The sequence below is a fragment of the Leucobacter chromiisoli genome, assembly GCF_016522505.1.
GTDB classification, from domain to species: domain Bacteria; phylum Actinomycetota; class Actinomycetes; order Actinomycetales; family Microbacteriaceae; genus Leucobacter; species Leucobacter chromiisoli.
Map to the genome: position 1 here is coordinate 1 of NZ_JAEHOH010000009.1, position 57,227 is coordinate 57,227.

At 67.5% G+C, this 57,227-nt stretch carries 52 protein-coding genes (1 of these 52 running past the window's edge); 25 read left to right on the forward strand and 27 right to left on the reverse strand.

The features are described from left to right. Positions 1 to 226: 226 nt before the first annotated feature. From JD276_RS06820 to JD276_RS06895, 16 genes are all read right to left on the reverse strand, one after another. Positions 227 to 1,711 carry a putative type IV secretion/conjugal transfer ATPase gene (locus JD276_RS06820; RefSeq protein ID WP_031289979.1) on the reverse strand — a complete coding sequence of 495 codons (1,485 nt, stop codon included), beginning with the start codon at positions 1,709 to 1,711 and terminating at the stop codon, positions 227 to 229. Then, positions 1,708 to 2,559 carry a hypothetical protein gene (locus JD276_RS06825; protein WP_200114919.1) on the reverse strand — a complete coding sequence of 284 codons (852 nt, stop codon included), beginning with the start codon at positions 2,557 to 2,559 and terminating at the stop codon, positions 1,708 to 1,710. Before JD276_RS06825 ends, JD276_RS06820 begins: the two co-directional genes overlap by 4 nt. Before the next feature lie 61 nt (positions 2,560 to 2,620). Next, positions 2,621 to 4,078 (reverse strand): SCO6880 family protein, encoded by a 1,458-nt coding sequence (locus tag JD276_RS06830; RefSeq protein WP_200114920.1) that lies wholly within the window; start codon positions 4,076 to 4,078, stop codon positions 2,621 to 2,623. Positions 4,079 to 4,081: 3 nt separating this feature from the next. Continuing rightward, positions 4,082 to 5,404 carry a TrbL/VirB6 family protein gene (locus JD276_RS06835; RefSeq protein ID WP_017883882.1) on the reverse strand — a complete coding sequence of 441 codons (1,323 nt, stop codon included), beginning with the start codon at positions 5,402 to 5,404 and terminating at the stop codon, positions 4,082 to 4,084. A 17-nt stretch (positions 5,405 to 5,421) separates the two neighbouring features. Next, a complete protein-coding gene (locus tag JD276_RS06840; protein WP_017883881.1) occupies positions 5,422 to 5,694 on the reverse strand; it encodes a DUF6112 family protein in 273 nt (90 codons plus the stop codon). A gap of 83 nt (positions 5,695 to 5,777) precedes the next feature. Beyond that, a complete protein-coding gene (locus tag JD276_RS06845) occupies positions 5,778 to 6,044 on the reverse strand; it encodes a DUF6112 family protein (RefSeq protein WP_024356150.1) in 267 nt (88 codons plus the stop codon). Then, on the reverse strand, positions 6,041 to 7,210 hold the full coding sequence (locus JD276_RS06850; protein WP_024356149.1) for a M23 family metallopeptidase: 1,170 nt from the start codon (positions 7,208 to 7,210) through the stop codon (positions 6,041 to 6,043). Before JD276_RS06850 ends, JD276_RS06845 begins: the two co-directional genes overlap by 4 nt. Before the next feature lie 16 nt (positions 7,211 to 7,226). Continuing rightward, entirely contained in the window at positions 7,227 to 7,889 is a 663-nt protein-coding gene (locus JD276_RS06855) for a hypothetical protein (protein WP_024356148.1), read from the reverse strand. A gap of 87 nt (positions 7,890 to 7,976) precedes the next feature. Beyond that, the gene (locus JD276_RS06860) at positions 7,977 to 9,080 is read right to left on the reverse strand and encodes a ParB N-terminal domain-containing protein (protein WP_017883877.1); all 1,104 of its coding nucleotides are present in this window, start codon (positions 9,078 to 9,080) and stop codon (positions 7,977 to 7,979) included. After that, positions 9,067 to 9,945 carry a hypothetical protein gene (locus JD276_RS06865; protein WP_024356147.1) on the reverse strand — a complete coding sequence of 293 codons (879 nt, stop codon included), beginning with the start codon at positions 9,943 to 9,945 and terminating at the stop codon, positions 9,067 to 9,069. Before JD276_RS06865 ends, JD276_RS06860 begins: the two co-directional genes overlap by 14 nt. A 93-nt stretch (positions 9,946 to 10,038) precedes the next feature. Then, on the reverse strand, positions 10,039 to 10,515 hold the full coding sequence (locus tag JD276_RS06870) for a hypothetical protein (RefSeq protein WP_024356146.1): 477 nt from the start codon (positions 10,513 to 10,515) through the stop codon (positions 10,039 to 10,041). Then, positions 10,488 to 11,348 carry a DUF2637 domain-containing protein gene (locus JD276_RS06875; protein ID WP_200115068.1) on the reverse strand — a complete coding sequence of 287 codons (861 nt, stop codon included), beginning with the start codon at positions 11,346 to 11,348 and terminating at the stop codon, positions 10,488 to 10,490. Before JD276_RS06875 ends, JD276_RS06870 begins: the two co-directional genes overlap by 28 nt. A 2-nt stretch (positions 11,349 to 11,350) precedes the next feature. Then, positions 11,351 to 12,256, reverse strand: a complete 906-nt coding sequence (locus tag JD276_RS06880; RefSeq protein WP_029746569.1) for a bifunctional DNA primase/polymerase — start codon at positions 12,254 to 12,256, stop codon at positions 11,351 to 11,353. Continuing rightward, positions 12,256 to 13,362 (reverse strand): ArdC-like ssDNA-binding domain-containing protein, encoded by a 1,107-nt coding sequence (locus tag JD276_RS06885; protein ID WP_017883872.1) that lies wholly within the window; start codon positions 13,360 to 13,362, stop codon positions 12,256 to 12,258. Before JD276_RS06885 ends, JD276_RS06880 begins: the two co-directional genes overlap by 1 nt. A gap of 232 nt (positions 13,363 to 13,594) precedes the next feature. Next, entirely contained in the window at positions 13,595 to 14,542 is a 948-nt protein-coding gene (locus tag JD276_RS06890) for a helix-turn-helix domain-containing protein (RefSeq protein WP_051066184.1), read from the reverse strand. Positions 14,543 to 14,921: 379 nt separating this feature from the next. Continuing rightward, positions 14,922 to 15,704, reverse strand: a complete 783-nt coding sequence (locus tag JD276_RS06895) for a DNA cytosine methyltransferase (RefSeq protein ID WP_017883870.1) — start codon at positions 15,702 to 15,704, stop codon at positions 14,922 to 14,924. Between the two features lie 334 nt (positions 15,705 to 16,038). On the opposite strand from JD276_RS06895, the gene JD276_RS06900 reads away from it, so the two are divergent. Beyond that, complete coding sequence (locus JD276_RS06900; protein ID WP_017883869.1) at positions 16,039 to 16,482, forward strand: hypothetical protein; 444 nt, start codon at positions 16,039 to 16,041, stop codon at positions 16,480 to 16,482. Positions 16,483 to 16,850: 368 nt separating this feature from the next. Here JD276_RS06900 and JD276_RS06905 read toward each other — a convergent pair whose 3' ends face one another. The 4 genes from JD276_RS06905 to JD276_RS06920 form a co-directional block, all read right to left on the reverse strand. Next, positions 16,851 to 19,040: a heavy metal translocating P-type ATPase gene (locus tag JD276_RS06905; RefSeq protein WP_076623916.1), complete on the reverse strand. Its 2,190-nt coding sequence runs from the start codon at positions 19,038 to 19,040 to the stop codon at positions 16,851 to 16,853. A 105-nt stretch (positions 19,041 to 19,145) separates the two neighbouring features. Continuing rightward, on the reverse strand, positions 19,146 to 19,415 hold the full coding sequence (locus JD276_RS06910) for a YHS domain-containing protein (RefSeq protein WP_017883867.1): 270 nt from the start codon (positions 19,413 to 19,415) through the stop codon (positions 19,146 to 19,148). A 94-nt stretch (positions 19,416 to 19,509) separates the two neighbouring features. Beyond that, complete coding sequence (locus JD276_RS06915; protein ID WP_200114922.1) at positions 19,510 to 20,907, reverse strand: IS30 family transposase; 1,398 nt, start codon at positions 20,905 to 20,907, stop codon at positions 19,510 to 19,512. Positions 20,908 to 21,050: 143 nt separating this feature from the next. Further along, the gene (locus JD276_RS06920) at positions 21,051 to 22,625 is read right to left on the reverse strand and encodes an MFS transporter (RefSeq protein WP_200114923.1); all 1,575 of its coding nucleotides are present in this window, start codon (positions 22,623 to 22,625) and stop codon (positions 21,051 to 21,053) included. A gap of 162 nt (positions 22,626 to 22,787) precedes the next feature. Between JD276_RS06920 and JD276_RS06925 the strand changes: the two genes are divergently transcribed. Next, a complete protein-coding gene (locus tag JD276_RS06925; protein WP_024356142.1) occupies positions 22,788 to 23,426 on the forward strand; it encodes a TetR/AcrR family transcriptional regulator in 639 nt (212 codons plus the stop codon). A gap of 27 nt (positions 23,427 to 23,453) precedes the next feature. On the opposite strand, the gene JD276_RS06930 is transcribed toward JD276_RS06925, so the two are convergent. The 4 genes from JD276_RS06930 to JD276_RS06945 all read right to left on the reverse strand — a co-directional run bounded on the left by JD276_RS06930 (position 23,454) and on the right by JD276_RS06945 (position 26,938). Further along, positions 23,454 to 23,702 carry a hypothetical protein gene (locus JD276_RS06930; protein ID WP_017882575.1) on the reverse strand — a complete coding sequence of 83 codons (249 nt, stop codon included), beginning with the start codon at positions 23,700 to 23,702 and terminating at the stop codon, positions 23,454 to 23,456. Between the two features lie 30 nt (positions 23,703 to 23,732). Next, positions 23,733 to 25,238 (reverse strand): multicopper oxidase family protein, encoded by a 1,506-nt coding sequence (locus JD276_RS06935; protein WP_017882576.1) that lies wholly within the window; start codon positions 25,236 to 25,238, stop codon positions 23,733 to 23,735. 44 nt (positions 25,239 to 25,282) lie between these two features. Continuing rightward, positions 25,283 to 26,047: a M23 family metallopeptidase gene (locus JD276_RS06940; RefSeq protein ID WP_238560272.1), complete on the reverse strand. Its 765-nt coding sequence runs from the start codon at positions 26,045 to 26,047 to the stop codon at positions 25,283 to 25,285. Positions 26,048 to 26,479: 432 nt separating this feature from the next. Beyond that, positions 26,480 to 26,938, reverse strand: a complete 459-nt coding sequence (locus JD276_RS06945; protein WP_152424142.1) for a DUF6153 family protein — start codon at positions 26,936 to 26,938, stop codon at positions 26,480 to 26,482. A gap of 788 nt (positions 26,939 to 27,726) precedes the next feature. Here JD276_RS06945 and JD276_RS06950 point away from each other — a divergent pair. The 3 genes from JD276_RS06950 (at position 27,727) to mobF (ending at position 33,102) form a co-directional block, all read left to right on the forward strand. Then, positions 27,727 to 28,335 (forward strand): DUF305 domain-containing protein, encoded by a 609-nt coding sequence (locus JD276_RS06950; RefSeq protein ID WP_024356141.1) that lies wholly within the window; start codon positions 27,727 to 27,729, stop codon positions 28,333 to 28,335. A gap of 141 nt (positions 28,336 to 28,476) precedes the next feature. Then, the gene (locus JD276_RS06955; RefSeq protein WP_024356140.1) at positions 28,477 to 29,358 is read left to right on the forward strand and encodes a sialidase family protein; all 882 of its coding nucleotides are present in this window, start codon (positions 28,477 to 28,479) and stop codon (positions 29,356 to 29,358) included. A gap of 195 nt (positions 29,359 to 29,553) precedes the next feature. Next, positions 29,554 to 33,102, forward strand: coding sequence for a MobF family relaxase (gene mobF, locus JD276_RS06960; RefSeq protein ID WP_193743367.1), 3,549 nt, complete (start codon positions 29,554 to 29,556; stop codon positions 33,100 to 33,102). An 82-nt stretch (positions 33,103 to 33,184) separates the two neighbouring features. Here the strand turns inward: mobF and JD276_RS06965 are convergent, their stop codons facing one another. After that, positions 33,185 to 33,382 carry a hypothetical protein gene (locus tag JD276_RS06965; protein ID WP_017882583.1) on the reverse strand — a complete coding sequence of 66 codons (198 nt, stop codon included), beginning with the start codon at positions 33,380 to 33,382 and terminating at the stop codon, positions 33,185 to 33,187. Positions 33,383 to 33,644: 262 nt separating this feature from the next. Between JD276_RS06965 and JD276_RS06970 the strand changes: the two genes are divergently transcribed. Continuing rightward, complete coding sequence (locus tag JD276_RS06970; protein ID WP_017882584.1) at positions 33,645 to 34,022, forward strand: hypothetical protein; 378 nt, start codon at positions 33,645 to 33,647, stop codon at positions 34,020 to 34,022. Positions 34,023 to 34,471: 449 nt separating this feature from the next. Here the strand turns inward: JD276_RS06970 and JD276_RS06975 are convergent, their stop codons facing one another. Then, on the reverse strand, positions 34,472 to 35,239 hold the full coding sequence (locus tag JD276_RS06975; protein WP_200114924.1) for an inositol monophosphatase family protein: 768 nt from the start codon (positions 35,237 to 35,239) through the stop codon (positions 34,472 to 34,474). A 41-nt stretch (positions 35,240 to 35,280) separates the two neighbouring features. Continuing rightward, entirely contained in the window at positions 35,281 to 36,096 is an 816-nt protein-coding gene (locus JD276_RS06980) for a BtpA/SgcQ family protein (RefSeq protein ID WP_200114925.1), read from the reverse strand. A gap of 151 nt (positions 36,097 to 36,247) precedes the next feature. Here JD276_RS06980 and JD276_RS06985 point away from each other — a divergent pair, with 151 nt between their 5' ends. The 19 genes from JD276_RS06985 to JD276_RS07075 all read left to right on the forward strand — a co-directional run. Then, positions 36,248 to 37,741 carry an FGGY-family carbohydrate kinase gene (locus JD276_RS06985; protein ID WP_200114926.1) on the forward strand — a complete coding sequence of 498 codons (1,494 nt, stop codon included), beginning with the start codon at positions 36,248 to 36,250 and terminating at the stop codon, positions 37,739 to 37,741. Continuing rightward, complete coding sequence (locus tag JD276_RS06990) at positions 37,738 to 38,511, forward strand: SDR family NAD(P)-dependent oxidoreductase (RefSeq protein ID WP_200114927.1); 774 nt, start codon at positions 37,738 to 37,740, stop codon at positions 38,509 to 38,511. Before JD276_RS06985 ends, JD276_RS06990 begins: the two co-directional genes overlap by 4 nt. Before the next feature lie 38 nt (positions 38,512 to 38,549). Then, positions 38,550 to 39,866 (forward strand): ABC transporter substrate-binding protein, encoded by a 1,317-nt coding sequence (locus JD276_RS06995; RefSeq protein WP_200114928.1) that lies wholly within the window; start codon positions 38,550 to 38,552, stop codon positions 39,864 to 39,866. Between the two features lie 4 nt (positions 39,867 to 39,870). Next, complete coding sequence (locus JD276_RS07000; RefSeq protein ID WP_200114929.1) at positions 39,871 to 40,791, forward strand: carbohydrate ABC transporter permease; 921 nt, start codon at positions 39,871 to 39,873, stop codon at positions 40,789 to 40,791. After that, complete coding sequence (locus JD276_RS07005; RefSeq protein WP_200114930.1) at positions 40,788 to 41,606, forward strand: carbohydrate ABC transporter permease; 819 nt, start codon at positions 40,788 to 40,790, stop codon at positions 41,604 to 41,606. Before JD276_RS07000 ends, JD276_RS07005 begins: the two co-directional genes overlap by 4 nt. 12 nt (positions 41,607 to 41,618) lie before the next feature. Further along, positions 41,619 to 42,689, forward strand: a complete 1,071-nt coding sequence (locus JD276_RS07010) for an ABC transporter ATP-binding protein (RefSeq protein WP_200114931.1) — start codon at positions 41,619 to 41,621, stop codon at positions 42,687 to 42,689. Between the two features lie 97 nt (positions 42,690 to 42,786). Beyond that, positions 42,787 to 43,524: an ATP-binding cassette domain-containing protein gene (locus tag JD276_RS07015; RefSeq protein WP_200114932.1), complete on the forward strand. Its 738-nt coding sequence runs from the start codon at positions 42,787 to 42,789 to the stop codon at positions 43,522 to 43,524. 5 nt (positions 43,525 to 43,529) lie between these two features. Beyond that, a complete protein-coding gene (locus JD276_RS07020) occupies positions 43,530 to 44,561 on the forward strand; it encodes an ABC transporter permease (protein ID WP_200114933.1) in 1,032 nt (343 codons plus the stop codon). 44 nt (positions 44,562 to 44,605) lie between these two features. Beyond that, complete coding sequence (locus JD276_RS07025) at positions 44,606 to 45,619, forward strand: substrate-binding domain-containing protein (RefSeq protein ID WP_200114934.1); 1,014 nt, start codon at positions 44,606 to 44,608, stop codon at positions 45,617 to 45,619. Positions 45,620 to 45,690: 71 nt separating this feature from the next. Continuing rightward, positions 45,691 to 47,592, forward strand: coding sequence for an amidase family protein (locus JD276_RS07030; RefSeq protein WP_200114935.1), 1,902 nt, complete (start codon positions 45,691 to 45,693; stop codon positions 47,590 to 47,592). A 14-nt stretch (positions 47,593 to 47,606) separates the two neighbouring features. Next, positions 47,607 to 49,025, forward strand: coding sequence for an amidase (locus tag JD276_RS07035; protein WP_200114936.1), 1,419 nt, complete (start codon positions 47,607 to 47,609; stop codon positions 49,023 to 49,025). Positions 49,026 to 49,066: 41 nt separating this feature from the next. Further along, entirely contained in the window at positions 49,067 to 51,703 is a 2,637-nt protein-coding gene (locus JD276_RS07040; protein ID WP_200114937.1) for a N,N-dimethylformamidase beta subunit family domain-containing protein, read from the forward strand. Beyond that, complete coding sequence (locus JD276_RS07045; RefSeq protein ID WP_200114938.1) at positions 51,697 to 52,476, forward strand: SDR family NAD(P)-dependent oxidoreductase; 780 nt, start codon at positions 51,697 to 51,699, stop codon at positions 52,474 to 52,476. The genes JD276_RS07040 and JD276_RS07045 overlap by 7 nt, the downstream gene beginning before the upstream one ends. Positions 52,477 to 52,485: 9 nt before the next feature. Next, a complete protein-coding gene (locus JD276_RS07050) occupies positions 52,486 to 53,523 on the forward strand; it encodes an alcohol dehydrogenase catalytic domain-containing protein (protein WP_200114939.1) in 1,038 nt (345 codons plus the stop codon). Then, positions 53,520 to 54,422 (forward strand): sugar phosphate isomerase/epimerase family protein, encoded by a 903-nt coding sequence (locus JD276_RS07055; protein ID WP_200114940.1) that lies wholly within the window; start codon positions 53,520 to 53,522, stop codon positions 54,420 to 54,422. Before JD276_RS07050 ends, JD276_RS07055 begins: the two co-directional genes overlap by 4 nt. A 124-nt stretch (positions 54,423 to 54,546) precedes the next feature. Then, positions 54,547 to 55,329, forward strand: a complete 783-nt coding sequence (locus tag JD276_RS07060; RefSeq protein ID WP_200114941.1) for a DeoR/GlpR family DNA-binding transcription regulator — start codon at positions 54,547 to 54,549, stop codon at positions 55,327 to 55,329. A 108-nt stretch (positions 55,330 to 55,437) separates the two neighbouring features. Beyond that, positions 55,438 to 55,599 carry a hypothetical protein gene (locus JD276_RS07065; RefSeq protein ID WP_200114942.1) on the forward strand — a complete coding sequence of 54 codons (162 nt, stop codon included), beginning with the start codon at positions 55,438 to 55,440 and terminating at the stop codon, positions 55,597 to 55,599. Between the two features lie 231 nt (positions 55,600 to 55,830). After that, entirely contained in the window at positions 55,831 to 56,904 is a 1,074-nt protein-coding gene (locus JD276_RS07070; protein ID WP_200114943.1) for an FUSC family protein, read from the forward strand. Between the two features lie 141 nt (positions 56,905 to 57,045). Then, positions 57,046 to 57,227, forward strand: the 5' end (the start) of a protein-coding gene (locus JD276_RS07075) for an ATP-binding cassette domain-containing protein (protein ID WP_307866493.1). It continues 811 nt past the right edge of the window; only the first 182 of its 993 coding nucleotides appear in the window; its start codon is at positions 57,046 to 57,048; its stop codon lies off the right edge, out of view.

The following is a 57,227-nucleotide window of genomic DNA, read 5'->3' on the forward strand; positions in this document are numbered from 1 at the left end:
TATACAGCAAGCACTGAACTATTGTCGATGATGGCGAACCATGCACCCGCGACCCAGCAGCGGCACTCCCGCCCCCGCGGAGCCCTCACGACACCCGCACCGGCGGGCGCGGTACAGTCGCAGAGGAGGCAGTTCCTCGAACATCCACCCGCACCCACACCAAAACGACGGCACGGGCGGAAGTTCCCGCCAAAACCGTCAATATTCACCGGAACATCTAGGTTTTTTAGAGCATTCGGGCGCGGGTGTCGAAGAGTTCCAGTTCGGCGGGGTGTAACTGCGCTTGCACGACGAAGCTGCGGTCTTTGATCTTCCAGAGGCCCTGCCCGATGCCGAGCCCAGGGAGAAGTGAGCGTTCGGTTCCGGTGAGTCCGAGGGTTTGTGCGGTGACGCCGAGCTGATCGCTCTCTTGCCGGTACACGATCCTCGTTTCGGCGTTCGCGAGCAGCGACGATGCGAGGGCGCGCATTCTGGAGCCTTGGTCGCCGACGTTCTCCAAGTCGGTGAGCTTGTGGAAGATGAGCAGGTTGCTGATGCCGTAGTGGCGGGCGAGCCGCCATTGCGCATCCATGCGGGCAAGCAAGCTTGGGTAGGACATGAGGCGCCAGGCTTCGTCGTAGACGACGAAGCGCTGACCGCCGGACGGGTCTTGGAGCGCTGATTCCATCCACGCCGCAGAGCAGGTCATGAGCACGGCGAGCAGGGCGCTGTTCTCCGAGACGCGGGACAGGTCGAGGGAGAGCATCGGCAGCGTCGGGTCGAACTTCTCCGTCGACGGCCCATCGAACAAGCCGCTGAGATCCCCGGCGACCAGCCGTCGGAGCGCGTGCCCGAGCATCCGCCCGTCTTCTGCGAGCCGGCCGTCGGGATCGTCCGCCGATGAGGGCGAGAGGATGCGGTCGACGACCATCGGTAGGATCGGCACCTCCGCTGATCTGACGGCGTCTGCGAGAGCGATATCGATCGCGGTGTGCTCGACCGGAGAGAGCCGCCGGTCGAGCACGGTCTCCGCGAGGGCGCCGATGAGATCCCGGCGGCGGGCTGCGACCTGTGTAGCCCAGTCGGCGTCCGGGATGCCCGCGGCCCGGTATCCCTCATCGAGCGGGTTCAAACGGGTCGGGAGCGAGGGGCCGAGGACGATCGCGCGGCCCCCGACGGCGCGGGCGACGGGGGTGTGCTCGCCTTTCGGGTCGCCGGGAACGTAGACGCGCCGCCCGAACGGGAGCGCCCTCGTGTAGAGCGCTTTCGCAAGCGACGACTTCCCGCTTCCGACGATCCCGGCGAGGATCAGGTTCGGGGCGGTGATGACGCCTTGCCGGTACAGCTCCCACGGGTCGTACACGAAAGATCCGCCGGAGTAGAGGTCTTGTCCGATGAAGGTGCCGGCGGAGCCGAGCCCGCCTTCGGCGAGGAACGGGTAATGCCCCGACAGCGTGGCCGAGGTGTCCTGGTGGCGCGGGAGCCGGAACCGGCCCGGCGTGCACAACGCCGCCGGTCCCTCCTCTCCGGCACGAGGCAGGTAGCGAGTGGCACGGCGGGCTTCGCGTGCTGCTGCCGCCTCCGCCCGCAACTTCGCCACAGTTTCGGCGCGGGCTTCGGCGTGGATGCGGGCGGCGGCCTGGGCGCGGGCTTTCCGGTGCCGGCGGAGCTCTCCTTCGGGCCCGACGAGCACCGAGGTATGCAGACGTCCCGGATCGGTGTCGTCGCTCATCGGCCGAGCCCCCGCCCCGTCTGCCTGCCGGGCTGCTCGCGGCGGATGGCCGGGGTGCCGAGGCGGTCTCGCCGCGACTGCTCCCGCGCGGCCTCGCGCGCGAGGATCGGCCCCGCCCGCACCCCAGACGGGGCGGCGATCGCAGACGACGGCGATTCGGTAGTGGTGGCGGCGTGGCGGGGGTCTTCGAGGCCGAGCAGCACCGGGGACGGGAGGACGTCCATGTGCCGGTAGAGGGCGAGGTGCCGGTGATCCTGGTTGTAGACCAGCGTGTAGGCGTCCAACTGGGCAGTGCAGTCGAGGAGGCCTTGCGGCGGCGTGTCGTAGACGTACCCGTTCTCGAGCGCGGCATCCACGGTCTCGTCACCGTAGTCGTAGCCCGCGAGTTCCTGGATCACGGCATCGGCGCCGCCCTGGTCGATGAGGTCGAGGAGCCGGTCGGCTTCGCCGCCTTGCAGGAAGACCACGTTGATCCGATGCCCGACTTCCGGCATTTCTGCGGCGGGGTGCCAGGCGATCCGGCCCGCCGCCGCGGATGCCGCATCGAGGCGTCGTTCCGCCTCACCGATGAGCGCCGCCGCCTGCCGCAGCTCCCCGGCGGTCGTGAGTGCATCGCGGACGCCCGTGGCGCGGTCTCCGGCGTCGTCGGCGGCGCGGTCGCGCGAGCTCTCGTGGGCGGTGGCGATCTGGGTGAGGACTTGTTCGAGGGATCGGACGCTGCCGAGGAGATCGCCGAGCACCCCGTACATGTCCTCCGGCTGCTCGAAGGTGCGGCTGGCGTGCGCGAGCGCCCGCATCGCCTCATAGGCTTCCTCCGCGTCAGCGACGGGATCGGTGAAGGTCAGCATGTCCGATGCTCCAATCGTGAAGATGATTCGTATGCCAGGTGCGCGAAGGTTCGCCGCTGGTTCAGATGGGGCGGCAGAGCGGGAGCGCGGCCGCGGTGAAGGCCTGCGCCTGCTGGCCGACCAGGCGGCGGGTTTCGCAGGACGCCTGGATCGCGGCCTGCTCGATCTGCGATACCGCGGCATCCAGTTCCCCATTGGTGGGTGCGGAGACGGAGACGAGGCCGACGACGCGGAGCACCCCGTGCCCCGCGGTCAGCTCAGATTCTTGTTGCAGCACGTCGCCGTATTCGGCGGTGGCCTGGGTGTCTTCGACCTGGCCGATCTTCCGGCGCTGGGCGGCGTCGGCGACCATCTCGGTCTTCTTCCGCCGCAAATCCCTGGCGGCCTGATCCGCCCGCACCGGCAGATAGTGCAGCGACAAGGAGCGCAGCACCCCGCCGGTCAGCACGAGCGGGGCGAGGAACCCGGGGAAGGTCTGCGCCCTCGGCCATTCGCTGATCCACAGCACCGCGTGGTGCGCGCTGTCGGAGCGCAGCCGGTCCCAGGCCTCGTTCACCGCAACCGGGCCCGCGGTCGCGAGCTCCCGGCCGAGCGCGCCGTGACGTTCCAAGGCGGGGCCGGCGGCGGGGTCATAGGCGGTGCGGAGGATCAGGGCGACATCACCCGGGGTGAGCCATCCCGTCATCTGCAGCTCGGCGGAGCGCAGCGCGGTCTGGAACGACTGCATCTCCTGCCCGAGCACCACCGCCGCTCCCTTCATGCCGCCGCCCGCGGAACGGATCTGCCGGGTAGCGGCTCGCATGTCAAGGGAGAGCGACACGGTGGTGGCGTGGCGTTCCCCGGCGGGGCCCGCCCGTTCGATGAGCTCCCGGTAGGTGTTCGCCGCCCAGGAGCCGTCGTCGTGGCCGTGTTCGCGCCACCACTCGGTCAGCCCCGACCCGGAATCGGGCAGGGTGCGCTCTTGCACCTGGATGCGGGCGATCCTCCCGGACCGGCACGCGGCCGCAAGGACGCGACCCCAGACACGGCGCTGCTGCTCGCCGGGGTCGAGAAGCACGAACGCGGGATGCGCCACCCCGCACACGACGGTGAGGGTCTGGGCGTGCGGGTCGTGGATCATCGCCGCCCCCGTCTCGGGGTCCACCCATTCCCGGAGCGCGGCGAGGTCGCCGGGGAGCGCGAGCGTGCCCGCCGGGCGCGGCTTCACCACCCTGCGCCGATACTGGGTTTGCTTCGCGCGGGTGCGGAGGAGCCAGCGGGTGACGATCGGCGCCCACTCGATCAGCTTCCGCCCGCCGACGGGCACCCACGCGATCACCACCAGGGATGCCCACGCCGGCGACGACCAGGCAAGGCCCTGTCCGCCGCCCGTGTAGAGGCCGGTGACGATGATGCCGAGCGCGGTCGCGAGGACGAGAAGCTGTGGCAGGGAGAGGCCGAGGAGCAGGCCGCGCTTGGTGAGGCGAGAGAACTGCACCGGACGCAGCTCGAGCGACGCTTCGGAGGTGTTCGCGCTCATGGGTTACTGCTTCCCGGTCGGGGCGGGCGGATCGGTCCTTGGCGGCGAGGGCGGCGGGAGCACCGCGGGCGGCTGCTGCACCGGCGGCCCAGGCGGCGGAGCCGCCGGCTCGGACGCACTACCCGCGTGCCCGTCCGCTGCGTCACCGATGGCCTCGCCGATCTTCGGGCCCGCGGTCGCGGTCTCTTTCACGACGACTCCTGCGGCGACGGCCGCCGCGACCGGCGGCGCAGCAGCCGCAGCCGGGGCGGCCGGTGCGGCCGTGCCTCCGGTGGCAGCCGGGGCTGCGGTGCCGGCCGCGGCAGGCGCCGCCGCTGGTGCTGGGGTGGGTGTGGGCTTCGGCGTTCCGGCGCCCTTGCCGGTGTCTGCGCCGTTGAGCACTTGCTTCGGGGCGGGGCCGTTCGGCTTCGACGGGAGCGGGACGGGCCGGTTGAGGGCGTTCTTCGCCTCCTGCTCCATCGAGGACGCCTGATACATGTCGAAGCCCACGAAGCTCAGGAACTTGTACGCCAGGTACGGGGCGAACGCGGCGACGAACAGCAGCACGATCCCGGCGATGGGTTCGGACAGGGATTTCAGGTCGAGGCTGATGGGTGCGGCGACCTGGGTGGTGGCGATGAGGAAGATCACCACGATCACGAGCTTCGACGCGATCAGCGCGACCACGAACGTCGCCCACTTCCCGAACCAGCCGCGGGACGCTTCCCAGGTGAGGCCGGCGAGCGCGACCGGGCCGAACACGATCGCGACCAGCAGCAAGGCCTTCCGGATGAGGAGGCTGAACCAGAGGATGAAGATCGCGGCGATCATGAGGCCCGCGAGAAAGATCGTCAGCAGCGCCCCCGCACCCCCAGCAACCGAGGTGATGGTGACCGCGGTGATGAGGAGCGCGAGCCGGTCGTCCATGCTCTCGATCGTCTGCCCGGTGGCCTGGATGATGCCGACGCAGAGCTGATCGGTGATTTCGAGCAGCAGGGCGGTGCAGGTGATGAGCACGAACGAGCCGAGCACCGATTTCGCGACCCCGAGCGCGGCGCGGGTGAGTGCGGACGGGTCGCGGCGGGCGAGGCCGGTGATGAGCTGGAAGCAGAAGAACAGGAGCGTCACGAACACGGCGATGCCGAACAGGATGTTGTAGACCTTCACGTATCCGTCGCTGGTGACGTCGACCGAGGTGGTGGTGGAGAACACGTCCCACATGCCCTGGAACAGGGTGGACACGGCGAGCCCCATCGCGGAGGCGATCCACCCGAAGAAGAGGCCGGCGGGGCCCTCGCCGATCGCGGTGCAGACGGTGGAGACGCCGGGGATGTCGCAGATACTCACCCTGAACCACCACCCGGCTAGTTGACGGCCTGGCCGACGGTCCAGAAGAAGTTGATGAGCGTGACGGCCGCACCAGCGAGCACCGCCGCACCGCACGACACGAGCACGCCCGTCTTTCCCCTCGACGCGAGGTGCGGGTTGCTGCTATTCGCGCCGAAGCCCCAGACGATCGCGGACACGATGAGCGCCAGCACGCTGAGGATGAGGCCGACGGTCATCACCGCGCCGACGATGTCGCGCAGTTGCGCGATCCCCGGAAGCCCGTTGCTGTTCGGGTCGATATCGATCATGGTTGGGCACTCCTGCCGGTCGGTGAAGCGGACGCGATCCGTCCGACAAGCAGGTGCACTCAGCAGGCCCGGTGGCCGAGCCCTTAGATGCGGTCGCCGATGGTGAGGAGAAAGTTCGCCCAGGCGATGCCGGCGCCGGCGAGGGCTGCGGTGCCGAGGGCGACGAACACGCCGACGCGGGCTTTCTGCGCCGTGTAGGGGTTCCCGGTGTGGGAGGCGATGGCCCAGATGGTTGCAGAGACGAGGAGGGTGAGCACGGCGCCGATGAGGACGTAGGTGAGGAGCGCGCCGATCACCGACGCGAACTCCCCGGATGCGCCGACGGCGCCGAAGTCGGGAAACACGTTCACCGGGCACCTCCAAGGTTCGCGCGACACCCGGGCGCGCCCGTCGTGCCGTCACTCGGGACCGCGCCGTGCTGCGCCAGCCACTCGACTGCGTTCACCGGGGGCTGGGCCTGCCCGCCGGGGCGGATCTCGACGTGCAGGTGCGGGCCGGTCGAGCGGCCGGAGGAGCCGACATCGCCGATGTGCTGCCCGGCCGCGACGGTCTCCCCGCTGGTGACGTAGATGCCGTCCTGCCACATGTGCGCGTAATAGGACGCGACCCGGGCGCCTTGGACGGTGTGTTCGATGACGATGAGGCCGCCCCATCCGGAGCTGAACTCCGCGACGGTCACGCGGCCGTCGGCGACCGCGTAGATCGGGGTGCCGTCGGCGGCGGCGAGGTCGGAGCCGGAGTGAAACTGCCGCTCGCCGGTGAAGGGGTCGGTGCGCCAGCCGAAGCTATCCGTGTTCGTGTACGAGCCCTCGGGAAGCGGGAACACGACGCGGCTGGTCTCCGGCACCGCCCCGCCACGGTTCCCGCCGCCGCTGGGGGCGGGCTTGGTGAGGGCGGTGAGGATCGCTTCGGCGACGGGCTGCCAGTTCCGGTACCGATCCGGGAACGCCGACACTTCGACGGCTTGCGCGGCGGAGCCTGGGTCCATCTGCTGCCAGCCGGGAATGTCGAGCAGGCCCCGCGGCGAGGGGAAGTTCGGGCCCTGCTCACCACCGTAGAACGCCTTCGCCTGATAGGTCGGGTTCATAAGCTCAGCGACCGTACCCCAGCCCGCGGCCGGCCGCATCTGGAACAACCCCAGGCTGTCGTGATCGGAGGCGTCGCCGTCGTTCGGGTAGTTCCCGGATTCGGGGTAGGCGCCGGTGTTGGCGAGCATCCGCAGCCGGGACTCGGTGAGCGCCGCCATGAGCGCGATGCGCACACCCGCCTGGCCGACGCCGGGGATGCTCGCCCCGGTGGTGATGATCGTCGCCGCGTGGGTGAGCTGCCGCTTCTCGAGCGTAACCGAGGTGCCATCGGCAGTGGTCGCGGCGAGCTTGTCCGGGATCGGGCCGACCGTCAGGGAATCCGTGAGGCAGAACCCTAACGGGCCCATGAACGCTCCCATGCCGACCAGCGCGGTCGACGGTCCGACGCAGAACAGCACCAAGAACAGGACGAGCAGCTTCTTCACCATCACCGAGCCGTCCTCGCTATCGGAGCGGGGTGTCGAGAGCGGAGAGCCGCAGCAGCCGGCAGTCCTCGTCGTCCGGGCAGGCGGCGAAGATCGTGAACGACACCGGGCGCGCATCGGTAACGCCCTGCCCTTCCCAGACGCCGGTCCGGTGCCGGGTGCCGGTGACTGTGTACGCGGTCGCACCCGGCAGGAGCGTGCCGGGGCGGGCGTCGGCGGCGATGCCCGCCCAGCTCTCGGGAAAGGTGATCGTGTCGATGGTGAGCCATTGCCGGGTCGAGTAGTTCCGCAGTTCGGCCCAGGCGGCATCGTCTGGGAGGTAGGCGCGGAGGTCTGCGGCGAGGCCTGGTGCTTCGTCCGGGTCCGCGACATCGATGATCGCCTGCATGTACTCGTGCGGGCTGTAGCCGAGGCCGGTATCCCACGCGAACAGCCCCTCGGCTACGTCCCGCGCAAACCGTTCCGCGTCTGAGACGGCCGGGAGCTCGCGCGGCGAGAGATCCCGGTCAGCACCAGGCGTCTCGGACGCCGAGACGCGGGGGCCGGGTGATGATTCGGGGGCGGGGCCGCGCAGCAGGCCATAGATGCCGGCGCCGACGAGCAGGGCAAGGACGATGCCGCCGCCGATGAGGGCGATGCGCAGGCGCCGCGACGCCTGCTCCGGCTCGGTGGTCTGACGCATACGGGCTTCCTTCCGGCGAACGGGCGAGTTCGGTACCCGGAAGGTGCACACGCACAGCCGGCGGCTCGTAGCCGCCGGCAGGCAGGTTTAGACGGCCTGCACCTCCGTGCTGCCCGCCGCAGCGTTTTCGCGGGCGGCGCGGATGAGGGCGAAGAACGCGATGGTCTCGGCGAGCACGGCTTCGGCGCGCTCCCACTCCGCCCCGGTCAGTTCCGCGGCGAGGGTGCCCGGGTCGTATTTCTGGGTCCAGCCGTCCATGTCGGCCCAGAGCGCGACGAACGCGCGCGGCGGCAGCACCACGAGCGTCAGCTTCGGACGCTCCACCGGCCGTACCGGCTTCTTGCCCTTCTTGCGACCCGTGGAGGTGATGCGGGCGATCGCCGCAGCGGCGAGCTGCGCGAGCTCCGCCGTCCGTGCCTCCCTGGCGGCTGCGGCACGCACTTGCTCGGCAGAGGCGGCGGCCTGCATGCGCACGGGGTCCGGCTGGGCGGGGTTGACGGCGATCCGGTCGAGCTCGTGCAGGGAGAGGGCGGTGTTCATGCGCAGGTGCGCGCCGTGCACTTTCCCGCCGGCCTCGATCCGCGCCAGCTCCTCGACGGCCTGGGCGCGGATGTGCTCGGGTCGGGTGTCGTCGTTTGCGAGATCCTTCAATCTGCCGATTTGTTCGAGCATCGTCTGCGATCCGTGCCCGGTGACCATGCGGGCGGCCTGCACCCGGGCTTCCCCGGCGGAGCGCGGTGCCGTCGATTCGACGGCACCGTGGACTTCCGCAGAATCCTGCGGATTCTCGCCGTCGGCTCCGAACCGTGTTGCGGCCTGCCGGCGGGCGGCGTCTTCGGCGAGCACGACCTTCAGCTCCCGGTAGAGGGATTCGGCTTCGATCAGGGAGAGGGGTTTGTGCAGCGAGTTGTCGTTCTGTTCCGCGAGGAGCTGGGAGAGGCGGCCGGAGAGGTTCGACCGCACCCACACGTTCGTGGAGCGCTGCCCGAGCAGGCGCAGCGCTTCGAGGCGGCGGCGCCCGCAGACGAGCACCCCGTCCGGGGTGACGGTGATCGGCTGCAACAGGCCCTCTGCACGGATGGACTCGGCGAGCGCCGGAATGTCGCCGAGGTCGGTGCGGTGGCGCTTCCCGACGGTGATGGAGTCGAGGGAGCGTTCCAGCTCGATATGCCCCGGGCTACTGGCAGCCATGGCAGCCACCTCCGTCTGGGGTGGACAGCACCACCTCCGACAGCACCCGGTCGTCGGCGAGGAGCGCGCGGAGGGGTTCGCCGGTGACCAGGCGGTGCAGGATGCCGCGTGCGGCGCTGGTGTGCGCCTGGTTCGGGTCCGGCGTCCCCAGCGCCACCCGCAGCATCGCAAGCCACGAGGCGGCGGGGATGTCGAGGAGGGCGCGGGCGTGGTAGTCGCGGCGCAGCGACTCGAACGCGGAAGCCCGCGACGCTGATTCTGCGAGCCGGGTGATGATGTACTCGATCCCGCCCCGTGCAGCCTCGACCGGCCAGCCGAGCAGATGGAACAGCGCGACCGCGTCTTCGACGGCCTGCCCCACCCGGGCGGGGGTCTCGTCGTGCTCGGGTTCCTCGATGAGGTCGGGGGCGGGGATTGTGAGGCTGTGGTGGTAGTCGGTCAGCGGGTTCTCCCGGTCCGAGAAGCGCTCTGCGTCGTGGTGGGTGGAGAACTTCGGTCGCCGCGCCTGATGCACGGAGCACAGCAGCCCGTTCGCGCGTTCCTCGGCGATGCAGGTCACTTTCACTGCGCGGGTGATGACGGCCCAGGGGTCGTCGGCGCGCCTCACGGCGCCGGTGCGCATCGCGTCGAACGCCGCGGCGGCCGCTTCCCACGGGTCGAGGCCGTGCCGGCGCGCGAGCGCGGCGTACTTGTCGGCCGCGTGCCGCATGAGGGCTGCGACTTCGGGGTCGTGCCGCCACGCCCATCGGCCTTCCTCGTGCAGGCGGATCAGCAGGGCGCGGAGCCCTTCGGAATGCTCGAACCCCCACCGCGCATCCCGTTCGGGACGTGCGGCAGGGGTGCTCTTCGTGCGGGTCTGGTTCATGATGACGGCACCTCCTACATGGCAGGTGCGCCCCGCGTGCCTGGGGCCGGGAAGGTCCTGCGCGAACCGGGCTGCTGACTCGTGCATGGCGGATCACCTCAGCCCCATCCCCGAACGCGCGGGCTCCGGTCGTGTCTGGCGTCTGCGGCCCCGGATCGACAGATCGGGCAATCGCGATGCCCGCTCACTCCGGACCGCACGCTGTTCGGCGCGGTCCTGCTTGCGGTCGGCGCGGGCGTCGCGGAGGCGCTGGGCGAGCTCGGCCCGCAGATCGAGCCCCCACCCGGTCGCGCGGGCGCCGCCCTGCATCGCCAGCTCGGTCGGCCGCACCCACCGAATCTGCGTCCGCCGCTTCGCCTCAGCATCCGGCTCGGCTTCTACCGTGTCGCGCTCGGCGCGGTCGCTCCCGGTCAGGGAGGGGTCGCGGTGTACGGCGAGCATCGACCGCTCCGCCTCCACCTGCTCAGGCCCGCCCGGCGAGGTTCGTTCGGCGTTCATCGCCGCAGCGAGCGCGGGATGCAGACGCGACCGCGCCGCCTCCGCTACTTCGGGGCCGTGTTCGTGGTACATGACGGGTCCTCCTCGTCTCTGGGGTCATCTGCAGCCGTCGCGGCTGCTGCATCGGTCGTTGGCATAGCGATGACTGGCTGTTCGGTGCCGGGCTCGGCTTCCGGCGTGGGGCTGGGTTGCGGGAGCCAGCGGCCGACGGTCGAGGGGTGCACGTCGAGGTAGCGGGCGATCTTCTTGTTCGACCAGCCGCCCGCCCGCAGCACCTCCGCCACCTCACGCCGCGACCACCCATCCCGCCCCTGCTCTGGCATCGGCGGATCACCCGCTTCGGCGCCGGGCTCCGCATCGGGCGCCAGCACCGCAGCGAGCACCGGCGCTCGGAGCGCCGGTTCCAGCGACGCCACCGGCACCGGCCCGCCCGGCCGCTCCGCGGCCTCGACGTGCAGTTCCGCGGCTTCCTCAGCAGCCGTCTCAGGGGCCGGTTTGGGTTGGTGGCGGGTGAGGATCACGGTGAGGTGCGTGATCGCGAGCAGCACCAGCGGTGGCACTGCCGCAACCGACGCCGCGAGCACCGCAGGCACATCCGCATCGGCGGCGACGATCGCGTGGATCGAGTTCGCCGTCACCGACAACCCAGCTCCAGCGATGAGCAGCATCCAGGGGTACCAGGCGGTGCGGGTGCCGGCGAGCGCGACGACGGCGACGGTCGCAACGACGATGACGCCGTCCACGATCAGCGGCCACGCCCACGCCTGCCCCTCCTCGATCCCGGAGCGGCGGGCGAGATCGGCCAGCGCAATGAAGGAAAGCCAGAACGCCCCGCACGCGATCAACACCGTCCCCGCCACCGCCGTCACCACGGCGAGCCAGCCACCCCGGCGCTCCCTCCTCATGTTCATGCGAGCACCCGCCCTCGATCAACTGGGGCACGCTGCGCAACCGGGCGCGCCGTGGCAGGTGCGGGTGCTGCCGGGGTGGTGTTCGGAGTGCGGTAGGCGGAGCGGATCGTGCGCTCGATCTCCCGCGGCGGCAAGCCAATCCCTTCCGCAACCGGCCCGAGCGCCTGAAACGCTTCCGCCAATGTGGCGCCGTTCTCCGCGAGGCGGCACGACGCCCAGAACAGGCCCTGGTTCCGTTCGCCTTCGCCTTGCCCTTCCAGCCATGCCGCGATCCGCTTCGCCCGCTCCTCCACAGTGCCGCGGAACGGGCGCGCCTCCCACGACGACCGCACGGGCCTCGGGTCCAGAAACTCCCGCAGCGCGCCCGCGTCGACGGGATGCACGTCGCCAGTGGCGAGGTCGAGGAGCTGATACGCGACCGTCTCGCCGTCGATGATCGTTCTCGACGGCGGGGCGACGATGTAACCAGCGGTGCCTCGGAAATCGAGCTGCGCCGCCCCCGACGCCCACGACCGCTGCTCGATGGCGGCTGCCGGATAATAGGCGTGCAACCCGCCCGACGGGGTGACGACCTGCACCGCCCACCCATCGAGCAGGCCCGCCTCGGTGGCCTGCTGCCAAGAGGCGGGACCGCGCGGCGGGTCGCCCTTCACATCGACATCGACAACCTCGATCCCCGAGATGGGGCCGGTCGGGATGCCGATGTTCGCATCCGGCCACCGCCGCCACCACGCCTCAACCTGCGCGGGATCGGTGCTGGCATCCTTGAAACCATGCGCGACGAGCGGCCGCTTCTCACCCGGCACACAAGGAAACACCGGCACCCCCAGCGAAACATAGTGGCGGGCGGCGTCCGCGAGACTCATGCGGGCGACCGGCGCGAGGAGCTGTTCGACGTCCATCACAGCCCCCGCACCAGCGACGAGGAACGCGCCGACCGTGCCGCAGCTGGCTTCCGCGCGGACGAGCGGGCCGACGGCTTACGCTCGACCTGCTTCGCCGCCGAGACTTCGGGACCCTCGCGGGTGAGGCCCGGCGGGGTGCCGTCGCCAAGCTGTTCGGTGTCGAGCCGATCCAGGATCTCGACGGCGACCTTCCGCACCCGCTCCGCGGTCGCCTGCACCACCTGGATCGGGTTCTTCCCGTCGGCGGCCATCGCCCACCCCGACACATACGGGATCGTGAAGGCGGTCGTGTCCATCCCGTGCGCGGCCCCGACCATGAGCGCGACGGACTCGGCTTCGACTTCGCCGATCCCGCGATGCTGGCGGGCTTCCTCCTGGTCGGGGCCGTGCATCTTCACGTGCGCGAGCTCGTGCACGAGGGTCTTCACCTGGGCGGCATCGTCCATATTCGTCCGCACCGCCACCTGCCGAGTGTCGAAGTTCGTGCTGCCGTTCGCGCCGTGGATCATGCCCTCGTGCGGCACCGGCAAGAACTGGAACCCAGCCTCGGCAACCTGCCGGATCAGCCCATCACGAAGCCCCGCCGGGGCCTCGCCTTCGAGAAGCTGCGGCGAAGGCGGGAGCGGCACATCCGGGCCGCTGGTTTGAGAGATGTCGAAGACGTAGGCGACTTTCGCGCCGATCATCCGCGACCTGACGACCTCGCCCGGCTTCGGCTGCTCTTTCGGGGCGAGCTTGCGCCACGACATCGGACCAGCAGGAGTCTTCGACGCGAACTTCCCGGTCACCGGCGCGAGAATCGCGTACCCCTTCTGCCCCTTCTGAACCTGGCGGCCGAGCTGCTCCCACTGCCGGAACCCGGCCACGTACGTCGGCATCGGCTCGGGCACCCGGCCGGCTTCCCAGGCGGCCTGATGCTGGGCGAAGATCAGCCACGAGTTGTTCACGCTGCGGGACCGGAACTTCGCCGCAAACGTCAGCGCCTGCTTCCAGTCTTCACCGGTGACCAGCTTCTCGACCTGCGCGTTCAGCTGCTCGCGCACCTCGTCGAGCTTCGCCTCCCGCGCGGCGCGCGCCTCTTCGGGGGTTCTCCTCGCAGCCATGACCGCCTCCTCTCGTCATCGGGGCGGCCCGAGAACGGGGTGCCCGTGCAAGCGAGGTACGCCGGGGATGCCGGCGGCGGGTCGAGACGGTCAGCGAACAGTAAGAGGTAGGTTGGCCGTCAGGACCCAACGGCACCTGACGTAGGACTACCGATAGCAGCCCATGAGAGATTCGTTCCCGCGGTCGGGCGAACTGCGTCCATTCCCTGCGCAGAGAATGTCTAAATGCTGGTCACAACGATTTTTCTTGCATCGCCCGGTACCGGCCCGGAGTGAGACCAGTGCATTCCCGAAAAGCCGTCGCAGCACGATTCCGACTCACCCACCCAACCAGGTTGCCGGCCTCGGCAATCGACACTCCAGACTCACGAAGGAGCCGCGCCATCTCCTCAACACGGAGCATCGTGAGATATGCCAGCGGCGTCTTCCCGTAAGCGTTCGTGAACACTCGGACGAGTTGCTTTTCGGAAAGGTGTACCGCTCCTGATAGTTCCGAGAGCAACCATGCACGGCGCACATCAGAGGCCAGGAGCTCTCGCACAGCACGGGCCTCGGCCCGCAGCGGTGCGAACCGCCGCCCACGCGGGACCGACGGGCGCGTGCGCGCCCGCTGAGCCGGAAGAGTGCGAGTCGGCGAGACGTGGATGAACGGGGACACCTGGTCGATCACCGCGTGCCAGAGCGCCTGCATCCGGTGGAATCGTTCCCGGTACTGCCCGTCGACGCTGAGCGCGACCAACTCATCAAGCCACGGCATCAGCATCCCGATCCGATCCTCACCAAGCCCCATCAACTGTGCGGGCTCGGTGTAGATCGTGTCCGCGACACTCTGCGACGCGAAGCGATCCTTGACGATATCGATGTACTGCCAGAAGAACTGATCCAGGATGAAATCGAGATCGAGATAGATCACCGTGACGGTGACGTGGCCCTCGGGTTGCGCGCCGCAGAGCACGTTCGCGCCGAGCAGCAGCACGTCACCGACCTTCGCGTGCTTCTCCCCAAACTCGCTGTAAACGATTGCCGATCCGTCGCGCACGGTGGCGAGCTTTACGCAGTCATAGGTCTCGGGGCCGACTGGTCGGTGAAAGGTGCGGGTGCGGGCGAGCAGTGGCTGGTAGCCACCAGTAGCCACCAGGTCCTGATTCGCCAGCGAAAGCCGATCGTTCCCGCTACTCATCGCTGACGCGCACATGGTGAGCCCGGCCAGATCAGAGAGCGGGCTCCCCATGAGCGCGTCAGAGGACTTGAGCGGGACACCTGGCTTCCTTCCGTCGAATTACTCCCATTGTCGCAGGAGGGCTTCGAGAGCCGCGGCCGCTTGGAGCGGGAGCACGCCGTTGCCGAGCGCGGTTATCTGTTGGTTCGCGGTCAGTACGTAAGCCGGGCCCGTAACCCAGCCCCGTTCAAGTCCCATCAGCCATTCGAGGAACGCCGGGGCCGGTCTCGGTCCGCCGGACTCATGAAGGAGTGCCGGGCTCGGAGCCGCACTCCCTGTGATGTACTCCCATCGGGCTATGGCGTCGGCGTATCGTCCCCAGCGGTGAAGATGCCATCTATCAGCGACCACAGACTCTCCGACTCGTTCCGACATTCGGTCGAGCCATTCGGCCCGTGCAAGGCGAGGTCGATGACCTGATGAGAGAGCGCGATTGTTCCCGCTCTCCCCGCCGCGGGAAGCGTCCGAGGCGAGCGGCGTGCGAAAGAGAATCGGCGCGATGCGCGAGAACGAAGACGCGGAACCGGGGATGCGGTGCGCCGATGAGGGAAGCGGGTAGGCCGATCCAGCGCGCGTCGTACCGGAGGTCGGCCAGGTCTCCGAGTACGGCGCCGAGCGCCCGGAGAGGTCGAGCTGGCTCGTCTCCCACACCCCAGAGGCCGGGTTCCAGATCGCGAAGGGTTGCGGGGTCAGGGGTTGCATCGGAGACTCCTTCGGGGGTTGCACGAACGGCGGATGCGGAGAGCAGACCGCGCACGTTCTCGATCACGACGTACTCGGGGCGCAAGCGGTCGATCGCGTCGGCCATGTGCGACCAGAGCCCGGAGCGGGTGCCAGGTGTGAGGCCGGCCATCTTCCCGACAGTCGAGACATCCTGACAGGGGAACCCGCCGCAGAGGATATCCACCGGCGGCACGTCCGCCCAGTTGATCGTGGTGATGTCGCCGAGGTTCGGCGCGTCCGGCCAGTGGTGCGCGAAGACGCGCTGCACGGGACTGATCTCGGAGAACCAGACCGTCTGCGCGTGGAGGGCATGTTCGACGGCGAGGTCGAGACCGCCGTAGCCGGAGAACAACGACCCGACGCGGAGAAGCGCGGCGCTTGGGGCGGGGTCTTCTCGCATCGGGGCTCCCGGTGATCGGTGCTCCCGGCCCGCACGCCCAGTGCTGCCGGATGGTCACCTCTCAGGTGCACCCCGCGCCCACCTCGAACGCTCGGAACTCTCACTCGCAAGTTCCGTCGCCGACGCACGCCAGCCTGACCTCGCCGAGGCGCAGGCGATCAGCTCGTCGTACGTCTCGTTCCTGACCTTCCACGCGTCTTGCATCTGCGGTTTGACGCGTGCATCACTCGCCTCAGAAGTCACACGCTGCTCGCGCCGATCTGCTCGTTGCGCCGTAGCTGTCTACGCGCACCTTCTTCCTGACCGAGACTCCACGGAGGAAGGGACGCGCGCCATGAGCACGGGAGCACCGAGGTACCAGCCAGCCCAGTTCGAGGCGTCGGGGTGGGAGTCGGGCACGCCGGAGCGCAAGGCCCGGTTCGTGAACTCGCTGCTGCGGTTCATCGCTGCTGACTTCCCGCGTGAGCGCTTCACCCGATCCCTGTACGGCGGGTTTTCCACTCACGGCTGCTTCGGGTTCATCGCGCACTACAACCTCGACGGCTTCTACGAAGCCCAGCTCTCCACCCCAGACCGACGCGCCCGCTTCCTCCACGACCTGCGCCAGGAATGCGAACGCGACGCCCGGCATGATCGGCCTGATCTATGGAGCGACGTGAAACGCGTGCTCGCCGAACGTCTGCAACCCCAGGAACTGCAGCCACCAGCCCGACGGCTGCCAGCACCTACGCGGCGGCACTCCTCGCCGAGCAGGCGCGACTGCCGGACGCTCTTCTGACCCGGCACCGGGGTGGGGGGGGGGGGGGGGGGGGGGGGGGGGGTGGGGGTCCACCTGCACCCCCCCCCCCAACCCGATTGCACCTGCTTGTGGGGAGAGCGGAGCCGTTTGAGGCGATGGTTCAGTCGCTAGCGCGAGGGGACTTGAACTGACCTCGACCCCCTCGCGCCGCGAATCTCGGGCGAGCATTCTACTGTATGAAATCAACGATCTACGGCATCTAACCTGTGGATAACTCCACCGCGATACCCCGACCTACAGGCTGCTTAGCACTTTCGTTAGCACTTTTCGCAGCCCGAGCTAGGAGTCGTGCAAATTGCAGAGTAGCTAGCCACCGCATAGGCATGATGGGGAAGTTTCACGGGCTCTCAAGCTGAGCGATCCAGGATCCGGGCGGTGCTGGCCTCTGGGGTGAGGTCGAGCCTGCGGAGTAACTGCGCGTTGAGGGCGACGACGACGGTGGAGACGGACATGAGGATCGCCCCGATGCTCATCGGCAGTACGAAGCCGATCGGCGCGAGGACGCCCGCGGCCAGCGGCACGGAGACGAGGTTGTAGCCGGCCGCCCACCACAGGTTCTGCTTCATCTTCCGGTACGCCGCGCGGGAGAGCTCGATGACGGACAGCACCGACCGGGGATCGGAGGAGGCCAGGATCACACCCGCCGAGCCGATCGCCACGTCGGTGCCCGCCCCGATCGCGATGCCGACGTCGGCCTGGGCGAGTGCGGGAGCGTCGTTCACGCCGTCGCCGACCATGGCGACCCGGCGACCTTCGTGCTGCAGCTCGGCGACCTTGGCGGCCTTGTCCTCGGGGCGCACCCCGGCGAACACGCGGTCGATGCCGAGATCCCGCGCGACCGTCTCGGCGACGGCCCGCGCGTCGCCGGTGATCATCACGACCTGGACCCCGGCGGCGTGCAGCGCGTCGACGGCCTCGCGCGACTCGGGTCTGATCTCGTCGGCCAGCCGCAGGGCGCCGATGACCTTGCCGTCGGCGATCACGTGCAGGATGATCGCGCCCTCTTCGCGCCAGGTGTCGGCGACGGGGAGTTCGTCCGCCCCGTGCTGGTCGAGCAGGTACGGTCCGCCGACCTCGATGACGATTCCATCGACGGTCGCCTTGACGCCGACCGCCGGGGAGGATGAGAAGTCCGAGGCCACGGGCACGTCGAGCTCCCTGGCGCGCGCGGCGCCGACGATCGCGCGGGCGAGCGGGTGCTCGCTGTCGGCCTCCGCGGCGGCGGCCAGGGCCAGCACCTCGGCCTCGGTCCGGGTGTCGGCGGGATCGATGGCGGTCACCGTCGGCTCGCCCTTGGTGAGGGTGCCGGTCTTGTCGAACAGAATCGCATCCACGGTGCGCATAGACTCCAGCGCGAGGCGATCCTTGACGAGCACTCCGCCGCGGGCGGCGCGTTCGGTCGCGATGGACACCACCAGCGGGATCGCCAGGCCGAGCGCGTGCGGGCAGGCGATGACCAGCACGGTGATCGTGCGCACCACGGCGGCGTCGGGCAGCCCGACGAGCGACCAGATAGTGGCGGTGATTGCCGCCGCGCCCAGGGCGAACCAGAACAGCCACGCCGCCGCGGTGTCGGCGATCCGCTGCGCCCGGGACGAGGACGCCTGAGCGTCTGCGACGAGCTTCTGGATACCGGCGAGGGCGGTGTCGTCGCCGGTGGCGGTGACCTCGACGCGCAGGCCGGAGTCGGTGGCGACGGTGCCGGCGACCACCTGATCGCCGGTCTCCCGGCGCACCGTCTTCGACTCGCCGGTGACCATCGACTCGTCCATCGAGGCCGCCCCGTCGACGATCCTGCCATCAGCGGGTACCGAGGAACCCGGGCGCACGATCACCACGTCGCCGACGGCCAGATCAGCAGGAGCGACCTTTGCTACGTCGTTGCCGTCGATTTTCTCGGCCTCGTCGGGCAGCAGCGCGGCGAGCGAGTCGAGGGCGGAGGTGGTCTGCGCGAGCGAGCGCATCTCGATCCAGTGCCCCAGCAGCATGATGACAACCAGCAGCGCCAGCTCCCACCAGAAGTTCAGCTCGTGGTGCAGCATGCCGAGGCTCGCACCCCAGGAGGCGAGGAATGCGACGGTGATCGCCAGTGCGATGAGCAGCATCATGCCCGGCTTGCGGGAGCGGATCTCGCTCAGCCCGCCCGAGAGGAACGGCCTGCCGCCCCAGAGGTAGACGACCGTGCCCAGGATCGGCGACACCCACGGCACCCACGCGGCCTCGGGCAGCTGATAGCCGACGAGGTGGGCGAACATGTCGTTGCAGGCCACCACCGGCACGGCGAGCACGAGCATGATCCAGAACAAGCGCCGGAATTGCCCGACGTGATCCCCGTGTCCGGCATGCCCATGATCATGTCCGCCGTGTCCCTCGTGGTGCGCGTGGGCGTCGTGGTGATGGCTGGAAGGCTCGCCGTGACTCTGGTGGTGGTCGTGCGAGTGGTGACCGGAGTGGGTGTTCGGCTCGTCGTGGTGCGCGTGCTGAACGTCCACGTGCTCAGGATGCGCGTGCGATCGTGTCGAGGGATCGTTGCTCATGGTCTCGTCTCCTTCGTTCGTCACCCCAGCCCAGAGGCGAGACCGGGGCGAAGGTTCCGCGCTCCCGTGCACGTCCGCACGTCGGGAGCGCGGAACCAGATGCCGTCAGGCGGCGTAGGCGTAGCGGTCGGGGTCGGCGTCGAACAGGGGCCCGCAGGCCGCGCAGCAGAACCAGTACCGCTGCCCGTTGTGGTCGCGGTAGAGTCCGGCGGCCTCAGCGTCGGCCTTCACGACCGGGGTGCCGGCCATGACCTGGCACTCGGTCATCGCATCGGCCGGCGTCTGGGCGATGGTCTCCGCACTGGGCGTATGGTCGCAGCAGCTGCCACCCGTGGCGGAGGTGTCGGTGAGGTTGAGGTTCTCGTATGCAGTCATCAGGTAGATCTCTTCCTTTGGTTGATTACGGTTCGATCGGATACGGATCAGATCGCAAGTGAGCGCCCGGCGGCTTGTAGTTGCATGACCGGATTCAACCGGTCGATGCAACACCAGCTTGTTGAACCAAGAATAACTGCTCATTAAACGCTTCTGCCGGTGTCTTCCATCCAAGAGATTTCCGTGGTCTGCTGTTCAACGCATGAGCGACCGCCTCGAGATCCTCAGCACCCCACCTGGAAAGATCCGTCCCCTTCGGAAAATACTGACGTAGCAGCCCGTTCGTGTTCTCGTTCGTGCCGCGCTGCCAAGGCGATTGCGGGTCAGCGAAGAACACCGGGATCCCAGTCTCCACCCTGAATTGGGCATGCGCAGACATCTCTTTCCCACGATCCCAGGTAAGCGACCTCACCAGCTCAGTCGGCAGCATCGACATGGTGTTCGCAAGAGCATTCTTCATCGTGATGGCCCCGTACCCGCCAAGCGCTGGCCCATTCTTCGGGGTCTGCTTATGCCGGTAACCTTCTTCGCGCGGCAGGTGCACCAGCTTGGTGTATCTCGTCGTCCGCTCGACCACAGTGCCAATCGCCGAACGCTCCAGGCCGATAAGCAAATCACCTTCCCAATGGCCAGGAACCGCCCGATCAGCCACCTCTGCGGGGCGCTCACTGATCAGCGTTTCCGGGGTGACATGCGCCCACGTCTTCCGACGCGACCGCTCCCTGGGCGCCCGCAACGCTCTCCCCGTCCGCAAACACCACACCAGCTCACGCTTCAGCGCGCCACGCCCCTCAATATATAGCGACTGGTAGATCGCTTCGTGACTAATTCGCATACTCTCATCATCGGGGAAATCAACCCGGAGCCGGTTCGCGATCTGCTCCGGGCTCCACGCCCACACCCACGCCCGATCCTTGCGATGCGGTTTGTTCCGTCCCGTGAACCGCGGAGAGACAGGTCCGGCAATTGCCGTCCCATCTGGGTGGGTGATCTCCCCGCTCAACCGTTGCTGCACATACTCCCGAAGCTTGGGGTTCGCCACGAGCTTCGCGACTTTCGGACGCTTCGCGGCCATGTCGGCTTTCCATTGTGCAACCGACGCCCGATACCCCCGGTTCGTGCTGCGTGTCGCTGCATTCCTTCGTAACTCGCGAGATATCGTGCCAGGATCGCGACCAATGACGTGCGCGATCTCGCGCACCCCTTTACCTTGCACACGAAGCAACGCGATCTCTTCACGCTCCACGAACGACAAATACCGGCCCGAGGGTTGGTCCTTCAGAGTGAATGGTGACATACCCCCAGCATTCCGGAACCACCGTGCCGTCACCGCAGGCGCAACCCCGATCTGTTCGGCAGCTTCCTCAGCGAGGAGCCCCTGCGCGATGAGCTTCCAGAACCCAGCCTCGACCGGTCGCTGATACTTCGGATGCCCCGGCGACCTGAGTTTCGGACGGACCGCCCGGTCCGCGTTCTGTTGTCTACGTGCCATTCCACACCTCCGTATTCGAGGTGTTGCGACCACCGGTTGAATCCGCCATGTATCTGCCACTCATTATGGTGACTCGCTCCCGCATTCTCGTGACAATCTTCTCGGGCTTTCGCTAGGACATGGCTCCTCCAACACAATACCCCTTAGGGGTATTCCTGGCTGGTGTGAACTTCCTCAGCGAGGCGCTGCGCTTGCCCGGTGGGGCGGATGTGACGCAGGCGGGTAGCGGCGATGATCGCGGCCACCGCGGCGATGACCGCGGAGACGATCGCCGCCATGTTCAGGCCGCCGGAGAAGGCCGCCTGTGCGGCGGCGATCAGCTGTTCGCCCAGCGCGCCGGGCAGTTCCGCAGCGGCGGCGAGGGCGCCGTCGATGCTGTCCGACGCGGCGGCCGCGGCCTCCGGGGAGAGCCCGTCGGGCAGGGTGCCGTCGATCCGGTTGCGGTAGGCGGCGAGGCCGACGCTGCCGATGACGGCGACACCGAGCGAGATGCCCAGGTCGTTCGCCGTGGTCGCCAGCCCCGAGGCGCCGCCGGTCTTCTCCGGGGGCACCGAGCCCACCACGAGCTCGGTGGTCAGTGCCATCGAGGGGGCGACGCCGGGGTAGGTGATCACGAAGCTCGCGATCACCAGCGCCAGGCCTGTGCCGGCGTCGAGCTGGGTGAACAGGATGTAGCCGACGACCTGGGTGAGCAGGCCGATCGCGATCACGTTCCCGGGCCGGAACTTCCGTGCGAAGACCGGCGAGAGGGTCGAGACGACGATCAGCACCGCCGCCGCAGGCAGGATCGCCAGGCCCGCCTGCAAGGGCGAGAGGCCTTGCACCGTCTGGAGGTACTGGGTGAACAGCGAGTACACCCCACCCAGTGCCGCCGCCGAGAGCAGGAACACCGCCAGCGCACCGGAGACGGTGCGATTGGCGAACAGCCGCACGTCCAGCAGGGGCTGCTTGGCGCGCAGCTGCCGGAGCGTGAACCACAGCCCGATCAGCACGCCTGCGGCGAGCAGCCCGAGTGTGGGCCCGACGGGCTCTTGGGCGGCGAAGCGCTTGATGCTGTAGATGATCGCGAGCAGCCCGCCGACCAGCAGCAGGGCGCTGAACAGGTCGATCTTCGCCGACGGATCGCGGTGCTCGGGCACGAGGATTGGGGCGCCGATGGCGACGAGCGCCATGATTGGCACCGCGACGAGGAACGTCGCCTGCCAGCCAAACCCTTCCAGCAGCAGGCCGGACAGGAGTGGGCCGAGGGCGACGCCGGCGGAGATACCGCCCGCCCAGACCCCGATGGAGACGCCGCGCTGTTTCGCGTCGGCGAAGATCACGAAGATCAGTCCGATCGTTGCGGGCACCATCATCGCTGCGGCCAGTCCGAGGACGGCGCGCCAGACGATCATCAGCTCGGGGATCGTGGTCAGGGACGCCGCGATGGAGACGGCAGCGAACAGGGACGCGCCGATGACCATGAGCAGGCGCTTGCCCACCCGGTCGCCGAGCACGCCCATCGCGACGAGGAACCCGGCCATCACGAAGCCGTAGATGTCGAGAATCCACAGCAGCTGCGTGCTCGTCGGGTTCAGGTCCGCGGCGAGGTTCGGGGCTGCCAGGAACAGGATCGTCAGCATCATGAACAGCAGCGTCGAGGGGATCACCAGCACGGCGAGCCCCCACCACTGCCTCGCCCCGGCCTTCGGGGCCGCGGGGGTGCCGGGCGCGCTCATGTCGCACCCCCTCGGGGTGTGCGTGTCGTGGTCATGGTCGTGTGCTCCTCTCTGCCGGATCGCCGCCCGGGCGGGCGACCTCCCGCACAAGTCGTATATGTGTGTACGAGTTGCAACGAATACAATATCTCATACATTCCAGTACGACTTGTGAGGTAGAGCATGGCGACGAAGAACGCCCAGCCGACCGGCGGCGCTCGACGTGGCCCGGCGACAGTGAGCCGGGCGGCTAACCAGCGCGCCGACGCGCAGCGCAACCGGGTAAAGATTCTGGCCGCGACAGTGACCGCGATCCGCAAGAACCTCGACGCGTCGGTCGCCGACATCGCTGCTGAGGCGGGAGTGGGCCGGATGACCCTTTATGGGCATTTCCAGACTCGCGCAGAGCTCATTGAGGCCGCACTGGTAGACAGTCTGGAACGCGCCGAGGACGTGCTCAGTCAGATCCCGCTGGACGGCGACCCGCGTGCGGCCTTCCAGCGACTCATTGCCTCCAGCTGGATGTTCGTCGACCAATCCCGTGCCCTGCTGGCCGCGGCACAGAAGGAACTCTCCGCCGCCCGCATTCGCGAGCTGCACGAGAAGGCTGAGGCGCGCATGCGCGGACTGCTGCTGCGCGGACAGCGCGAAGGTGCCTTCCGCGCCGACTTGCCGGTGTCCTGGCTGCTGACCACCACGCACGTCGTTCTCAACGGTGCGGCCGAGGAGGTGCGCACGGGCCGGATCGACCCTGACGATGCGCCATGGTTCATCGACGCGATCTTGCTGCCGGCCTTCACCGCCCCGCCGTCGGCGAGATGACCTCGCCCGCGTATTGCAGGGGCGAGGTCAAGGGGCTTTGCGTCCGGCGAGGACGCCACCGCCGAGGAGGAACAGGGCGCCCATCGGGTAGCCGGCGACGAGGTCGACCCAGCCCTCGGGCTGGGCGGGGCCGAAGGTTTCGAGGTGCGCGAGCCAATGCACGATGAGGATCACCGCACCGAGCGCCAGGAGCAGTTGACCTAGGCGCACGAAGCGGCGGTGTCGGCGGTAGGCGGAATCGGGGCCGGGGACGCCGGCTGGCTGCTGAGATTTCATGAGGTTGTGTGCTTTCACGCTGTGGATGGGCTACTGCTGGTAGGCGATAGTCGCCATCATCCCGGCTTCGCCGTGGTAGAGGTTGTGGCAGTGGGTGAGCCACCGGCCAGGATTGTCGGCGTCGAACTCGAGGCGGAAGCTCTGGCCGGGAAGCACGATCGAGGTGTCCTTGCGAGGGCCGCCATCGGGGTGCTGGTAGGTGTGCCCGTGCAGATGCATGGGATGCCACATCGTGGTCGAGTTCGTGATGGTGAGCGCGACCCGCTCCCCTTCACTGATCGCGAGGGCGTCGCGGAGGGGGTCGTCCATGTCCAGGCGGGTGCCGTTGATCGCCCAGTCGTATTTCTCCATGGTGCCCGTGAGTTCCAGGGCGATCGTGCGATCCGCGCGCTTGGGGGCCAGCGCCACCTCCTCCGCGGCCGTCAGGTCGGCCGCGATCGTGGGGGTGCGGGCCTGCGAGAGGGTGGTGCCTGCCGGGGGCGGGGAGCCGGCCCCTGTGGAGAGGATCGCGAGGGCCTGGTCGACTTTGCCGAGCGCCTCGGCGACGACGGCGAACATGCCGTCGCCGGCGGTGAGGATCGCGTCGTAGCGTTCCCCCATCCCAATCACGATGCTCTCCGCCTCGTGCGGCGCGACTGGGTACCCGTCGGTGTGGGTGATCGTAAGCTGATGCCCGGTGACCCCGAAGCGGAAGGCTGTGTCGCCACCGGCATTGATGATCCTGAGCCGGATCCGTTCCCCGGGTTTCGCAGTAAAGGTTTCAGGATCGAGCTGGGGGCGTCCATTGATGAGGTAGAGCGGATAGTAGACGTCGCCCGCATCGCCGCCGAGGAGGTCGGAGGTAGCACCCATGAGGGTATTGCCCATCCGCATCGGCATGCCGCCATGATCCATTCCGCCCATCCCGCCCATGCCGCGGCTGAGCTCAGCGAATACGTCGTCGGGGGTGGCGTTGATGCCGTCGAGCCAGTCGTCGAGCACGATCACCCATTCCCGGTCGTAGTCGCCCCGCTCCCGGGGGTCGTCGATGATGAGCGGCGCGTATAGACCCCGGTCGAGCTGCGTGCCGACATGGGGGTGGAACCAGTAGGTGCCCGCGTGCGGCAACGCGAACTCATAGGTGAACGTGTCGCCGGCCGCGATGGCAGGCTGCGTGAGACCCGGCACCCCGTCCATGTCGTTGCGCAGAGCGAGGCCGTGCCAATGCACGGTCGTCGGATCGGGGAGGTCATTGGTGAGGGTGACACGGAGCAGATCGCCGACGTTGCCGCGGATCGGCTCCGCAGCCGTCACACCCCGGTATCCCCAGGTCTTGACGGTCTTCCCGCCGAGATCCAGGGTGACCGGCTCAGCAGAGAGCGTGCGTGTGACTGTCTGACCCGTGGTCAGTCGGCTCGCCTCGGCCGCATCGACCGCGTCCGCCGTGGGCGAGAGGAACGCAGAGCTCTGCCTCGGGGTGCAGGCGGCCAAGCCCATCGCGGCAAGCGTCAGCGTGCCGGCGGCGAGGAACTGGCGGCGATTCAAAGAGCCGGTCATCAGTGGTCTTCCCGTGGTCGAGGATGGTTTGTGCGGTGCGGGGGTCATTGCGCGTTCGCTTCGATGAAGGGGAGCGGGTCGATCGGCTCACCGTTCAAGCGCAGCGCGAGATGCAAATGCGCACCGAAAGACATACCGGTGTTGCCCACGCGCCCCGCCTCATCGCCGATACTCACCCGATCGCCGACCTGATAGGCATGGGACTCGCCCTCCATGTGGCAGTAGCGACTGGTGAGGTCTTGCCCGTCGACGAGATGCTGCACCTTGAGCGAGAACCCGCAGCCGTCGCTCGCCCAGCCCGCTTCCACGACTACCCCGTCGCCGATAATACGAATCGGGGTGCCGTTGGCGGCAGCGATGTCCTGGGCATCGTGGAACTGCGCCACGGGAGCAGTGCGATATCCGAAACCGTCGGTGAGGGGCATGGTCTGATCGAAGGGGTAGCGCAGCTTCGTATCCGTCAGCTGATCCGGATCGACGAGGCCCTGCTCGGTGTTCACGCGTCGCGGTGCGACGGGGGCGGCCTGAACTTCGACCGCACCGATCGCATTGAACGTCTCGGCGCCGATTGCGGCGGGCGCGCCGACGAGCTGCTGCGCGGGGAGCTCGGCGGCGGCCGCCGCGGACACTGGGGCGAACGGGGCGGGGAAGGCGACGGGGCTCATCATGCCAGCCACGCTCAGCACCGCCGTCGCGGTGGCCATGAGGCTGCGCCGTGCCCGCTGTTGGGGTGGGGTGCCGCCGCCAGTGCCGTCAGTGAGGAAGTCGAACGACGGCATAGGGGTGAGATAGATCTGCTGGCCGTTCACGCGAAGAGCCCTCCGATGACGTAGTAGTTGCCGATCGCGACCGCGATACTCAGGGCGAGGGTGCTGGGAATGAAGACGACGGGGTTCTTGAATGGGTTTCGACGGGTATGCATAACTGTTCCGTGAGTCGGTGGCCAGGGAAGCGAAGGGTTCGAAGCTGCGACAGGGAAGCCGCAGTCACTCGGGCGCATGAGCGACAGGCACACGCACCGGCGGGGTGGGCGTGATCGAACTGCGCGCCTTAGCGAGACGCTTGGAGGACGACGGCCGGGCAGCGACGCGCGCCAGGCACACGCTGCGTGCAGGCCCTCGGCCAGGGTCGGCGTCCGGCCCGGTTGATCCCGGAGAAGGCCGGGCGTCAGTCGATCAGCCGCACCGCTCGTCGCGGCTCAGTGCCGGGGTGCGCGGGCAGGCTCGTGCCGAGATCCTAGTTCAAGTGCGGCTGATCGACAGTGCGAACAACGACGGCGGACGGGCCGCCGGAGGCGCGGGAAGTGCGCGGTTCAGCCAGCCGGCGGACTGTGCGGCGGCGCGGGAGAGACGGAACAGGGCGGGCCTGAGCAGGAAGAGCACTCCGGTCAACAGGGCCAGCATGCACAGCATGAGCATGCTCAGGTGCCCGTGATCAGGAACTGTGCCGTGCGCGCAGCTCGCGTCACAGCCAGCGGACGCTCCGCTCACTGAGCCGTCTAAGGTTAGCGCGTCGGCCGCGCGTACTGTGTCGCTGGCGGTAGCTGTGCCCGCGGGCACGAGCGCGTCGCGCGCTGTAGCGTTGCCGGACAGGGAGTGCATCGCCACCAGGCCAAAGATGAGCATCAGCACGATCGCGAAGACCGTGCCGGCGCTCTGGATAAAGGGGCGCGTGGTCGCACGGTTCACCGCATCTCGCACACCAGCCCCTTTCGTTATGGTTTTGTTACCGTATCATGCTCGCCTGAGCCGTCGCCAGCTGCCCCTCACAGGCATGCCCTGCGATCCTCCTGGGGGTCGCGGCTCCCAGCCTGTGTCTCCCGGAATGCCCTAGCGTAGAACTAGGACGCTCCAGCGATCTGCGGGTGCGGTGCGCGGCAAAGGAGAGGAGGCGGCGATGCTGACCTGTGGTGGAACGCCGCACAGAGACTCGCCTCGCCGACGCCTAGTTTCCTTCAGTCTGCTCGCTCTGGTGCTGGCAGGAATCTTCGGTATGCATGTCCTGAGCAGCTCGGCCGGACACGGCGGCCACGACACGAGATCCCCCGTCGCGCTTATCACGAGCGATCACGAAGCCGCGGATGTCGGCATGGGCGGCAGCTTGGGCACGTTAGCGGGGGCGCACGCATCCGGCACAATGGCCGCACCGGATGTGGCACCGGGAGATGCGCAGTGTCCCAACTCGTGTGAAGATCCGGCGCCTGGTCATGCCGCTCTGATGGTGGGGTGTGTACTCGCTCTGTTGGCGGGCGTCGTGCTGCTACTCATTCCGCTCGTGCTGGAGCACTCCTGGCGCTCCCTCGTCCTCGCGATCCGCTCCCTGCCACTTGCGGGCACTGTGTTGCCGCGACCACGGCCGCCGTCTCTTCTCGTTCTGTCGATCAGTCGCACCTGATTCGCGCCCGCTCCGGCCTCGGCTGGAGCACGGCTGCGCCCTGCCCGGGGCGCGATTCTCTGACTTTGTTGACTGAATGAAAGGACGCATACTGATGCGTATTCGCACGCTTGCGCTGGCTTCGGCCGCGCTGTCCACCGCCCTCCTGCTGGCCGGCTGCTCCCCGAGCGGAACGTCGGACGGGATGGCCGGCATGGATCACGGATCCACCGCTTCTAAGACGCCGACTGAGTCCGCAGCGCAGTTCAATGCAGCCGACCAGATGTTCGTGACGATGATGATCCCGCACCACGAGCAGGCGATCGAGATGGCCGACATGCTGCTCGCCAAGGACGGCATCGACGAACGGGTGGTTGCCCTCGCGCAGCAGATCAAGGACGCCCAGGGGCCCGAGATCAAGACTATGCAGGCCTGGCTCGACAATTGGGGCGTCTCCGCCGATGATTCGTCGACGGGCGGCATGGATCACGGCGGCGGCATGATGTCGGAAGACAGTATGACCGCCTTCGAATCAGCCACCGGAACCGAGGCGACGCGCCTGTTCCTCGAAGGCATGATCGAGCACCACACCGGCGCGATCGAGATGGCCCAGTCCGCCCTCGATGGCGGCAAGAACCCGGACGTGCTCGAGCTTGCGCAGCAGGTCATCGACGACCAGAGCGCAGAGATCACCACGATGCAGGAGCTCCTGAACAGCCTCTGATTCCGGCCTTGACCCGGGTCCCCGCCCACGCAGGAGCGGGGACCCCGCCCGCATCCTCGCAGCTCGCACCGCTCCCCAGTGCCCCCTGCATCCTCTCCGTTGACCGGGCCGCCCGCCCGCGTCCCACAGAAAGATGATCCAATGCCCGCATCTCTCCTCTCCAGCACGCCCCGCCTGCGCGGGCGGCTGCTCGTCACCGCGGCGACGGCTGCCCTCGCCATCGTGCTGACCGGCTGCGCCGCTGTCGCTCCCGCTGCGCCAGCATCCTCGCCACCGCCAACCTTCGGCCATATTCATGCCGTGATCCCAGAAGCCGGGGGAACCCTCCTCGTCGGCACCCATACCGGCCTCTACCGCGTGGACGAGGACGGTGCAGTGGACGGCCCACTCGGCGACTACGACTTCGATCTAATGGGACTCACCGACACCCAAGGCGCGCTGATCGCTTCCGGGCACCCAGGCCTTGAAACCCCGACGGAGCTGGGCTCCCCGAATCTCGGCATTATCCGCAGCGACGACACCGGGAAGAAGTGGCACCCGGTCGCCTTCACCAACGATGAGGACTTCCACGTCCTCACTGCCAGCCCGGACGGTCAGCTCTACGGCATCGGATCAACCAGCCCCGCGCTGCGAGTCAGCAACGACCTGGGGACCACTTGGGAGTCCCGCACCGAGCTCGACGCCGTTGATCTCGCTGTAACCACAGATGGCACGATCTACGCGGCCACCCCTGAGGGCGTGCGCACCAGCACCGACGGCGGGGCATCGTTCACGCCACTCGGAGATGCGCCGCTGCAGTACCTGCTCGAAGCTGCCGGAGACACAGTCGTCGGGGTCGGCACCGACGGACAGATCTGGCAGCGAGTCGGTAAGGGCGAGTGGAAGGCAATCGGATCAGCGACGGGCACCGTCGAAGCATTGGGGCTCTCCCCGGCCGGAGACGTCATCCTCGTCGACGAACGCGGCATCGTTGCACTCGACGACGACGCCACGATCATCCTGCCCGCACTATCGAGCCCCTGACCGATATCGAAGGAGCCCTCACACCCTGAACCTCCAAGCCTCAGCGACTGCTTTCGCACCCCGGTCTCGCCACTCCGACACAGCCTCCTTAGCGCCACATGTGATACCCCTGTTCTGCTGTATACACATAGGCTACGAATCGTAGGCAAAGGCGCGCAGGACTTGGCTTCGCACCTGTCTTCTGTGACGGTCTCGATGCGGGTGATGAGCGCCGGTGACGGCTACAAGTACCTCCTGCGCTCCGTCGTCACCGGCGACTGCGACCGCTCGCTGTCCACACCGCTCACGCGCTACTACGCCGAAGCCGGGACCCCGCCCGGCAGGTGGCTCGGCGCCGGGATCGCGCAGCTTGCCGGCGGTCAGATCACGACCGGCGATGAAGTGTCGGAGGAACAACTGCAGCTCCTCATCGGCATGGGCCGAGATCCCGTGACCGGTGATCCGCTCGGGCAGGCCTACCCGGTCTATTCGACCCCGGTAGAGCGCGTCGACGCACGGGTCGAAGCCCTCGACCCCGAGCTCGGCCCTGCCTCCCGCGCGGAGGCTGTCGCGCAGATCGAGAACGAGGAACGCAAGCGCGGCACCCGGAAGGCGGTCGCAGGCTACGACTACACCTTCTCGTTGCCGAAGTCGGCCTCCGTGCTCTGGGCGGTCGCCGACGCGGGCACGCAAGCGCTGATCGCCGACGCGCATCACGCGGCGATCGCGGAAGTGATCGAGTTCATGGAACGCGAAGTCGCTGCCACGCGTGTCGGCTCGACCGGCGCCGACGGCGGCGCGGTCGCCCAGGTCGATACCTTCGGGCTCGCCGCGACCGCCTACGACCACTACGACTCCCGCGCGAACGACCCGCACCTGCACACGCACGTGGTGGTCTCTAACAAAGTGCGCACGGTGCTTGATGGGAAGTGGCGGTCGCTCGACGGCCGCCCTATGCACGCCGCCACGGTCGCGCTCTCCGAGTTGCACGAGGCGGTCATCGCCGACCATCTCACCCGGCTTCTCGGCGTCGAGTGGGAGGCACGCGAGCGGGGCCGGGGCCGGAACCCGGCATGGGCGATCGCGACGGTCCCGGAAGACCTCGTGCTCGAGTTCTCGACCCGCTCGTATCAGATCGATTCGGAGAAGGATCGCCTGATCGCCGAGTACGTGCAGCGGCATGGGCGGCAGCCGTCGGCGGCGACGGTCATCAAGCTCCGCGCTCAGGCCACGCTCACGACCCGGCCAGAGAAGAAAGTGCGCTCGCTCGCCGACCTCACGACCGAATGGCGCAAGCGCGCCACCAGGAAGCTCGGCCGGGATGCCGGCGAGTGGGCGCGCGAGGCGATCCCGGCGGGGATGATGCGGGTGCTGCGGGCGGATGACGTGCCGCTCGATGAGATCGAAGCGATCGCGCTCTCCGTGGTCGAGGCCGTTGGGGCGAAGCGGTCGACCTGGCACCGCTGGAACCTCACCGCCGAGGCCGCACGGCAGACGATGGGGTATCGGTTCGCGACGACTCGGGATCGGGAAGCCGTCAGCGGCATGGTCGTCGATGCGGCCGAGCGCGCCTCGCTGCGCCTCACCCCACCCGAACTCGCCTCCACCCCGGCACGGTTCCAGCGCCCGGACGGCACCTCGGCGTTCCGGCCCCGCCACTCGACCCTTTACTCCTCGACCGAACTCCTGGAAGCGGAAGCACGGCTCTTGAAACGCTCCCGCACCCTGACTGGGCCGACGCTGCCGCTCGCGGTGATCGAGCGCGTCACGGCCGCCCCGGATCGGGACGGGCGGATGCTTGGCCCAGACCAGGCCGACGCCCTCACCAAGATCGCCATATCGGGGCGAGTGCTCGACATGCTGGTCGGCCCCGCCGGCACCGGGAAAACCACCGCTATGAACGCACTCCGCCGCGCGTGGGAAGCCGAGCACGGGGCGGGGTCGGTGGTGGGGTTGGCGCCGTCGGTGGTCGCGGCGGAAGTCCTAGCCGACGACCTCGGCATCAAGACGGAGAACACCGCACGATGGTGGACGCTCCACAACCTGGGCCGGGTGTCATTCCGGGCAGGGCAGCTCGTCATCATCGATGAAGCCAGCCTCGCAGGCACCCTCTCACTCGACCGCATCACCAAGATCGCCGAAGAAGCCGGCGCGAAAGTCCTGCTCGTCGGCGACTACTCCCAGCTCCAAGCCGTCGAAGCCGCCGGCGCCTTTGGGCTCCTCGCGGGTGACCGCGACGACACCCCGGAGCTGTCCACGATCTACCGGTTCACGAACGAGTGGGAGAAGATCGCATCCCTCGGGCTCCGCCTCGGCCAAACCGATGTGATCGACACCTACCAGGATGCGGGCCGGATCGCCGGCGGCGATACCGAGGATGTGACCGCCCTGGCGTATGAGGCGTGGCGTGCCGACCGGGAGGCGGGGGTCGCGTCGATCCTCGTCACCGATTCCAGCGAATCCATGACCGCGCTGAACCTCCGCGCCCGCACCGAGCTGATCCTCGCGGGGGTCGTGCAGCCGATCCGTGGTGAAGTCGCCCTCGACGGCGGCGCGACCGCCGCGGTCGGGGATGTCGTCATCACGCGGGATAACCGCCGGGATCTCCGCTCACGGTCGGCGTGGGTGCAGAACGGGAACCGGTGGACCATCACCCGTGTGCGGCGCGACGGCTCCGTGACGATCCGGCCCGCCGCCCAGGATCGGGGCGGGTCGATCGTGCTGCCCGCCGACTACGTCGCCGAGCACCTCGACCTCGGCTACGCCGTCACCGCCTACCGCGCCCAGGGCGTCACCGTTGACACTTCGCATGTGCTGGTCGAGCCGTCGATGACCAGGGAGAACCTGTACGTCGCCATGACTCGCGGCAGGGACGGGAACTACGCCTACGTCGCCGTCGACACCCCAGACGACGCGCACCGGCACCCGCACGAAGCCTCGGATGTGGAGGAGGCCGCACGGCGGGTGCTGTTCGGGGTGCTCAATCATTCCGGTGCGGAGCTGTCGGCGCACGAGACGACCGAGCGGGAGCAGGAGAAGTGGGGGTCGATCCGGCAGCTCGCCGCGGAGTACGAGACCATCGCCACCGAAGCTCAACACGACCGCTGGGCCACCCTCATACGTGCATCTGGCCTCACCACCGCCCAAGTAGGCGCCGTGCTCGACTCCGATACTTTCGACGCCCTCGTCGCTGAACTCCGCCGGGCCGAGGCGAACCATCACGACGTTGACCGGCTTCTCCCACGCCTGGTGAGGGCTCGGGGCTTCGATGACGCCGACGACATCGCCTCCGTCCTGCACTGGCGACTCGCCACCGCCACCGAACACCCTGCCAGCAGCGGGCGCGCGGCGCAGGTGCCGAGGTTGATTGCGGGGCTGATCCCCGTCGCTGGCGGCATCACGGAACCGGATATGCGGCAGGCGCTCGCGGAACGGCATCAGCTCATCGAACAACGCGCCGCGGCCATCGCTGAGCAAGCCGCGGCAGATGGTGCGCCGTGGGTGCGGGCGCTCGGGGCGCGGCCGGATGATCCACGCAAGCAGGAGGCCTGGGTACGGTATGCGCGCACGGTCGCCGCGTACCGTGACCGATACGGCATTACGAGTGACGATGCTCTCGGGCCGGCTCCGGATGGGCTCGCGCAGAAGATCGACCAGGCCCGCGCCACGCAAGCGATCCAACGCGCGCGAGCACTCACGACTCAGCGGGCGCGCCCGAAGGCCGCGTCGAACGCGCTCACCAGACGGGGCGCACGGTCACTCTGATGAAATGCCCGCACATTATCGGCGGGTGCATGACAAAGGCGAGAGCGCCGTTCAGGTGCCCCCGCCTGTATCGGGAGCAGTGCTATTCGGGCAGCTGCGAGGTGGACAGCACAAGTCGGTATGCCTCGGTGTTCTCGTCGCCGTAGTCAACGACATCTTCCAGCGTCATGATGTTGCGCACGTGCTCGATGGCCTCTGCCTGGGTCATCGGCGGTTCGTCGCCCCAGTCGTTCTGGTTCTGATCAGCGGTGACGATCGCTGCCGCTTCTTGGAAGTCCATCGTCGCATCTCCACGCTCGGTCTGTTCGGTGATGTGTCTTCAGCGCAACGTAGCGCCTCCTACTGGGTGCGCTCTCGTCTTCACCATCGCCAGGCGGCGGCCAGTGACGAGGGTTCCGCTTCCGCGCTGGCCGACGTACAGTGGAGGCGTAGGCAGTCTCTACAAAACGTTCGCCGCTATCGGATGTAGTGGCACGGCCACCCGGGAACGGGAAGCCCTTTTCAAATGACTCACTGCCGAGTGATCTGAAAGGGCTGTCCTCATGCTCTCGACCATCTTCTCCGGCGTCGTCCGCTGCTACTACTTCCTCGCGAGGTACGCACCCGGCCCTCGGCTCATCTCTCGCATCCTCCGTCGCGACGGATTGAAGTGGGGCACGCCCGCGATGCTCGTCGCCGCCCCGTACTACTTCCTCGCGAACTTCCTCAAAGGGCTCATCGAGCAAGGCGGTGACGCCTGGCTCAGCTTGCCGATGCTGTGGTGCCTCGTCATGGGAACCGTGTTCCTCGTGCTCGGGCCGGTCAGCCTTCTTAAGCTAGCGAAGGCTCGCATACTAGAAGCTGTGCAGGCACGCCGCGGCGACCGCAAGAAGGGCGTCCCTGCGACAAAGAACCCCGCGCCCGCGAGCAATGACGAGTAAACTTCGTAGTGTGTCACCGGTTCGCTCAGGCGAACGGAACCAGGTTCCGACGCGAGTGGCACGCAGGTGGCATACAGGTAGTGACGGGCTCAGAAAACCGCATGATTCCGCGCCTCTTGTCAAAACTGGGACTTCTAGGAGCCAGGTAGTGCCGCTAGCCCGAAAGGGCTGATGCGAGGCCCGGAGCGGTCTGCTCAATCTCCTTATCCAGCGGATCGCATACAGGCTAAGCAAAGCGGAGGCGCTCGCCAGCCCGGGTGCTGGTGCTGACCCCGAAGGCTCCAGCCGCGAGCGTCGCGGCGGTCAGACCATGAGTGCGCGTCGAACAGGCGCTCGACTCGTTCACGGAGAGCGAGCAGCGGCGTCTCGCCGAACTGCTCACCAAGCTCGCCAATGCGTGGCCGCGGTGAGGGCCGAGTGGCCGGAGCTGGCGGAATCCGGACGCGCTGTCAGCGGAAGTCGGGGCCGAAGTAGGCGAGGATCCCGCCGCGGTGCTGTGCGGGGCGTTCGACCGAAGCGCCGGCCTCCTCCGCGATGAGTGCGGCGGCAGCCCAGTCGAACTCGTAGAGATCGCTCTCGAGGAAGGCGTCGACCGAGCCGTCGGCCACTGCGCACAGACCGAGCGCAGCAGAGCCGAGACTGCGCATATCGTCGAAATGATCCATGTAGTGGCTCAGGTCTGCGAGTTGCGTCGTGCGAACGGAGGAATCGTAGGAGAGACCCGTTCCGAGCAGACGGGTCCCAGCATCCGGGGCGGGGCCGCTCAGGCGTTCGACCCGGCCGCCGAATTTCACCCATGCGCCCTGGCCCCGGGCCGCGAAGTACTCCTTGCTCAGCTCGGGAGCGTGCACCGCTCCTGCGAGCCACTCGCCTGTTGCGGTCGACTGCACCGCGACCGAGGTGGCGTAGAAGGGGAGTCCCTTGACCTTGTTGGTCGTGCCGTCGAGCGGATCGATGCTCCAGCGCAGTGAGGCGTCGGGGGCTCCCGCGTCGTCGAGTTCTTCTCCCACGACCCGGTCGTGGGGTCGCGCCTCGAGCAGGAACTCTCGGACCCGTCGTTCTGCGGCGACATCGAGCTGAGTCACGATATCGCCCGGCGCACCTTTGGTGACGACGCTGTCCCGCGGCAGCGGTCGACCGATCACATGTGCTCCCGCTTCGGCTGCGTGTCGCGCGAGGTCGAGGAGTTCGGTGACGGTGGGAAGCGGCGCTGTCATGGGGATGCTTTCTGCTCGAAGACTATCGGTCGTCGTCTCCGTCAGAGAGACTTCCGGAAGTCGTCGGCCGCCGCCACGAGCTCGCGAACACGAGTGCCGTCGACCTCGTTCTCGAAGATCCCGTCCTTCTTGAAGTAGGTGCCGACGACGGCACCGTCGGCCACGGCGAGTTGATCCGCGACATTGTGCGCCCGCACGCCGGTGTTGACGAATACCGGCACGTCGCCCGCGGCGGTCTTGGCGATCGACAGCGTCTGAGTGTCGGTGGGTGCACCCGCGGTGAGACCCGAGACGCAGAGCGCGTCGGGCAGCGTGGCGAAGACGGTGGAGCGCGTGAGGGATTCGAGATCGCGCTCGGCGAGATACTTGGCCGACTCGGGAACGATGTTGAAGAGCAGCTTCACGTGATCCGCGCCGATGCGGTGGCGGTGGCGGGCGACCTCGCCGACGTTGGTGTTCCAGAGCCCGAAGTCGCTGGCGTACACGCCGGTGAAGATCTCGCGCACGTACTGCGCGCCGGTCGCCATGGCGAGATCGATCGACGCGCGCCCGTCCCAGAGCACGTTCACGCCGTACGGAATCGTGATCTCGTCCACGAGCTCACCGATGACGCGGGCCATCGAGACCGCTGTGATCGGCTCGGTCTTCGTGAGGTAGGGCAGGCTGAACTCGTTGGAGATGAGGATCCCGTCCACTCCTCCGTCTTGCAGCGCGTGAAGCTCGCGGCGGGCGCGCTCCACGACCTTCTGCATGCCCGCCGCGCTGTCGTAGAGCGTGTCGCCCGGCAGCGGAGACAGATGCAGCATCGCGATCACGGGCTTGGGCTTGTCGAAGGCGTCCTTGAGCCAGCTGGTCATGGTGATTCCTCTCTCGGGGCGTGTGGGGAAGTGTCTTCGGGTGGAACAAATATGTTGTGATTTAACGTCTTTACAGGATGAATGAGAACTTGTAACATAATCAAAACACGTACGGTGTGAGAAAGCAACAATGAGGTTCTAGGCTCTCCATATGACTGCACAGAAGCGATACACGATCGGCATCGATGTCGGTACGACGGGAACAAAGGTCGTGCTGCTCGATCCAGACGGCGCGCTGCTCGCGCAGGAGGGCCGCGACTGCGAGCTGTTCTCGCAGCGCTCCGGATTCGCGGAGGCTGACCCTGGCCAGTGGCTCAACAACATCGCGAGTGCGATCCCGGTGCTGCTGAAGACCGCCGGTGTTGCACCCGCCGAGATCGCGGCGATCGCCACCACCGGCATGGTGCCGGCTCTCGTGCTGGTCGATGGCGAGAGACGGGCCGTGCGGCGCGCGATCCTGCAGAACGACGCCCGTGCGACGGCGCAGCTCAGCGAACTCGGTGAAGCTTACCGGGGGCTCGACGTCGTCGGCACCACGGGATCCGCGCTCACGCAGCAGTCGATCGCTCCGACCCTGATGTGGTTGCGGGAGCACGAGCCGGATGCCCTGAGGAAAGCCGAGATCGTCATGGGCTCCTATGACTGGGTCCTGTACTCGCTCGGGGCCGAAGCTCACGTCGAGCAGAACTGGGCGCTCGAATCGGGGCTGTTCGAGATCGACGGGCGGTTCTTCTCACCCGCCTTCGAACACGCTCGCATCGAGCCGGAGCTCGTGCCTCCGCCGCGTTCCCCCGGCACCGTCGTCGGAGAGCTGTCGGCGAACGGTGCGCGACTGACCGGGCTGGTGGCGGGTGTGCAACTCGTCGTCGGCGGCGCGGATCACGTGTTGAGCGCGTTCGCGGCCGGCGTCGATGAGGCCGGCAGCTTCCTCGTGAAGCTCGGCGGGGCGGGTGACATCCTCGCGGCGTCCAACACGCCGGTCGTCGATCCCCGGCTCTATCTCGACGCGCACCCCGTACCCGGGCTGTGGCTGCCGAACGGATGCATGGCGACCAGCGGCAGCCTGATCCGGTGGTATCAATCGCTCGTCGGCGGTGCCGAGCTCATGCGGCTCGATGCCGAGGCGGCGGAGCGCGAGCCCGCCGAGATCCTGTGCCTGCCCTACTTCCTGGGGGAGAAGAGCCCGCTCCACGACCCCGATCTGCGCGGTGCCTTCATCGGGATGCATCTCGGGCACACCCGCGCGGATCTGTACCGCTCGGTTCTCGAGGGCATCGCGTTCGGATTCCGCCACCACGTGGAGGTCTTCGCGGAGATCGGCATGCCCGTGCACAGAGCGATGGTCACGAACGGCGGCAGCAAATCGGTGCTGTGGAAGCAGATCCACGCCGATGTGCTCGGGATCCCGATGCATCCCGTTCTCGATCATCCCGGGGCATCCCTCGGAGCCGCGATCATCGCTGCCATCGGCGCTGGAGTGCTGCCCGACTGGGCGGCGGCCTCGCGCTTCCTGCAGCTCGGGCCGGTCGTCGAGCCGAACCCCGACACGCTGGACCGCTATTCGGATGCCTACGCCGAGTGGAGACGCTCAGCCGATGTGCTCACCCCTGTTTCCCACCACCTCTCACGAAGGGCTCTCTCATGACCAATGCAGCAGTGATCACCGGCGGCGGCTCCGGCATCGGCAGGGCTATCGCCACCCGCCTCGCGGAGCGCGGGTGGCAGGTCGTCGTCACCGATATCGACCTCTCGGCCGCCGAGGCCACTGCGGCCTCCCTCCCCGCGGTTCAGGCCGGACCGCATGAGGCGGCTCGACTCAATGTCACGGATGCGGCGGGAGCGGCAGGTCTCGCGGAGGACGTCTCCGCGCGGCTCGGCCTCGGCGCCTGGGTGAACAACGCCGGAATCTCCTTCATGCAGGCCTTCGTCGACGTATCGGAGGAGGACTACGACCGGACGCTCGACATCAACCTGAAGGGGGTATTCATCTGCGGTCAGGCTGCTGCGCGAGCGATGATCGCGGCAGGTCGCGGAGGGCAGATCGTGAACACGGCCTCGATGGCGGGCAAGCAGGGACGGGTGCCGTTCCTCGCCGACTACGTGGCCAGCAAGTTCGGTGTCGTGGGTCTCACACAGGCGATGGCCTACGAACTCGGACCGTCGGGCATCCGGGTGAACTCGGTGTGTCCGGGTTTCGTCAAGACTCCGATGCAGGATCGGGAACTCGAGTGGGAGGCCTCCCTCCGCGGCGTGCGGCCTCAGGACGTGCAGCAGCTCATGCTCGATGAGACGCCGCTCGGGAGGCTGCAGACGGCCGAGGACATCGCGAAGGTGGTCGGCTTCCTGCTCTCGGACGATGCCGACGCCGTGACTGGAGAAGCGCTCGCCGTCAACGGCGGGGCGTACATGGATTGAACGCAGAGCCGTTCACGAGAGAGACGAGGAGTTCCCCTATGAATAAGAACGCGAAGAGCCCACTCGGGCGCCTTCGGTTCGTCGCGACAGGTCTGCTGGCAGCATCGGCGCTGACGCTCGTCGGCTGCGCAGGGCAGGGCGGTCCCGCCCCCGTCGAGGCGACGGGCGAGGGGGACATCCCCACCGATACCGAGGCGACCGTGCGCGTGCTGCTCGAGACCGTACCCGATTCGGACATCGTCATCGACATGGTCGACGAGTTCAACGAGACCTACCCGAACATCACGGTCGACATCGAACAGCTCCCCTTCGATCAGATGCGCGACCGACTGATCGCGTCGTTCCAGGCCCCGGATCCCAACTACGACTTGATCGTCGTCGACAACCCTTGGATGGTCGACTTCGCGGAGGCCGGTTTCCTGCAGCCGCTCGACGCCCGCATCGATTCGACGTCGGACTACGATCCGGACGACTTCTTCGATCCGCTCGTCGACATCACGACCGTGGATGAGGCGCGGTACGCCGTGCCCTTCTACAACTACGCGCTCGGCTTCATCTATCGAACCGACCTGATGGAGGAGGCGGGAGCGGAGCCGCCGGAGACCCTCGACGAGCTGGTGTCGACCGTGCAGCAGTTGAACACCCCGGAACACGCGGGCATCGCCATGCAGCCGCAGCGCGGTTACAAGGTCTTCGAGGAGTGGGCCAACTGGCTGTTCGCGGCCGGCGGCTCGATCTACGACGATGAGGGCAACGTCACCCTCGACACCCCGGAGGCGGCGCACGCGCTGGAGGCGTACATCGAAGCCTACGAGACGGCGGCTCCCGCCAACAGCCTGAACTGGGCGGTGGACGACGCGGTGCGTTCGGTGTCGAGCGGCGGGTCCGCCTCGCTCATCACCTACAACTGGAACCTCCCGGTGCTGAACGACCCCGAGGGCGCCGCGGGCGACCTCGCGGGAGAGTTCGCGCTGGCTCCGATGCCCGGAGGCAAACAAGCGCTCGGCGCATGGAGCTGGGCGCTTCCGTCGAACTCGGCCGAGCCCGACGCGGCCTGGGCGTTCATCTCGTGGGTGACATCGCCGGAGACCGACGTCGAGCGGGTGATCGCAGGAGGAGCGGCCATTCGCGAAAGCACTCTCGAGGAGCAGCGAGTACTCGATGAGGGATACGGAGCCGGCTACTACGACGCGGTGAAGACGATCCTGTCCGACGCCTCGCCGTTGAGCGAGGGGCCGAGTGGCGAAGAATTCATCCAGGACGTTGGGACCGAGCTGAACAAGGCGGTTGCCGGGACGGCGAGCGTCGAAGAGGCTCTCGCCGCGGCCCAGGCGGCCGGTGAGCGTCTGGAGTGATCGGATGAGCGCTCCATCGGCTCCCTCGACGGTCGCGATCAAGGTCGGGACCGCGCGTGTCAGGGTACGGCCGAACCGTTTCTCCAGGGGGATGCTCGCCCCGCTCCTGATCGTGATCGGTTTCGTGGTCGGGTTCCCCCTGGTGTACGCCGGGTACCTGAGCTTCACCGACTACCGGCTGACGGATCGGGGAACACCCGACCTCGTGTGGTTCGACAGTTATATCGGCGCACTCACGAACCCTTCGTTCTGGCAGGCGTTCGGTACCACCGCGACCTATCTCGTGATCGCCGTCACCGGGGAGCTCGTGCTCGGGTTGTTCATCGCGATGGCGCTGCAGAAGCAGCGGTGGGCGAAGGATCTCACCCGCGCTCTGCTGCTGGCGCCGATGTTCATCACGCCGATCGCGGTCGGCCTCACGTTCCGCTTCCTGCTCAACGACCAACTGGGGGCGGTGCCCGAGCTCTTGAGCCGGATCGGCGTGAGCTACGACTTCCTCGGCTCGGGCAAGGCGCTCATCACCCTCGCCTTCATCGACATGTGGCAATGGACGCCGTTCATGGTGCTGTTGCTGCTCGCCGGATTGGAATCGCTGCCGAAGGCACCCCTCGAGGCGGCCCGGGTCGATGGCGCGAGCTGGTGGTACACCTTCCGGCGAGTGATGCTTCCGCTGCTGTCGCCCGTGCTCGTGATCGCCGTGCTGCTGCGCGCGCTCGATGCGATGAAGGTCTTCGAATACGTCTACGCGACCACAAGAGGCGGGCCGGGCGAGGAGACGCAGACGCTGCAGTATTTCACCTATCAGACGGGCATCCAGTTCTTCCGCCTGGGTTCCGCGAGCGCGATGGCGTTCATCGTGCTCGCGGTGGTGCTGACCGTGATCGTGGTGATCTACCGCAGGATGGAAAGGAGTCGGGAGCAATGAATCGTTCAGCCGCAATGACGACGCTCCGCTCGGTGTTCTTGTGGATCGCGGTCGCCGCCGTCCTGTTCCCGTTGCTGTGGGTCCTTCTGGCCAGCTTCAAGACGGCTGTGCAGCTCAACGACCCCACGGCGCTGCTGTTCTCTCCGACCCTCGACAACTGGACGCGGGTGCTGTTCGCCTCGGAGATCCTGCCATCGGCCGGGCGCAGCTTCGCGGTCGCTGCCATCGCCGTGATCGTCAGCCTGCTCGTCGGCGCTCCGGGCGCATATGTCATCGCGAAGTACCGTACCGGCGGCACGGCGACACGGTTCGGGATCCTCGCCTCGCAGGTGTTGCCGCCGGCCGTGCTCGTGTTCCCCTTCCTGACGATGGCCTACTCGCTGCGGATGACGGATACCCTGCTGCCGGTCATCATGGCGCACCTGAGCATCGTCCTGCCGGTTGTGACCTGGTTCCTGATCGGCTTCTTCAGCGCGGTGCCCGACTCTCTGGAGGAGCAGGCGCGGGTCGACGGCTACAGTCGCTTTGCGGCGTTCCGCAAGGTCGTCGTGCCGCAGGTCTACCCGGGCATCGGGGCGGCCGCGATCTTCGGCTTCACGTTGTCGTGGAACGACATGTTCTACGGGCTGATCCTCGCGCCGGGGAATGCCGCGATCCTGCCGGTGACCATCGCGGGCTTCAATACCTTCCGCGGAGTGGAGCTCGGCTCCATGAGCGCGGCCATCATCGTCGCCGTCGTACCCGTGGTCATCGCCAGCTTCTTCATTCAGCGTCGTCTGGTGCAGGGCATCAGCGGTGGCGCCGTCAAAGCATAGAAAGGGCCGATCGTGGCCGAAGTGATTTTTGAGAACGTCCGCAAGGTCTACGGCGAGCACGAGATCGTCTCCGACTTGAACCTGACGCTGCCAGATGGGAGCTTCACGGTGCTGGTGGGGCCGTCCGGGTGCGGGAAGTCGACCTCACTGCGCATGCTCGCGGGCCTGGAGCCCATCACCTCGGGCCGGATCCTCGTCGGTGGAAAAGATGTCACCGCGAAGGAGCCGAAGGAACGGGACATCTCGATGGTGTTCCAGAACTACGCGCTCTACCCGCACTTGACCGTGCGCGAGAACATCGCCTTCCCGCTTCGCGCGAACAAGACGCTCGGCAAGCAGGAGATCTCCGCCCGCGTGGACGAGGTCGCGCAGACCCTGGGTCTCGCATCGCTCGCGGACCGGCGTCCGAAGGACCTGAGCGGCGGCCAACAGCAGCGGGTCGCGATCGGCCGGGCGATCGTGCGTCAGCCCTCGGCCTTCCTCTTCGACGAACCGCTCAGCAACCTTGATGCGAAGCTGCGCGTCGAGACGCGCACCGAGCTCCTGCAGCTCCAGCGCCGTCTCGGGGTGACCTCGCTGTACGTCACCCACGATCAGGAGGAGGCGATGACGCTCTCGGATCGGATGGTCGTGATGCGGGACGGCGTCATCGCCCAGGAAGGCATCCCGAGCGAGGTCTACGCGCGCCCGCGATCGGTCTTCGTGGCGACGTTCGTCGGCAGTCCGAAGATGAACATTCTGCGCGGTCGTGTCGCCGAGGGAGTGTTCGACGAGGAGCGAGGTGCGGTGCGTCTGCCCGTGGAGCGAGCGGGCGAGGGGGAGATCGTCCTGGGGGTGCGTCCTGACGACCTGCTGGTGACACCCGCCGCGGCGCCCTCGGGGGTGCGCGTCGAACTGATCGAACTGCTCGGCCCGCGAGCCATCGTCACTCTCGACGCGAACGGAGTGCAGCTGCGCAGCGTGTTGGAGGCGGACGCGCTGAGCGGTGTCGGTGAAGGGGCCGAGGTGGAGCTGGCGATCCGGCCGGGCTCGGCGCACGTCTTCGATCCCGAGACGGAGGACCGCCTCGAAGCGGGCCGATGAGGGAGGCGCGCCGGCTGGGGCGCGCGAATCGAGCCCCGCGGTTGGCCCGTCGTGGTTCCCCGCGAGAAGAACAGAACGTGAGAGAAAGGACGCACGCATGGTCGCAGAGGCACTCAGCGTGACGAGATTGGGAAAGAAGTTCGGCGCAGTGAGAGCGCTGAGAGACGTGAACCTCAGCGTGGAAGCGGGGGAGATCGTCGCGCTGCTCGGAGACAACGGGGCCGGCAAGTCGACCCTGATGAACATCATCTGCGGCTCCGACAGCGCCGACGAGGGTGAGATCAGGGTGAGCGGGGAACCGCTCGAGAGTCTGACGGATGCGAATAGGCTCGGCGTCGGCGTGGTCTACCAGGATCTGGCCCTCGCTCCCCACCTCTCAGTGGCCGAGAACATGTTCCTCGGTAGCGAGAAGAAGCGGCGTGTCGGTCCGTTCACCGTGCTCGATCGACGGGGAATGGCCGCTGAAGCCGAGGCCGCGGTGGGGGAGCTCGGTATCTCCACGCTGCGGAACGTGCAGTTGGCGGTGGCAAGACTGTCGGGTGGTCAGCGACAGGTGCTCGCAGTGGCTCGCGCGATCAAGCGCGCCAGCAGTTTCATCCTCTTGGACGAGCCGACCGCTGCCCTGGGTCCCAAACAAGTGGACATCGTCCTCGACGCCATCCGGGCGGCGAAGGCCCAGGGTCTCGGCGTCATTCTCGTGTCGCACGACATCCCGAGCGTCTTGAAACTGGCCGATCGCGTGGTGATCCTGCGGCACGGCACGGTTGCACTCGATCGCAAGCCCGAGGGCATGTCCGTGGCAGACGTGATGACCGCAATGGTCGGGGAGGAGTGAGGCGCATGAACGCACTGACCGGAAACATCGAGGTGGAGACCGGAACCGCGAGCAGCCGGATGCTCAAGCGGGTGCTCTCCTCGAGGCCGTTCCAGATTCTCGCCGTCGAGATCGTGCTCGTCGTGATCTTCTTCAACCTGTCCGGGGGTTCGTTTCTGAACTCCATGAACATCCGAGGCATGCTCATCACCGCCTCCCAGGTGCTGCTGCTCGCGGTCGCGCAGGCGATTCTCATGTCGGCGGGACACATCGACATCTCGCAGGGCGCTGTACTCATCTTCGCCTCGGTCATCGCGGGCAAACTCATCCTCGCGGTTCAGGGATCAGCGCCCCTGCCGCTACTCCTGCTGCTCGGTCTCCTCGCAGCGGTCCTCGCAGGATCGCTGGTGGGGATCGTGAACGGTCTCATGGTGGGAGTCGTGGGGATCAACGCCCTCGTCGTGACGCTCGCCATGCTCGGCATCGCGACCGGTGTCTCCCAGGTCATCACCGGCGGGGTGAACCTCACGGGTCTTCCCCCCGGCTTGCAGAGCGCGTTCGGTGGAGTGACTTTCGGCGTGCTGCCGCTCCCGATCATCGTCAGTCTGGTCGTGATCCTCGGCATCTGGGCCCTGTTCCACTTCACGAGTTGGGGTACCCACGTGCTCGCGATGGGATCGAACCAGCGCGCCGCCCACCGCGTCGGGATCCGGACGATGCGGAACACGATTGGCGTGTTCGTCCTCTCCTCGGCTCTTGCGGGCCTCGCCGGCTTCGTAGACCTCGCCCGGTATTCGACGACGAACATCTCGGGCCACACGAACGACTCGCTCGCCGCGATCGCCGCCGCACTCATCGGTGGCACGCTGCTCACGGGCGGCCGCATCAACTTCCTCGGGGCGGTCCTCGGCGCCTTCCTCGCGATCATCCTGCAGTCGGGCTTGGTGATCATCAACCTCTCGCCGTTCTACCAGACCATCGCGATCGGGATCATGCTGCTGGTCGCGGTGAGCCTCGACCGCTCCAACCGCCTGCGCAGATCCGGCGGCGACGGATAACCGTCGACGACTTCAATCACACATTCACTACAAAGGAGTAAACGATGTCGAAGAAAATCCCTCAGCGTTACGGCTGGACGATCATGGCTGCGGTCTCCGCAGGCGCGCTTGCACTCAGCGGATGCAGCGGAACGAGCGAAGACGGCGGTGGGGAGCAGAGCGATCTCCGTGTCGCAATGGTCACCCCCGAGAGCACGGGTGAGTACTACGGCGCGATGTACTGCGGTGCGCAGGCCGCCGCCGACGAACAGGGAGTCGAACTGGACATCCAGGGCACTCCTGAGGTGACCGTCGAAGCCGAGATGCAGGTGCTGCAGTCGGTGTTGGCGACCGAGCCGGACGGCATGCTCCTGACGGTCTGGGACACCGAATCCTTCAACAGTGTCATGGCCGAGTACACGTCGCTCGGGCACCCGGTCGTCATGCCCGACTCCTTCATGTCCAGTGAGGATTTCTTGCAGAGCATCCGTACCGACAGCTACCAATCGTCCTATGATGCCGCACTGGAAGTGATCGAGGCGCACGGCATCACCGAGGGCAAAGTGCTCATCAACACCGACTCACCGGGCAACGCGATCCAGAGTGCTCGCGCCGAAGGCTTCCGCGACGCGATCGAGAAGGAGACCGACCTCGAGACGCTGGAATTCCAGTACGTCGGAGGCGATTCGGCGAAGGCTTCTTCGGCGGTGACGTCGGCGGCCGCAGGCAACGACGACCTTGCCATCGTGTACTCCACGAACATCGGCGCGGGTACCGGTTCTGCGAACGGGATCACGACCTCCGGTGCCGAGATCGTGCACGTCGGATACGACGCCTCCCCTGCTCAGGTGGAGCAGCTCAAGAGCGGGGAGTACGACGCCCTCATCGCTCAGAGCCCCTACCAGATGGGGTACGACGCGATGAACCTCATCTCCGAGGTGTTGAAGGAGGAGCAGAGCGCCGACGATGTGGACGAGCAGACGGTCTTCTCGCCGTGGGCGTTGCTGACCGCGGACAATATCGACGATCCCGAGAACGGGGCGTTCATCTACACCTCTGACTGCTCGCAGGCGGGCTGACCGTTGCTCATCCGGTGTCGGGCCCGGTTTCGGGTTCCGACACCGCCGACCCGGAGAGGAGCCTCGTACGGATGGGCCCAGAGAGAACAGCCGCGGAGCGCAGGGTGGACGCGCTCAGGCGAGTGGATGCGCTGGATCGCCGCGGCCCGGCCCTCGGCGCAGTGCCCGTGCTGAATCCGGACTTCCTCGCGGAGGTCGGCCCGGGCCCGCTCTCCGGACGGGTGTGCACGTTCAAAGACTCCTTCGCGGTCGCCGGGCTTCCTCTCGCCGCCGGTTCACCGGCGCTCGAGCACCTCGTCGGGGGCCGGAACGCCACGGTGGTCGAGCGCGTGCGAGGTGCCGGCGCCGGCGTGCTCGGCAAGACGAACATGCCTCCCGTCGCGATCGGTGGCGGGCAACCCGGTCTCTACGGGCGTACGCGCAGTCCGTTCAATCCCGATTTCCTCGCGGCGGCCTGGCATTCGGGTTCCTCGATCGGATCCGGAGTCTCCGTGGCCGCGGGGTTCTGCGATTTCGGGATCGGCGAGGAGACGGTCTCCTCGGGGCGCTCGCCAGCCTCGAACAACGGCCTCGTCGCCTACACGCCGTCCTGGGGAGTGATCTCCAGCTCCGGCAACCTCCCGCTGCATCCGTACAGGGATGTCGTCGTTCCACACACCACCACCGTGCATGGCCTGCTCGAGATAGCGAAGCACCTCGTCGGCGAGGACGATCAGGATGCGTGGCACCGCCAGCGTGGCGTGGACGTATCAGCAGCGGGGGCGGTGATCGAGCGACTGCGAGAGGGCGTGCAGGCGCCGCCGCTGCAGGGCGTGCGCCTCGGCGTGCCGCACCTCTATGTCGGCGAGTCCGTCGGCGACGTCGCCGGGATCCCGATACGCCGCTCCATCCGGACGCTCTGGGAGAGAACCGAACAGCTGCTCCGGGAGGCAGGAGCCGAGGTGGTGCGGGTGAGGCTCCCGGTCGTCGAATCCTACGAGCGGAGAAGCGCGTCGTCAGCGAGCTTCGAGAGCCAGGGGTTTCTCCTGCCCGGCTGGACGGAGTTCGAACTCGGTCCGCTCATGACCTATGCCTGGACGCGCTTTCTCGATGCGTTCGCCGGGGGAGCGAGACTCGCCGACATCGCGCCTCACGCGGTGCGGCCCGTCTCGCCGTGGTCGACGGACGTGCGCGGCGAGTCCCTGAGGCATCCCGGGAGAGACGTGTTCGACTTCGCGGGCATCGTCTCAGGCGCGGCTCTGCCGGAGCGCGAGATTCTGCGTATCGCCGAGCCGGCCGTGCGCGCCTTGAACGAGGGGCGCACACGGATGTACGACGAGTGGTTGGACGCTCTCGGCCTCGATGCGGTGATCTTCCCGGCCAACGGGGATATCGGGCCGTGGGATGCCGACAGCAACCTCGGGGCGGCTGAGTTGGCCTGGAGGGACGGCGCCGTGTTCTCCCACGGCAACCATGTGCTCCGCCGCCTCGGGATACCTACGGTCACCGTTCCCATGGGCGTCGCGTCCGACATCGGCGTGCCCGTCGGTGCGACCCTCGCCGGACGGGCGTGGGGCGACGTTCGCCTGCTGGGCATCGCGGCGGCCCTCGAAGCGGTGCTTCCGCCTGCACCGGTTCCGGGCCTTCCCGATGTGGGCGCGGCGCCGCTCGCCCACGCGCAGGAGATCTGCTCCCCCGAGCAGGGCGAACCGGTGCGGAGGATCGAGGTGCGTGCCACAGCCGTGCAGCGGGAATCGTCGATCGAGATCTCGGTGGTGCACCCCTCCGACCGGGGCCCGGTCGGAGTGGAGCTTCTGGGGCAGTCGATGGAGGACGAGAGGATCCGCGTCGATCCCCGCGACTGGCCGACGCGGGCCAGTCCTCTGGTCATCGCGGTGTCCGCCGAGACCGGCGCAGCCGGTTTCTGCGAGATCGAGTTGGAGTTCACCGATGACACGGTGCTGTACGACGGAGCGGAGGGCTCGGAGAGATGAGGGACGAGATGGACGTGAGAGAGCAACCGGGTGAGGCGCCGCTGATCTGGTGGTCCGCCGAGGACCTCAGAGACGCTATTGCGGAGGGAACGCTGACCGCCGAGGAGGTGATGAGCGCCTTCCTGGACCGGATCGATACCGTCAACGATGAGATCAATGTGCTGGTCTTCCAGCTACCGAGGGAGGAGTGCCTGGAACTGGCGAGAGAGGCTGACAGACGACGTGAGACCGGCGAAGCGCTCGGGCCTCTGCACGGGCTGCCGATCGCGGTGAAGGACCTCGTCGACGTTAGGGGTATGCCGACGTCGCAGGGATCCCGAGCATTCGCGAACGGGTCCCCGGTCGCCGCTGACGCGCCGCACGTGGGGCTCATGCGGGAGGCGGGAGCGCTCATCATCGGCAAGACGAATTCCCCGGAGTTCGGCGTCGGCACGCTCACCTGGAATGACGTGTTCGGGATCACCCGCAATCCGTACGACACCTCCAGGCACGCCGGCGGATCCTCCGGAGGGGTCGCCGCCGTGGCTGCGGGTATGCTCCCGCTCTGCGACGGCTCGGATTCGGGCGGGAGCCTGCGGTACCCGGCGGCCTTCTGCAATGCGGTGGGGCTGCGCACAACCCCCGGGACGGTGCCCGGGACGTTCGGTGGCAACTCGTGGGATCCCCATTCGGTGTACGGGCCCATGGCGAGGAGCTGCAGCGACGCCGCGCTTCTGCTCGACGCGATGCGGGGTGCGCATCCTGCCGCTCCGCTCTCGCGCCTGGGCGAAGCACACGGCGCCGAGGGCGAGGAGCGAGGGCGGGCGATCAGGCTCGCCTGGAGCGATGACCTCGGGGGGCTCCCGGTCTCTGCGGAGGTGCGGGAGACGCTGGCGGATGCCCGTCGGCGTCTCGTGGAAGCGGGAGTCCAGATCGTCGACGTGAATGTGGATCTCGACGGCGTGGACCGCGCGTGGGAGATCATCGAGCTCTTCGGCTGGTACAGCCTCCTCGGCGCAGATCCCCTGGAGAGGCCTGAGCTGTACCGCGACGATTTTCTGCGGAACGTGAGCGAAGCGGCGGACTTCACCTCCGACGACCTTGCGACTGCCTTCGCGCGCCGCTATCGGCTCTACACCCAGTTCGCAGCGCTGCTCGAGGACTTCGACGGCTTCGTTTGCCCCGCCACTCCCGTCGTGGCGCCTCCTGCCGAAGTGCTCTGGGTCGACGAGGTGGACGGCGTCGAGTTCTCGCGTTACTTCGAGTGGCAGCGGCTGGCCTGCCGACTGACGATGACCGGGCATCCCGTCCTCGCGATGCCCGCCGGCTTCTCCGGCGGCCTGCCCGTGGGTATGCAGGTGGTGGGAAGCTACGGCGGTGACCGGGAGCTTCTCGCGCTTGGCAGTGCTCTGGAAGAAGTCCTCGGCATGGGTCGCGTGCTGCCGCAACTGTAGCGGCCGGGAAGAGACGGACAACGATGAAAGGCGGAGGGCATATGGCGGCGCACACGGAACGCAACAGGGAGGCGGAGGTCTACGAGCACTTCCTGCGGCGCGCACGGGATCGGTTCGGCGAACTGCTGACACCGGAGTTGATCGAGGAGCACCGGCGCGACCCTCTGGGCGAGAAATCCCCTGCGCTGCTCCATCTGCTGGATTTCATGCGGCAAGCCCCCATCCCGGGCAAGTTGGCGGTCTACGCGATCAAACCGCGGGAGGAGTACCAGATCATCCGGCTCTCCGGTGTGTCAGGCGTGCCCAACGACACGCGAGATCCGCGGCGTTTCGCAACGGAAGAGGAGGCGCTGCACGAGGTCTTCCTCCGCCGTCTCGGGGAGCTCGGACTCATCTCGCACGAGGAACCCGACCCGGCTGACCCCTCCTGGCCGGCCACGTCCGAGGCGCACGTCATCGGCTATACCGACCGCTTGGACGCGCGACCGGGGGAGTCGGTGGAGGTGTTCCTCTCGGCCGACCATCCGACAGAGGTGCGCGCGGAGCTGGTCTCACTCGGTTTCGGCGAGCCGACCGGCGAGGTCCGCGAGCGGGTGGTCAGCGATCTCGGAATCGTCCCGGTGCAGCCGCAGGAGACGGTCCTCGGATCCTCCGCGACGTCGGGGCGGCTCGGGGAGCTCTATGAAGACGCCGATGTCCTCGCGCTGACCGTCATGCCGACCGCGCCGCAACGGGATGGCCAGCTGATCGCCGGGCAGCGCGACGAGGCCGGCGACGGCTGGGGCCTCCTGCTCTCCTCAGGACGGGTGCGCCTCAGCGTGTTCAAGGCCGGACGCGAGACCCCGGTGTGCGAATCCGAGGGACGGTTGGCCAGAGGGTTCTGGTACAGCATCGCGGTAGGGTTCGGCTCCTCGCGAGCTTCCATAGCGATTCGACCGGTGAGGTCGCGTGCGACGCTCGGGAACACGACTGCCGCGGACGTGGGAGAGACGCTCCGCGGAACAGCGGGAGCACGGCTGCTCCCCGAACCGCTGCACTTCGCGGCATGGCCCGACGTCGGCCTCCGGGCGGCGTTCGACGGCCGCATCGAAACTCCGTTCCTCGCCGAGGGGGCCGGACCCGAGGGTGCTGGAGCTGAAGAGGTCGCGGAGAGACGCGCGGCGCACGAGCACGCCCGCGATCTCCCCGCCGCACACGTCGTCTGGGATCCCGCGGCGTCGCTCGCATCGGGCGTTCTGCGGTCCCAGACCATCCCGGCCTTCCGCCGTAGTGACGCGGAGTGGGGGCCGGCACCCCAGTGGGACGCGCTCTGCCGGAATACGCCTACCTGGGGCGTGCGGTCGAGCTCCTGGGACACGACCGAAGAGGACTTTGCGCGGCGCCCGCAGCAGTGGGCGGCCGTCCACTTCCACAGTGACGATATCGACGACGCGGGATGGGACCGCGCGACGGTCGTCGAGCTCCCGGACGATCTCTCTTCGGGCGCGTACGCCGTGAGGCTGAGCGGAGCCGAGACCGAGACGGAACGACTCCCCCTGTTCGTCGAGCCGCTCCGTTCGGAGCGGACGGTCGCCGTGATCATTCCGACCGCCTCCTATCTGGCGTACGCGAATGATCACCCCGGCACCCAGGCGCAGATGGCCCAGGCCACTGCGAGCCGTACGCCCGTCCTGATGGAGGGCGATCTGTTCATGCAGGATCACCCGGAACTGGGGCGCAGCTGCTACGACGAGCACCTGGATGGAACGGGAGTCGGCTTCGCCAGCCTGCGTCGGCCGCTGCTCAACATGCGGCCCACGCACCGTTACCACGTGGGCGCCTGGCAGCTGCCGGCGGACCTGCATCTGCTCTCCTGGCTGAACGACGAGGGCATCTCCTACGACGTGATTACCGATCACACCCTGCACAGGCTCGGCGCGGAGGCGCTCGATGGCTACGACGTCGTGATGACGACGAGCCACTCCGAGTACTACTCGACCAGAATGCTCGATGCGGTCGAGTCGTACATCGATGAGGGCGGGCGCTTCATGTACCTGGGCGCCAACGGTTTCTATTGGAGGGTCGCCTTCGACCCCGATCGGCCGTGGGTGATGGAGCTGCGTCGCGGGGAGAACGGCTCGCGGGCGTGGCAATCGAAGCCCGGCGAGCATTACCACGTCTTCACCGGCGAGCGCGGCGGCCTGTGGGCGAACCTCGGGCGAACCACGAACAGCGTGTTCGGCGTCGGATTCTCTGCGCAGGGCTTCGACGGCGCCGGCTGGTACCGGAAGCTCGACGACGCGGAGGATCCGCGGGCGACCTTTATCTTCGAGGGGGTGGAGGCCGAGACCTTCGGGCACATCGGGGACACCGGTGGAGCTGCGGGGCAAGAGATCGACCGATACGATCTCGCGCTCGGCACGCCCGCGGACACGCTGCTGCTCGCGACCTCGGAAGGTCTGTCGGAGGGGTATCTCCGCACGGTGGAAGAAATCCATTTCCTCGTCGCGGGAACCTCTGCGAACGTGGACCATCAGGTGCGCGCGGATATGACGTACTTCGTCAACTCCAGAGGTGGCGCGGTGTTCTCGACAGGATCCATCGCCTGGAGCATGGCGCTGGGCGACGATCCCGGAGTGAGCCGCATCACGAGAAACGTGATCACCCGCTTCAACAGCCAGGAGGAACTGGAATGGTGACGACGAACGTGCTGGATGCGTTCCGGCTGGAGGGGCAGACGGCTCTCGTCACGGGGGCGAGTCGAGGCCTGGGGCTCGCCATGGCGCGGGCGCTCGGGGAGCTCGGCGCGACCGTCGTTCTGACGGCGCGCACTGGCCCGGCTGCTGAAGCCGCTGCCGCGCTTCTCGTGGCCGAAGGGATCGATGCGCACGGTCGAGTGCTGGAGGTGAGCGACCGGGATGATGTCGACCGCTGCGTGACGGACATCGAGGCCACCGTCGGCTATGTCGACGTGCTCGTCAACAACGCGGGCGTCTCGATCGGCAACGAAGCCTTCGACGTCACCGATGAGGAGTGGCGGACCGTGTTCGGCACGAACGTCGATGGGGTCTGGCACTGCAGCCGGCGAATCGCCCACTCCATGCGTGACCAGGGCATCCGTGGCCGGATCGTGAACATGGGGTCGATCTCGGCGGAGATCGTGAACCGACCTCGGTGGCAGGCCGGTTACCTCGCTTCGAAAGCCGCCGTGCACCAACTCACCCGAGGACTGGCGGTCGAATGGGCGCCGCACGGCCTTCGTGTGAACGCGATCGCCCCCGGTTACTTCCTCACCGAGATGAGCCCCGTCGACCAACCGGAGTACTACGAGCACTGCATCGCTCCTACTCCGCTCAAGCGATGGGGAGAGCCCGTGGAGCTCGGCCCGGTCGTCGCGCTGCTCAGCAGTGAGGCGTCCGCGTTCATGACAGGTTCCGTCGTCACCATCGACGGTGGCTACACGCTGTTCTGAGGAGACGACATGCTCACGATGAATGCGGCGCGGTATCACGGTCGGCGCGATATCCGCATCGAAAGGGTCCCGGTCCCGGAGCCCGCACAGGGCCAAGTCCGTCTCCGTGTCGCGTACAACGGCATATGCGGGTCCGATCTCCATGAGTACTACGACGGTCCCATCTTCATGCCGGCGCAGGCGCATCCGCTCACCGGTCACCACCTCCCGGCGATCCTCGGACACGAGTTCTCCGGAGTCGTCGACAAGATCGGACCGGGCTGCCCGGACGGAACCCCTGACGTCGGTCGACTGGTCGCCGTCAATCCGGTGCTGTCGTGCGGGGAGTGCGACCACTGCCGCTCTCATGAGGAGAATCGCTGTCGCGATGTCGCGATACTCGGAAACGCCGGTGGGCACGGCGGCCTCGCGGAGTACGTGATCATCACCGCGGACCAGTTGATCCCGGTGCCGGACGGGGTGAGCGCGGAGGAGGCGGCGGTCGCCGAACCCTTGGCGGTGGCCGTCCACGGGGTGTCCAAGCTCTCATTGGCACCGGTTTCTACCGCGCTGGTGATCGGAGGCGGTCCCGTAGGTCTCGGATCGGCGATGGCGCTTCGCTCGGCCGGAGCCGAGACCATCCACGTCGCTGAGCTTTCCGAGCGGCGACGCGAGTTGGTGGAGAGCCTCGGCTTCGACCTGCATGCCGACGGCGCAGGACAGGAGTACGACGTCGTGGTCGACTGCGCTGGCGCTCCGGCGACCCTAGCCATGGCTCTCGGCAGTCTGAGAGCCGGCGGACAGATCCTCGTCGTGGCGATGGCGGCGAGCGACATCCCCCTGTCGATCACCGGTCTCAACGTGAAAGAGGCCACGCTGCAGGGGACCCACCTCTATTCGACGGCCGATTTCCGAGTCGTACTGGAACGCTTCGCGGCCGGCGAGTACTCCGTTGATGGATGGGTCGAGACCGTGCCGCTGCGCGATCTCATCGACGAAGGATACGAGGCTCTGCGAGCCGGAGACCGGGTCAAAGTTCTGATCGACCCCCACGAAGGAGAGAAATGACTGAAATGCTACTCGGTGTCAACAACTGCTTCGCGGTGAAGAGGTGGGCGTCTCCTGACGCATGGCTGCGCGTCATCCGGGAGGATCTGGACCTGTCGCACTGCCAGTTCAGCCTCGATCTCCTTCCCCCAGGATTCGACCTGCCGTTCGCGCTGCGATATGCCGAGCACGTTCGCACCGTGGCCGAACAGTGGGAGGTGACCATCCACAGCACCTTCACCGGTCTCGGCGCATATGGTGCGAGCCTGCTGATGGCCGATGAGCGCGAGGACCGCGAGCAGGCGGAACGCTGGTATCGCGGAGTCATCGACCTCACCGCCGCCATGGGTGCGACGATGACCGGTGGTCATATCGGCGCCGCTACCGTGCCGGCCTGGCAGAACGCGGGTGAGCGGCGCGAGCGGCGCCGGCAGATGATCGACGCGATGCACCGCCTGGCGGAGTACGCCGATGAGCGCGGACTCGTCGGGCTGACGTTCGAGAACCTCGCCGTCGAACGGGAGTACGGGCACACGATCGAGGAAGCGCAGCAGTTGGAGGAGGCGCTCGCGGGGACCGCTGTCCCATGGGTGCTCTGCTTAGATCTCGGACACCCCGCGGCGCTCACCACCGGTACCGGTAGCGACGACCCCACGAACTGGCTGCGCTCGGCTTGGCGGCACCAGCCGCTCCTCCAACTGCAGCAGTCGCCTCGCGGGGCGGACCTCCACGGACCCTTCACCGCATCTACGAATGCCGAGGGGATCGTGCAGCGCGAGCCGGTCTTGACCGCGCTCGATCAGGCTGAGTGGCAGTCGCCCGTCCACGCCTTTCTCGAAGTCATCCCCGCGCATGAAGCCGACGACCAGGTGGTGCTCGCCGACCTCGTTCACAGTGTCCGCTACTGGCGGGGCGCATGAGCATCGCAGACGGTGGTCGTCGGAGACTCCCCGGCACCGGCTCCCGATCACACGCAGCGGCCGCTATGTGAGAGGGGTGTGAGGGAATGTGGGAAAGTAACAGTGAGGATCTAGGCTCGACGACATGAATGCGAACACGCGGAGATCATTGATCGAGGAGATGATTGCTCAGCAGGGCGAGGTCTCCCTGGTCGACCTCGCCGAGAAGTTCGGTGTCTCCGAGATGACCGTTCGCCGCGATCTCGACGTGCTCGAGGAAGACGGAGTGCTCCGCAAAGTCATGGGCGGAGCGATCTTCATCGGGGGGAAATCCACCGAGCCCTCCTTTCACGCACGCGCCGCAGCTGCGGCCGAGGAGAAACACCATCTTGCCGAGATCGCTGTCGGCCTGTTGAAGCCACGGCAAACCGTGATCCTCGACAGCGGCAGCACAGTGCTCGCCGTGGCCAGAGAGATCAAAGGGAAAGGGCTCGGGTTGACGGTCGTGACGCCGAGCGTGCTCGCCGCTGTAGAGCTTGCAGACGAGCCCGACACCACGGTTCTCGTTACGGGTGGTCGCTTGCGGCCGGGGGAGCTGTCTCTGATCGGTTCGGAGGCGGAGGACGCGTTCCTGCGTTACAACTGCGACGTCTACTTCATGGGAGTTGCGGGGGTCGACGCTGTTCGAGGTGCTTCGGAATACCATCGTGAAGAAGGTGCGGTGAAGCGGTACGCCGCACGTTCTGCGGACCGGGTGATCGCGGTGGTGGATCAGAGCAAGCTCGGGAGGGTGCAGCTGATCAACGTGGTCGATGCTGCAGATATCGACGCGGTGGTGACGGATGCGCCCGAGGACCATCCGACGGTGATGCAGCTGCGAGAGTCCGGGGTCGTCGTTCACCGCACAGCTGCTCCCGGCGAAAAGTAAAGGGATCGGCCTGGTCAGGAAGGAGCGGCGGTCGAGGCTCCTTCTACCGTTCGGGGCAGCTCGGCGCAAGGGGGTGCACGGAAAACGCAGGGTGAATAGCCTCGAAGCATGAACGCTCTATTCCCGATCATTCTCATCATCGCCATCGTCATCGCGATCGTGGGCGGCCTCGTCAAAGCGGTCAACTTCCTGCTCTGGGTGGGCATCGCTCTCGCGATCATCGCGATCATCGGTTGGCTGCTGCGATCCATCGCTGGGAGGCGAGGATAGCGCAATGACCGCGCGCAGTCAGTTGCGCCCCGCGGCGCGGGTGCCCGGCCAGAGCCGGCACCCGCGCCGTTTTGCGTGGGAGGGACCATTGGCTTCGCCCGGTGGCAGAGACCTCCGAGACCTGCGGCACACCGATGACCGGCCGCGCAACCCCTGGAGGTCGCGCGAAGGCGCCGAGTAGATTCACTTGCCACCGCGTGTGAGCGAGGAGCCGCGTGGGAGCGAGGAGCGATGACGAGGATAGAGAACCTGCGAGGCGCCGTGGCGCGCACGGGTCGCCAAGTGGGAAACCCGTCGCGTCTGGTGCTCGCGGTCAAGACCGCGGCCGCGGCCGCGATCGCGTGGTACTTCGCTCCCTATGTGCCGCTCGCCGAGTCGGAGTACTCCTATTATGCGCCGCTGGGCGTGCTCGTGAGCATGTACTCCACGGTCGTCGACTCGGTGCGGACGGGTCTGCAGACGCTGTTGGGTCTCGGCGCGGGCATCGTGCTCGGGCTCGGGGCCCTGACCTTCGTCACGTTGGGGGTTCCCGCGATCGTGTCCATGGCGCTGCTCGTCGCCGGCGGCGTGGCGCTCGGGGGATTGCAGATATTCGGGGCGGGGCGGGACTGGATCGCGCTCGCCGGAATCATGGTGCTGCTGCTGGGTGGTCGGAATGCGGACGACTTCTCGTTCTCCTACCTCGCAACCATGGGCTTCGGGGTGCTCGTCGGGCTCATCGTGCAGCTGCTCGCGGTGCCGCCGCTGTATCTGAGCGAGGCCCGCACGCGGCTCTCCGATCTGCGGCGTGCGCTGGGCGACTGCCTCGAGGAGACCGCGACGGCGGTGGAGGACGGCCGTCGCGACAGCGGTGCGCTGCAGGAGGCGATCGACAGTCTGACCGGCACGGCCACCGCCGCATCGGAGGAGATCAGGCAGGCGCAACGGAGTCGACGGGTGAACCCCCGCGCACGCCGGCGAGGCCACGAGAACGAGGACATCGACGCGCAGTTCCGCTCGCTCGACCATGTCGTGTTCTTCGTTCGCGCCCTCTCAGACCTCATCGAGCAGCGCACCCCGGATCAGGTGCCCGCCGCCGCGAAGCAGGGCGGAGAGCGTCTCGCGGAAGCGATACGTCAGTGCGGCGCACTCCTGTCGATGCCCGTCGACGCAGAGGATCGCGAGACGCAGGTGACGCGCACGCGGCAGGCGCTCCGACTGTACCTCCACGGTTTCGAAACCGAGGGGCGAGCGGATCCATCCGCCTTCGCGGACGAGATGGCGGCGGGGGTGTGCCTGCGACGCATCATCGAGGAGCTCGAATAGGGGCGGGTTCGAAAGATCCGCCTCCGGAGTGGGATGAGATCGACGGCGGTGGGCGGCATCCCCGCGTCCGCCGCGGCTTGCGCAGGCCCTCCTGTTTCTGGGAGTGTGGGAGAAAGCCGGACGACGGAGACGGGAGCCGCCGTGAGCACAGCAGCACGTATCGAGGTCGCGGGGCTTTCCAAGAGCTTCGGCACCGTGCAGGCGGTGCAGGATCTCGGCTTCGTCGCCGAGCCCGGTCGCGTCACCGGCTTCCTTGGCCCGAACGGCTCGGGTAAGACGACGACGCTGTCGATGCTTCTGGGGCTGGTGCGACCCGACAGCGG

Bases quoted from the DNA above. Each gene is read 5' to 3' on its own strand.
- JD276_RS07055 (WP_200114940.1), top strand. From the start codon at position 53,520: ATGACTGAAATGCTACTCGGTGTCAACAACTGCTTCGCGGTGAAGAGG.
- JD276_RS06900 (WP_017883869.1), top strand. From the start codon at position 16,039: ATGAGCACGGGAGCACCGAGGTACCAGCCAGCCCAGTTCGAGGCGTCG.
- JD276_RS06850 (WP_024356149.1), bottom strand. From the start codon at position 7,210: ATGGTGAAGAAGCTGCTCGTCCTGTTCTTGGTGCTGTTCTGCGTCGGA.
- JD276_RS06860 (WP_017883877.1), bottom strand. From the start codon at position 9,080: ATGGCTGCCAGTAGCCCGGGGCATATCGAGCTGGAACGCTCCCTCGAC.
- JD276_RS07030 (WP_200114935.1), top strand. From the start codon at position 45,691: ATGGGCCCAGAGAGAACAGCCGCGGAGCGCAGGGTGGACGCGCTCAGG.
- JD276_RS06975 (WP_200114924.1), bottom strand. From the start codon at position 35,239: ATGACAGCGCCGCTTCCCACCGTCACCGAACTCCTCGACCTCGCGCGA.
- JD276_RS06890 (WP_051066184.1), bottom strand. From the start codon at position 14,542: ATGAGTAGCGGGAACGATCGGCTTTCGCTGGCGAATCAGGACCTGGTG.
- JD276_RS07065 (WP_200114942.1), top strand. From the start codon at position 55,438: ATGAACGCTCTATTCCCGATCATTCTCATCATCGCCATCGTCATCGCG.
- JD276_RS06955 (WP_024356140.1), top strand. From the start codon at position 28,477: ATGCCCGCATCTCTCCTCTCCAGCACGCCCCGCCTGCGCGGGCGGCTG.
- JD276_RS06930 (WP_017882575.1), bottom strand. From the start codon at position 23,702: ATGAAATCTCAGCAGCCAGCCGGCGTCCCCGGCCCCGATTCCGCCTAC.
- JD276_RS06840 (WP_017883881.1), bottom strand. From the start codon at position 5,694: ATGATCGATATCGACCCGAACAGCAACGGGCTTCCGGGGATCGCGCAA.
- JD276_RS07005 (WP_200114930.1), top strand. From the start codon at position 40,788: ATGAATCGTTCAGCCGCAATGACGACGCTCCGCTCGGTGTTCTTGTGG.
- JD276_RS06985 (WP_200114926.1), top strand. From the start codon at position 36,248: ATGACTGCACAGAAGCGATACACGATCGGCATCGATGTCGGTACGACG.
- JD276_RS06830 (WP_200114920.1), bottom strand. From the start codon at position 4,078: ATGAGCGCGAACACCTCCGAAGCGTCGCTCGAGCTGCGTCCGGTGCAG.
- JD276_RS07025 (WP_200114934.1), top strand. From the start codon at position 44,606: ATGTCGAAGAAAATCCCTCAGCGTTACGGCTGGACGATCATGGCTGCG.
- JD276_RS06825 (WP_200114919.1), bottom strand. From the start codon at position 2,559: ATGCTGACCTTCACCGATCCCGTCGCTGACGCGGAGGAAGCCTATGAG.
- JD276_RS06905 (WP_076623916.1), bottom strand. From the start codon at position 19,040: ATGAGCAACGATCCCTCGACACGATCGCACGCGCATCCTGAGCACGTG.
- JD276_RS06950 (WP_024356141.1), top strand. From the start codon at position 27,727: ATGCGTATTCGCACGCTTGCGCTGGCTTCGGCCGCGCTGTCCACCGCC.
- JD276_RS07060 (WP_200114941.1), top strand. From the start codon at position 54,547: ATGAATGCGAACACGCGGAGATCATTGATCGAGGAGATGATTGCTCAG.
- JD276_RS06925 (WP_024356142.1), top strand. From the start codon at position 22,788: ATGGCGACGAAGAACGCCCAGCCGACCGGCGGCGCTCGACGTGGCCCG.
- JD276_RS07020 (WP_200114933.1), top strand. From the start codon at position 43,530: ATGAACGCACTGACCGGAAACATCGAGGTGGAGACCGGAACCGCGAGC.
- JD276_RS06915 (WP_200114922.1), bottom strand. From the start codon at position 20,907: ATGGCACGTAGACAACAGAACGCGGACCGGGCGGTCCGTCCGAAACTC.
- JD276_RS07015 (WP_200114932.1), top strand. From the start codon at position 42,787: ATGGTCGCAGAGGCACTCAGCGTGACGAGATTGGGAAAGAAGTTCGGC.
- JD276_RS06880 (WP_029746569.1), bottom strand. From the start codon at position 12,256: ATGGACGTCGAACAGCTCCTCGCGCCGGTCGCCCGCATGAGTCTCGCG.
- JD276_RS06865 (WP_024356147.1), bottom strand. From the start codon at position 9,945: ATGAACCAGACCCGCACGAAGAGCACCCCTGCCGCACGTCCCGAACGG.
- JD276_RS06920 (WP_200114923.1), bottom strand. From the start codon at position 22,625: ATGAGCGCGCCCGGCACCCCCGCGGCCCCGAAGGCCGGGGCGAGGCAG.
- JD276_RS07050 (WP_200114939.1), top strand. From the start codon at position 52,486: ATGCTCACGATGAATGCGGCGCGGTATCACGGTCGGCGCGATATCCGC.
- JD276_RS06965 (WP_017882583.1), bottom strand. From the start codon at position 33,382: ATGGACTTCCAAGAAGCGGCAGCGATCGTCACCGCTGATCAGAACCAG.
- JD276_RS07040 (WP_200114937.1), top strand. From the start codon at position 49,067: ATGGCGGCGCACACGGAACGCAACAGGGAGGCGGAGGTCTACGAGCAC.
- JD276_RS06855 (WP_024356148.1), bottom strand. From the start codon at position 7,889: ATGCGTCAGACCACCGAGCCGGAGCAGGCGTCGCGGCGCCTGCGCATC.
- JD276_RS07045 (WP_200114938.1), top strand. From the start codon at position 51,697: ATGGTGACGACGAACGTGCTGGATGCGTTCCGGCTGGAGGGGCAGACG.
- JD276_RS06970 (WP_017882584.1), top strand. From the start codon at position 33,645: ATGCTCTCGACCATCTTCTCCGGCGTCGTCCGCTGCTACTACTTCCTC.
- JD276_RS06870 (WP_024356146.1), bottom strand. From the start codon at position 10,515: ATGTACCACGAACACGGCCCCGAAGTAGCGGAGGCGGCGCGGTCGCGT.
- mobF (WP_193743367.1), top strand. From the start codon at position 29,554: ATGCGGGTGATGAGCGCCGGTGACGGCTACAAGTACCTCCTGCGCTCC.
- JD276_RS06895 (WP_017883870.1), bottom strand. From the start codon at position 15,704: ATGCGAGAAGACCCCGCCCCAAGCGCCGCGCTTCTCCGCGTCGGGTCG.
- JD276_RS07000 (WP_200114929.1), top strand. From the start codon at position 39,871: ATGAGCGCTCCATCGGCTCCCTCGACGGTCGCGATCAAGGTCGGGACC.
- JD276_RS06820 (WP_031289979.1), bottom strand. From the start codon at position 1,711: ATGAGCGACGACACCGATCCGGGACGTCTGCATACCTCGGTGCTCGTC.
- JD276_RS07070 (WP_200114943.1), top strand. From the start codon at position 55,831: ATGACGAGGATAGAGAACCTGCGAGGCGCCGTGGCGCGCACGGGTCGC.
- JD276_RS06990 (WP_200114927.1), top strand. From the start codon at position 37,738: ATGACCAATGCAGCAGTGATCACCGGCGGCGGCTCCGGCATCGGCAGG.
- JD276_RS06885 (WP_017883872.1), bottom strand. From the start codon at position 13,362: ATGGCTGCGAGGAGAACCCCCGAAGAGGCGCGCGCCGCGCGGGAGGCG.
- JD276_RS06935 (WP_017882576.1), bottom strand. From the start codon at position 25,238: ATGACCGGCTCTTTGAATCGCCGCCAGTTCCTCGCCGCCGGCACGCTG.
- JD276_RS06980 (WP_200114925.1), bottom strand. From the start codon at position 36,096: ATGACCAGCTGGCTCAAGGACGCCTTCGACAAGCCCAAGCCCGTGATC.
- JD276_RS06995 (WP_200114928.1), top strand. From the start codon at position 38,550: ATGAATAAGAACGCGAAGAGCCCACTCGGGCGCCTTCGGTTCGTCGCG.
- JD276_RS06910 (WP_017883867.1), bottom strand. From the start codon at position 19,415: ATGACTGCATACGAGAACCTCAACCTCACCGACACCTCCGCCACGGGT.
- JD276_RS06875 (WP_200115068.1), bottom strand. From the start codon at position 11,348: ATGAGGAGGGAGCGCCGGGGTGGCTGGCTCGCCGTGGTGACGGCGGTG.